The 56,413-nt window shown below is 59.5% G+C and carries 54 protein-coding genes (1 of these 54 cut by a window edge); 28 read left to right on the top strand and 26 right to left on the bottom strand.

Features of this window, described 5'->3' with window-relative positions:
• Positions 1-197: the end of a methyl-accepting chemotaxis protein gene (locus tag PH605_RS05660; protein ID WP_080857295.1), read on the top strand. Its footprint begins 1,540 nt before the window's first position; 197 of the gene's 1,737 nt are visible here — the last part of the coding sequence; its start codon lies off the left edge, out of view; its stop codon occupies positions 195-197.
• Positions 198-281: 84 nt separating this feature from the next.
• Here PH605_RS05660 and PH605_RS05655 read toward each other — a convergent pair whose 3' ends face one another.
• The 7 genes from PH605_RS05655 to PH605_RS05625 all read right to left on the bottom strand — a co-directional run bounded on the left by PH605_RS05655 (position 282) and on the right by PH605_RS05625 (position 9,026).
• Entirely contained in the window at positions 282-1,598 is a 1,317-nt protein-coding gene (locus PH605_RS05655) for an LLM class flavin-dependent oxidoreductase (RefSeq protein WP_065657273.1), read from the bottom strand.
• An 18-nt stretch (positions 1,599-1,616) separates the two neighbouring features.
• Positions 1,617-2,963 (bottom strand): MmgE/PrpD family protein, encoded by a 1,347-nt coding sequence (locus PH605_RS05650; RefSeq protein WP_142844634.1) that lies wholly within the window; start codon positions 2,961-2,963, stop codon positions 1,617-1,619.
• A gap of 4 nt (positions 2,964-2,967) precedes the next feature.
• Positions 2,968-3,768, bottom strand: a complete 801-nt coding sequence (locus tag PH605_RS05645; protein WP_078052519.1) for an amino acid ABC transporter ATP-binding protein — start codon at positions 3,766-3,768, stop codon at positions 2,968-2,970.
• 12 nt (positions 3,769-3,780) lie between these two features.
• Positions 3,781-4,563 carry an amino acid ABC transporter permease gene (locus PH605_RS05640; protein WP_142844633.1) on the bottom strand — a complete coding sequence of 261 codons (783 nt, stop codon included), beginning with the start codon at positions 4,561-4,563 and terminating at the stop codon, positions 3,781-3,783.
• Positions 4,560-5,303: an amino acid ABC transporter permease gene (locus PH605_RS05635; RefSeq protein WP_003524557.1), complete on the bottom strand. Its 744-nt coding sequence runs from the start codon at positions 5,301-5,303 to the stop codon at positions 4,560-4,562. The genes PH605_RS05640 and PH605_RS05635 overlap by 4 nt, the downstream gene beginning before the upstream one ends.
• Positions 5,304-5,496: 193 nt before the next feature.
• Positions 5,497-6,336, bottom strand: a complete 840-nt coding sequence (locus tag PH605_RS05630) for a transporter substrate-binding domain-containing protein (RefSeq protein ID WP_065657278.1) — start codon at positions 6,334-6,336, stop codon at positions 5,497-5,499.
• 401 nt (positions 6,337-6,737) lie between these two features.
• Positions 6,738-9,026, bottom strand: coding sequence for an NADP-dependent malic enzyme (locus PH605_RS05625; protein WP_142844632.1), 2,289 nt, complete (start codon positions 9,024-9,026; stop codon positions 6,738-6,740).
• A gap of 397 nt (positions 9,027-9,423) precedes the next feature.
• Here PH605_RS05625 and PH605_RS05620 point away from each other — a divergent pair, with 397 nt between their 5' ends.
• Complete coding sequence (locus PH605_RS05620; RefSeq protein WP_174036837.1) at positions 9,424-10,854, top strand: mannose-1-phosphate guanylyltransferase/mannose-6-phosphate isomerase; 1,431 nt, start codon at positions 9,424-9,426, stop codon at positions 10,852-10,854.
• On the opposite strand, the gene PH605_RS05615 is transcribed toward PH605_RS05620, so the two are convergent.
• Complete coding sequence (locus PH605_RS05615; RefSeq protein WP_142846338.1) at positions 10,820-11,575, bottom strand: CPBP family intramembrane glutamic endopeptidase; 756 nt, start codon at positions 11,573-11,575, stop codon at positions 10,820-10,822. The genes PH605_RS05620 and PH605_RS05615 overlap by 35 nt on opposite strands.
• Positions 11,576-11,796: 221 nt before the next feature.
• Between PH605_RS05615 and PH605_RS05610 the strand changes: the two genes are divergently transcribed.
• From PH605_RS05610 to PH605_RS05585, 6 genes are all read left to right on the top strand, one after another.
• Entirely contained in the window at positions 11,797-13,029 is a 1,233-nt protein-coding gene (locus tag PH605_RS05610) for an ABC transporter substrate-binding protein (RefSeq protein ID WP_142846332.1), read from the top strand.
• Positions 13,030-13,173: 144 nt separating this feature from the next.
• The gene (locus PH605_RS05605; protein WP_065656304.1) at positions 13,174-14,076 is read left to right on the top strand and encodes a carbohydrate ABC transporter permease; all 903 of its coding nucleotides are present in this window, start codon (positions 13,174-13,176) and stop codon (positions 14,074-14,076) included.
• The gene (locus PH605_RS05600; protein ID WP_142846330.1) at positions 14,069-15,010 is read left to right on the top strand and encodes a carbohydrate ABC transporter permease; all 942 of its coding nucleotides are present in this window, start codon (positions 14,069-14,071) and stop codon (positions 15,008-15,010) included. The genes PH605_RS05605 and PH605_RS05600 overlap by 8 nt, the downstream gene beginning before the upstream one ends.
• Positions 15,011-15,015: 5 nt before the next feature.
• Complete coding sequence (locus tag PH605_RS05595; protein WP_031234120.1) at positions 15,016-16,104, top strand: ABC transporter ATP-binding protein; 1,089 nt, start codon at positions 15,016-15,018, stop codon at positions 16,102-16,104.
• A 57-nt stretch (positions 16,105-16,161) separates the two neighbouring features.
• Positions 16,162-16,926, top strand: coding sequence for a sugar phosphate isomerase/epimerase family protein (locus PH605_RS05590; protein ID WP_142846328.1), 765 nt, complete (start codon positions 16,162-16,164; stop codon positions 16,924-16,926).
• A gap of 24 nt (positions 16,927-16,950) precedes the next feature.
• Positions 16,951-18,084, top strand: a complete 1,134-nt coding sequence (locus PH605_RS05585) for a Gfo/Idh/MocA family protein (protein WP_065656301.1) — start codon at positions 16,951-16,953, stop codon at positions 18,082-18,084.
• Positions 18,085-18,182: 98 nt separating this feature from the next.
• On the opposite strand, the gene PH605_RS05580 is transcribed toward PH605_RS05585, so the two are convergent.
• Both PH605_RS05580 and PH605_RS05575 read right to left on the bottom strand, forming a co-directional pair.
• Entirely contained in the window at positions 18,183-18,353 is a 171-nt protein-coding gene (locus PH605_RS05580) for a hypothetical protein (RefSeq protein WP_162856874.1), read from the bottom strand.
• Positions 18,346-18,483 carry a hypothetical protein gene (locus tag PH605_RS05575; RefSeq protein ID WP_162856872.1) on the bottom strand — a complete coding sequence of 46 codons (138 nt, stop codon included), beginning with the start codon at positions 18,481-18,483 and terminating at the stop codon, positions 18,346-18,348. The genes PH605_RS05580 and PH605_RS05575 overlap by 8 nt, the downstream gene beginning before the upstream one ends.
• Before the next feature lie 224 nt (positions 18,484-18,707).
• Here PH605_RS05575 and queC point away from each other — a divergent pair, with 224 nt between their 5' ends.
• Genes queC through queE form a run of 3 tightly spaced genes read left to right on the top strand, consistent with a single transcriptional unit; the run spans position 18,708 to position 20,526 of the window.
• Positions 18,708-19,418: a 7-cyano-7-deazaguanine synthase QueC gene (gene queC, locus PH605_RS05570; protein ID WP_065656300.1), complete on the top strand. Its 711-nt coding sequence runs from the start codon at positions 18,708-18,710 to the stop codon at positions 19,416-19,418.
• The gene (gene queD, locus PH605_RS05565; RefSeq protein WP_142846326.1) at positions 19,418-19,774 is read left to right on the top strand and encodes a 6-carboxytetrahydropterin synthase QueD; all 357 of its coding nucleotides are present in this window, start codon (positions 19,418-19,420) and stop codon (positions 19,772-19,774) included. The genes queC and queD overlap by 1 nt, the downstream gene beginning before the upstream one ends.
• Positions 19,771-20,526, top strand: a complete 756-nt coding sequence (queE, locus tag PH605_RS05560) for a 7-carboxy-7-deazaguanine synthase QueE (protein ID WP_142846324.1) — start codon at positions 19,771-19,773, stop codon at positions 20,524-20,526. Before queD ends, queE begins: the two co-directional genes overlap by 4 nt.
• 239 nt (positions 20,527-20,765) lie before the next feature.
• Here queE and PH605_RS05555 read toward each other — a convergent pair whose 3' ends face one another.
• From PH605_RS05555 to PH605_RS05530, 6 genes are all read right to left on the bottom strand, one after another.
• The gene (locus tag PH605_RS05555) at positions 20,766-21,815 is read right to left on the bottom strand and encodes a Gfo/Idh/MocA family protein (RefSeq protein WP_142846322.1); all 1,050 of its coding nucleotides are present in this window, start codon (positions 21,813-21,815) and stop codon (positions 20,766-20,768) included.
• A 6-nt stretch (positions 21,816-21,821) separates the two neighbouring features.
• A complete protein-coding gene (locus tag PH605_RS05550) occupies positions 21,822-22,607 on the bottom strand; it encodes a ThuA domain-containing protein (protein WP_046801358.1) in 786 nt (261 codons plus the stop codon).
• Positions 22,608-22,664: 57 nt separating this feature from the next.
• Entirely contained in the window at positions 22,665-23,693 is a 1,029-nt protein-coding gene (locus PH605_RS05545; RefSeq protein ID WP_142846320.1) for an ABC transporter ATP-binding protein, read from the bottom strand.
• A gap of 10 nt (positions 23,694-23,703) precedes the next feature.
• A complete protein-coding gene (locus PH605_RS05540; protein ID WP_078052529.1) occupies positions 23,704-24,537 on the bottom strand; it encodes a carbohydrate ABC transporter permease in 834 nt (277 codons plus the stop codon).
• The gene (locus PH605_RS05535; protein WP_078052530.1) at positions 24,534-25,514 is read right to left on the bottom strand and encodes a carbohydrate ABC transporter permease; all 981 of its coding nucleotides are present in this window, start codon (positions 25,512-25,514) and stop codon (positions 24,534-24,536) included. Before PH605_RS05535 ends, PH605_RS05540 begins: the two co-directional genes overlap by 4 nt.
• Before the next feature lie 64 nt (positions 25,515-25,578).
• A complete protein-coding gene (locus PH605_RS05530) occupies positions 25,579-26,844 on the bottom strand; it encodes an ABC transporter substrate-binding protein (protein ID WP_078052531.1) in 1,266 nt (421 codons plus the stop codon).
• Between the two features lie 269 nt (positions 26,845-27,113).
• Here PH605_RS05530 and PH605_RS05525 point away from each other — a divergent pair, with 269 nt between their 5' ends.
• The 3 genes from PH605_RS05525 (at position 27,114) to PH605_RS05515 (ending at position 28,922) form a co-directional block, all read left to right on the top strand.
• Positions 27,114-28,127, top strand: coding sequence for a substrate-binding domain-containing protein (locus tag PH605_RS05525; protein WP_142846318.1), 1,014 nt, complete (start codon positions 27,114-27,116; stop codon positions 28,125-28,127).
• A 174-nt stretch (positions 28,128-28,301) separates the two neighbouring features.
• On the top strand, positions 28,302-28,499 hold the full coding sequence (locus tag PH605_RS05520; RefSeq protein ID WP_003523793.1) for a hypothetical protein: 198 nt from the start codon (positions 28,302-28,304) through the stop codon (positions 28,497-28,499).
• Between the two features lie 228 nt (positions 28,500-28,727).
• Positions 28,728-28,922, top strand: coding sequence for a hypothetical protein (locus PH605_RS05515; RefSeq protein ID WP_125146926.1), 195 nt, complete (start codon positions 28,728-28,730; stop codon positions 28,920-28,922).
• Here PH605_RS05515 and PH605_RS05510 read toward each other — a convergent pair.
• Positions 28,891-29,472 carry a DNA-3-methyladenine glycosylase gene (locus tag PH605_RS05510; RefSeq protein ID WP_142846316.1) on the bottom strand — a complete coding sequence of 194 codons (582 nt, stop codon included), beginning with the start codon at positions 29,470-29,472 and terminating at the stop codon, positions 28,891-28,893. The genes PH605_RS05515 and PH605_RS05510 overlap by 32 nt on opposite strands.
• Positions 29,473-29,569: 97 nt before the next feature.
• Here PH605_RS05510 and PH605_RS05505 point away from each other — a divergent pair, with 97 nt between their 5' ends.
• The 4 genes from PH605_RS05505 (at position 29,570) to PH605_RS05490 (ending at position 32,771) form a co-directional block, all read left to right on the top strand.
• Positions 29,570-29,953, top strand: coding sequence for a hypothetical protein (locus PH605_RS05505; RefSeq protein WP_161988000.1), 384 nt, complete (start codon positions 29,570-29,572; stop codon positions 29,951-29,953).
• Positions 29,950-30,735, top strand: coding sequence for an SDR family oxidoreductase (locus tag PH605_RS05500; RefSeq protein ID WP_142846314.1), 786 nt, complete (start codon positions 29,950-29,952; stop codon positions 30,733-30,735). The genes PH605_RS05505 and PH605_RS05500 overlap by 4 nt, the downstream gene beginning before the upstream one ends.
• 175 nt (positions 30,736-30,910) lie before the next feature.
• Entirely contained in the window at positions 30,911-31,966 is a 1,056-nt protein-coding gene (locus tag PH605_RS05495; protein WP_161987999.1) for a L,D-transpeptidase family protein, read from the top strand.
• A 19-nt stretch (positions 31,967-31,985) separates the two neighbouring features.
• On the top strand, positions 31,986-32,771 hold the full coding sequence (locus PH605_RS05490; protein ID WP_020811492.1) for a L,D-transpeptidase: 786 nt from the start codon (positions 31,986-31,988) through the stop codon (positions 32,769-32,771).
• 94 nt (positions 32,772-32,865) lie between these two features.
• On the opposite strand, the gene PH605_RS05485 is transcribed toward PH605_RS05490, so the two are convergent.
• Positions 32,866-34,686, bottom strand: a complete 1,821-nt coding sequence (locus tag PH605_RS05485; RefSeq protein ID WP_142846312.1) for a methyl-accepting chemotaxis protein — start codon at positions 34,684-34,686, stop codon at positions 32,866-32,868.
• A 145-nt stretch (positions 34,687-34,831) separates the two neighbouring features.
• The gene (locus PH605_RS05480; protein ID WP_142846310.1) at positions 34,832-36,166 is read right to left on the bottom strand and encodes an aspartate aminotransferase family protein; all 1,335 of its coding nucleotides are present in this window, start codon (positions 36,164-36,166) and stop codon (positions 34,832-34,834) included.
• A gap of 145 nt (positions 36,167-36,311) precedes the next feature.
• Here PH605_RS05480 and PH605_RS05475 point away from each other — a divergent pair, with 145 nt between their 5' ends.
• The 4 genes from PH605_RS05475 to PH605_RS05460 all read left to right on the top strand — a co-directional run bounded on the left by PH605_RS05475 (position 36,312) and on the right by PH605_RS05460 (position 40,887).
• Positions 36,312-36,860, top strand: a complete 549-nt coding sequence (locus PH605_RS05475; protein ID WP_003523802.1) for a cupin domain-containing protein — start codon at positions 36,312-36,314, stop codon at positions 36,858-36,860.
• Positions 36,861-37,479: 619 nt separating this feature from the next.
• Positions 37,480-38,160 (top strand): sugar transferase, encoded by a 681-nt coding sequence (locus tag PH605_RS05470; RefSeq protein ID WP_003523803.1) that lies wholly within the window; start codon positions 37,480-37,482, stop codon positions 38,158-38,160.
• Positions 38,161-38,354: 194 nt separating this feature from the next.
• Positions 38,355-39,611, top strand: a complete 1,257-nt coding sequence (locus PH605_RS05465; RefSeq protein ID WP_065656288.1) for a polysaccharide biosynthesis/export family protein — start codon at positions 38,355-38,357, stop codon at positions 39,609-39,611.
• Positions 39,612-39,618: 7 nt separating this feature from the next.
• Positions 39,619-40,887, top strand: a complete 1,269-nt coding sequence (locus PH605_RS05460) for an O-antigen ligase family protein (RefSeq protein ID WP_142846306.1) — start codon at positions 39,619-39,621, stop codon at positions 40,885-40,887.
• Here PH605_RS05460 and PH605_RS05455 read toward each other — a convergent pair.
• The 5 genes from PH605_RS05455 to PH605_RS05435 all read right to left on the bottom strand — a co-directional run bounded on the left by PH605_RS05455 (position 40,884) and on the right by PH605_RS05435 (position 48,253).
• Positions 40,884-41,378 (bottom strand): hypothetical protein, encoded by a 495-nt coding sequence (locus PH605_RS05455; protein WP_035262271.1) that lies wholly within the window; start codon positions 41,376-41,378, stop codon positions 40,884-40,886. The two genes, PH605_RS05460 and PH605_RS05455, sit on opposite strands and share 4 nt — an antisense overlap.
• Before the next feature lie 85 nt (positions 41,379-41,463).
• Complete coding sequence (locus tag PH605_RS05450; protein WP_065656286.1) at positions 41,464-42,822, bottom strand: HlyD family type I secretion periplasmic adaptor subunit; 1,359 nt, start codon at positions 42,820-42,822, stop codon at positions 41,464-41,466.
• Positions 42,823-42,830: 8 nt separating this feature from the next.
• Positions 42,831-45,035: a type I secretion system permease/ATPase gene (locus PH605_RS05445; RefSeq protein ID WP_065656285.1), complete on the bottom strand. Its 2,205-nt coding sequence runs from the start codon at positions 45,033-45,035 to the stop codon at positions 42,831-42,833.
• Positions 45,036-45,116: 81 nt separating this feature from the next.
• Positions 45,117-47,135 carry a hypothetical protein gene (locus PH605_RS05440; protein WP_142846304.1) on the bottom strand — a complete coding sequence of 673 codons (2,019 nt, stop codon included), beginning with the start codon at positions 47,133-47,135 and terminating at the stop codon, positions 45,117-45,119.
• 152 nt (positions 47,136-47,287) lie between these two features.
• Entirely contained in the window at positions 47,288-48,253 is a 966-nt protein-coding gene (locus tag PH605_RS05435; RefSeq protein WP_065656283.1) for a fibrinogen-binding protein, read from the bottom strand.
• Between the two features lie 912 nt (positions 48,254-49,165).
• Here PH605_RS05435 and PH605_RS05430 point away from each other — a divergent pair.
• Positions 49,166-49,939 carry a helix-turn-helix domain-containing protein gene (locus PH605_RS05430; RefSeq protein ID WP_142846302.1) on the top strand — a complete coding sequence of 258 codons (774 nt, stop codon included), beginning with the start codon at positions 49,166-49,168 and terminating at the stop codon, positions 49,937-49,939.
• A gap of 59 nt (positions 49,940-49,998) precedes the next feature.
• On the opposite strand, the gene PH605_RS05425 is transcribed toward PH605_RS05430, so the two are convergent.
• Complete coding sequence (locus PH605_RS05425) at positions 49,999-50,349, bottom strand: hypothetical protein (RefSeq protein ID WP_065656281.1); 351 nt, start codon at positions 50,347-50,349, stop codon at positions 49,999-50,001.
• A 383-nt stretch (positions 50,350-50,732) separates the two neighbouring features.
• On the opposite strand from PH605_RS05425, the gene PH605_RS05420 reads away from it, so the two are divergent.
• The 5 genes from PH605_RS05420 to PH605_RS05400 are packed head-to-tail and all read left to right on the top strand — an operon-like array spanning position 50,733 to position 56,168.
• Entirely contained in the window at positions 50,733-51,755 is a 1,023-nt protein-coding gene (locus PH605_RS05420) for a UDP-glucuronic acid decarboxylase family protein (protein WP_080857275.1), read from the top strand.
• Between the two features lies 1 nt (position 51,756).
• A complete protein-coding gene (gene galE, locus PH605_RS05415; protein WP_142846300.1) occupies positions 51,757-52,740 on the top strand; it encodes a UDP-glucose 4-epimerase GalE in 984 nt (327 codons plus the stop codon).
• Positions 52,737-54,674 carry a glycosyltransferase family 2 protein gene (locus PH605_RS05410; protein ID WP_142846298.1) on the top strand — a complete coding sequence of 646 codons (1,938 nt, stop codon included), beginning with the start codon at positions 52,737-52,739 and terminating at the stop codon, positions 54,672-54,674. The genes galE and PH605_RS05410 overlap by 4 nt, the downstream gene beginning before the upstream one ends.
• Positions 54,675-54,688: 14 nt before the next feature.
• Positions 54,689-55,192: a DUF995 domain-containing protein gene (locus PH605_RS05405; RefSeq protein WP_003523821.1), complete on the top strand. Its 504-nt coding sequence runs from the start codon at positions 54,689-54,691 to the stop codon at positions 55,190-55,192.
• Positions 55,193-55,205: 13 nt separating this feature from the next.
• A complete protein-coding gene (locus PH605_RS05400) occupies positions 55,206-56,168 on the top strand; it encodes a glycoside hydrolase family 26 protein (RefSeq protein WP_125146925.1) in 963 nt (320 codons plus the stop codon).
• Positions 56,169-56,223: 55 nt separating this feature from the next.
• On the opposite strand, the gene PH605_RS05395 is transcribed toward PH605_RS05400, so the two are convergent.
• Positions 56,224-56,413 (bottom strand): AGE family epimerase/isomerase (locus PH605_RS05395; RefSeq protein ID WP_193559587.1); only part of this gene is annotated, 190 nt, incomplete at its 5' end.

The raw sequence follows: 56,413 nt of genomic DNA, 5'->3' as shown, positions 1-56,413 counted from the left end.
AGGAGAATGCGGCGATGAGCGCCCGTACCACGGTGATCAGCACAACGCTGGCGCAGGGCGCAGATGCGCTGGCGCAGCTTGTCAGCCTGTTCAAGCTGAACCGCCGTACGGTGCAGCGGGAAGACGGATCGTCCACCCGCCCGGATGCTCCGAATACGGCCCGGCGCGACCAGACGTCGGCACGGGCGGCCGCGTAAAGGAGCGGGCTCAGGCCCGCTTCAGCTTGAGAATGAGATTTGGTGGATGCGGATGCCTTTCGAACGGGCATCCGCTTGGCTTTTTCACCGCAGCGCCGGTCGTTCGATACCGAGGTGGTCGCGCAGCGTCGATCCTTCGTAGTCCTTGCGGAACAGGCCGCGCTCCTGCAGGAGCGGAACGACCTCGCGGTTGAATTCCTCCAGCCCGCCGGGGAAGAAGGGCGGCATGACGTTGAAACCGTCGGCCGCACCGTTTTCGAACCATTCCTGCATTCGGTCCGCCACATCCTTGGCCGTGCCCATGACGATATGGTGGCCGCGGCCGGCGGCGACGCGCAGCGCAAGCTCCCGGATCGTCAACTTTTCGCGGCGCGCCAGTTCGGTCAGAAGTTCGGCGCGGCTGCGCAGCTGGTCGGAAATCGGCAGGTCCGGCAGCGGACCGTCGAGATCGTAATCAGTGAGGCTGTGGCCGATGCGTTCTTCAAGCAGCGGCATTGCGCTCTTGATATCGGTCCAGCGGTTCAGTTCCTTCAGTTTTTCGCCAGCCTCTTCAAAGCTCCTGCCGATGATCGGCATGAAGCCGGGCATCACGGCGACGCTCGCCGGATCGCGGCCGAATTTTTCCACGCGGGCTTTAAGGCTCGTATAGAAGGCCTGCGCTTCGGAAATCGCCTGCTGGGCGGTGAAGACGATATCGGCGGTGCGGGCGGCGAGATCCTGCCCCGGCCCGGAAGAGCCGGCCTGGATGAGAACCGGGTGGCCCTGCGGAGAGCGCGGAATATTGAGCGGTCCCTTGACCGTGAAATATTTGCCCTCGTGGTTGAGGATATGGACCTTTTCCGGATCGACGTAGCGGCCCGCCTGCTTGTCCTTGACGAAGGCGTCGTCATCCCAGCTGTCCCACAGGCCGCGAACGACATTCACATATTCTTCCGCCACCGCATAACGCTCGTCATGCTCGGGATGGTCCTTGGAAAAATTCGCCGCCGTGCGGGCATAAGAGGTGGTGACGATGTTCCACGCCGCGCGGCCATGGCTCAGATGATCGATGGAAGCGAAGGCGCGGGCGGTGTGGTAGGGCTCGCCATAGGTGGTGGAGGCGGTGGCCGCCAGCCCGATCTTGTCGGTGACCATGGCCAGCGCGGCAAGCAGGGTCAGCGGCTCGAAACGCGCGATCATCGAGGGATGGGCGTCGACGCCGCTGGTCAGGCCATCGGCCAAGAATACCATGTCGAACTTCGCGGCTTCGGCCATTTTCGTAACACGGGTGAGCAGATCGAAATTTTCGCTGCCGGCTTCGGCATCGGGGTGACGCCAGCCGGAAACGTGGTGCCCCGCGCCCTGCAGGAAAAGGCCGAGATGCATCTGTCTTTTGCGTGTCGTGGTGGTCATGGTGATCATGCCTTCATGTCGGTCGAGTTATATTTGCGATACCAGAAGCGTTTCGAGCTTTCTGAGGTCAGCTGCGGTTTTCATGGACCGCACTAGTGCCGGAATGCCGGCGAATTTCTCATTGCCGCCGGTCGCGTCGGCAAATTTCTCGGTCGGGTCATCGATGCCAGGAAGGCCGTCGACACGGCGCGACAGCACCGTGCCGTCCTTCTTCGTCACGTCGATGACCACGAACCGGGTGGTCGGATCGGGCGAGAGGCGGCGGGCGGTCTCGTCATGCCGGCGTGAAACTTTGGCGGAAAGGGCGAGCAGGTCGTCGCGCGTCGGGCGTTTGTCGAAATGGCCGATGCCGAGCGCTCCATCCGTCAGCGCTGCGGCAAAGACATATTCGGCGCTGAAGCGGGCGTCGATGCCGGTCGTGGGCGTAGCGGGGCCGACGAGGGCGGCATCGCCGCCCGGCGGGAAGGTGATGATGACCGCCTCTATCTCGTCCGGCGTCAGATCATTGCTGTTGCGCAGCGCCAGCGCGCCGACGGCAACGGGATGGCTGGCTGTGCAGCAGGGAAAGGCCTTTAGGGTGAGGCCGGGCGAGACGATCTGCCAGGGTGCGCCCCAGCCGGAGAGAACACGTTTCGGCTGCTCGGCGCCGAAGGCGTAGGCGGAATAAAAACCGATGGGGTTTTCCAGAAAATCCGGCGCGCCCTGAAAGCCGGTTCGCGCCAGCCGCGCGGCGGTAAGGCCGGCACGCGTGGCGAGCCCGGCATGCAGCGGTTTGGCATCAAACCCGAATTGCAGGCGAAGCCCGGCCGATTGGGTGGCAGCGAGGCCGAGCGCAACGGCCGTTGTCTGCGGATCGAATTTCAGGAGATGGGCAATCGCCGCCGCAGCCCCGATGGGGCCGAGCGTAGCGGTGGCGTGGAAGCCGTTTTCGTAATGCTTCGTTCCGAGCGAGAGGCCGAGACGCGCCATGGTTTCCAGCCCGACAATATAGGCGGCGATGAAGGCATCCGCCGTGGAGCCCTCTTCGACCGCGACAGTCAGCAAAGCGGGAATGATGGCAACGGTCGGGTGGCCGCGCACGCTGCCGTGCACATCGTCATAGTCAAGCACATGCCCGGCGTGGCCGTTGATGAGGGCGGCCGTGAAGGCATCCGAGCGCAGACCGTGGCCGATAATGCCCGCTGTGCCTGACGTGCCGGGCGTAAAGCTGTCGATCAGGATTTTCGTGCTTCTGTCGGCAGCGCCACCCAGCACGCAGGCGAAAAAATCGATCAGCGCCGTGCGGGCGATGGCCACCGCATCCTCATCACGCAGGGGATCGGAGGCGGCAATCGCTTCGGCAAGATGAAGGGTGAGTTTTTCGTCGGCGGCCATGGCATCAAATCCCTTCGCCGTCATTGACCCGTGCCACCTGTCCGCCGAGACCCTTGACGAAGGCGTTGATGCGCGGATTGGTCGACTTGTAGAAGATGTGTTCCGGCGTACCCTGATCGACGATCAGGCCATTTTCCGTGAAGACGATATTGTCGCTGATTTCTTCGGCAAAACGCATTTCATGCGTGACGAGAATGCTGGTCATGCCGTCATTGACGAGATCGCGGATGACGGCGAGCACTTCGCCCACGGTTTCCGGGTCGAGTGCGGATGTGACCTCATCGAACAACACCAGTTCCGGCCGCATGGCAAGTGCGCGGGCAATCGCCACGCGCTGCTGCTGGCCGCCGGAAAGCTGGCCGGGATAGGCATCGACCTTCTGGGAAAGGCGCACTTTCTCCAGCAATTCGCGGGCATGGCGCTCGGCTTCAGCTTTCGGCGTACCCAGAATCTTGATTGGTGCGATGGTGATGTTTTCCATCACCGTCAGATGCGGAAAGAGGTTGAACTGCTGGAACACGATGCCGATGCGCTTGCGCAGCGCGATGCGCTCAGCCTCGGTCTTCAGCAGGTCCACTCGCGTGCCGCCGACGGTGATCTTGCCCGATTGCGGAATGAGCAGGCCGTTGATGCAGCGCAGGATGGTGGACTTGCCGGAGCCGGAAGGGCCGATGATGGAGACGGCGTCGCCCTTGTTCACGGTGAGGTCGATGCCCTTCAGGACCTGATTGTCACCGAAGGACAGGTGTATGCCTTCCAGTTCAACCAGTGCTTTTGCGGCGGTTTGTGGTGCGGGTGCGGACATGGCTTGTTCCAATCAGCGGGAAGCGAAGCGCCGCTCGAGGCGCTGCGTGAAACGGGATACGGGATAGCAGAACAGGAAGAACGCCATCAGAACGGTGAGGTAAACCACGACGGTGAAATCGTTGCGCTGCACGGCGGTGCTTGCGTCTGTTGCGGCATGCAGCAACTCATGCACGCCGACCAGTGAGGCGAGCGCCGTACCCATGGTGATCGACGCATAAAGGTTCATCCATGGCGGCAGCGAACGCTTCACGCATTGCGGCAGGATGATCCAGCGCAGTGTCTGGTTGCGCGAAAAACCCAGCCCCTGCGCCGCTTCCCATTGCGCCGTCGGAATGGACTGGATGGCGCCACGGGTGATTTCGGCGATATGGGCGCTGGCCGGAATGGCGAGACCGACGACGGCCTTGATCCAGTCCGGGAAGGGAATGTAGTTGCCAAAAGCGACGATCTCGAAGGGGAAGATGTAGGTCGCGGCAAAGATCAGCACCAGATGCGGGGCGTTGCGGAATATCTGGACATAGGTGAGCGCCGGCGCGCGCACGAGGCGGTAGGGCGCAAGCTCCATGATGCCGAGGAGGACGCCGATGAAGGTGCCGATGGCGATCGCAAGGATGCTGATCAGCACGTTCATTGCAAAACCCTTGGCCAGATAGGGCAGCCATTGCAGCAGCACCTGACCGAGGGACGGGTCGAGGATCAGCCACAGAATGACGGCAATCAACACGCCGAGCAGCAGAATGGTGCCGAAAGGTGGCTTCCTCACCGCCTGTGTTGGAGAGACCGCCGCACTCATTGACCGAACCCCGGAACCGCAAGACGCCGCTCAAGCCAGAGACCGGCCCTTGCGACGATAAAATTGATGACGCTGAAGAAGATCAGGATGACGATCATCAGCTCGACCACATTGTCGCGCTGCGTCCAGATCAGGATCGAGGCATAGGTGATTTCACCCACCGCAATTGCCGAGCCGACCGTGGTGAGCTTCACCAGATTGACGAGGTTGTTGATGATGGAGGGCAGCGCCGTGCGGATGGCCAGCGGAAACTCCACATAACGCAAAATCTCGAAGGAACTGAAACCGATCGCACGCGCCGCCTCGATGGTGGTCGCCGGCACCGCCTCGATGCCGCCGCGCAATGCTTCCGCATGGAAAGCAGCAATGTGCAGGCCGGTGATGGCGACGACCCAGAAAAAGGGTGTCAGCGGATTGTTCTGCGCGCCGCCGAGAGCGTTAGAAATCAGCATGTTGAGCACGAGGAAACCGCACATCAGCTGCACCAGCGTCGGTGTGTTGCGCGTCAGTTCCACATAGGCGCGCACGGGGCCGGCAAGCCAGACCTTGCCCGATGTCAGCATGGCCGCGAAAATGAAGCCGAAGACGAGGCTGAGCGGCAAAGTGACGGCGACGAGGATCAACGTCATCTTCATGCCGTCGAGCCAGATCTGAACCTCGTAACCGCTGTTCAGAAAGTCATAGTTGAGGCCGAGATGCGCGGCCAGTTCTATGAAGCGCGCTGTAAATCCATCCTGCATCGGAAATCCATGCTGTTATTGCGGGTGCCGCCCGGCGGGCGGCGCCAGAATGGCCTGCCTTGTTATAAAGCAGAAAAGAACGGCAGGCGAAACCGGCCGTTCCTGATGGTCAGGGGAAATCACTCCACCCTTTTGCCGCCGTCATCACCTGCGATGGGGACGTGCAGATAACGGAAAAGTCCTGCACCTGTCCTTATTGGGCGGCAGAAAGCTTCTTCTGCTGCTCTTCCATGTAGCCGATGCTCGGTAGACGGTTGGCCTTGGCGAATTCGAGCATCTTGCCGGAGGCGTGCAGTTCCTTGACGATCTTGTCGAGAGCGGCCTGCGTGTCGCTTTCGCCCTTGCGCAGCCAGATCACGGAATCCGACGGGATCAGGTCGGTGGGGATGAGGATGCCGTAATCCTTCCACTCATCGGCGCGGTCCTGAAGCATCAGGCTCAGCGTGCCGTTGACGTGAACGGAGACGTCGCAATTGCCGCCCTTGAGCGCCAGCAGCGATTCCGGCTGGCTTGGCAGCGCCTTTACCTGCGCGCCATATTGCTCGATCAGCGGCTGGGTGTAGTTGGAGCCTTGCGAAACGCAGGCGATCTTGCCCTTCAGGTCCGACCAGTCCTTGATGCCACTGTCCTTGCGGCCGATGGCGGCGCCGCCCTGGCGGTCATAGGGGGTCGGTACGTAATCGAGCGTTTTGGCGCGCTCTTCCGTGTACTGCATGTTGGCGATCAGAATATCGACCTTGCCCTGCTGCAGGAACTGCACGCGGTTGGGCGGGGTCACGGTTTCGGTGACCAGCTCGACACCGAGGCCGGCGGCCAGCGCCTTGGCGACGTCGATGTTGAGACCCTTCTGCTCCTGCGTCTTCGGATCGATAAAGCCGAAAGGCGCGCCGGAAAGGATAACGCCGACAGTGAGCTTGCCGCGACCCTTAATCCGGTCGAGCGTTGCATCCGCGTGAGCGGCAGTGGCCATCGAAGCGATGACAACGGTTCCGGCAATGAGTTTTGCGGCAAATCTGGAGAAAGAGAGGGCCATGGATATTTCCTTTTGATTGTAGGTGGAAACTACATGAGGCACCCGCCAAGAGCGAGAATTGGCATTGCGTGAAAAATAGTATGAATAAAATCCGGTTCCAATAAATCTTTTGGAGGGAAAAATTATCCTAATAATTTTGAATTGTAGAATCTTGTTCTTTTCCTCCCTTGCTATGTGCCGGTTTGTCAGGAGCGGGAGAGTAGTCCGGATGTCGCTGAGGACCGGATGGCCATGTGCGGAGCGAGCGCATCCGGCTCGTCTCTTCTCCCCGTCGGGGAGAAGGTCGCGGCAGCGGGATGAGGGGGCGAGGCCAGCGATATGCGGAGAGCGTGCCCCCTCATCTGCCCCTTTGGGGCATCTTCTCCCCGGCGGGGAGAAGAAAAAAGCCGCACGCCCTGTTCTTATCGTCCGGCATTATAGGCCGCGATTGCCGCCATGTTGACGATGTCGCTGTCCTTCGCGCCCATCGAGGTGATCTGTACCGATTTGTCGAGACCGACAAGAAGCGGGCCGATGACGGTTGCGCCGCCCAGTTCCTGCAGCATCTTGGTGGAAATGGAGGCGGAATGGATGGCGGGCATGACCAACACATTGGCCGGGCCGGAAAGCCGGGCGAAGGGATACTGGCTCTGCATGCGGTGATGGTTCAGCGCCACATCGGCCGACATTTCGCCGTCGACCTCGAAATTGACGTTGCGCCTGTCGAGAATTTTCACCGCCTCGCGCACCTTGTCGGAACGTTCGCCGGTCGGCTGGCCGAAGGTGGAATAGGCGAGCATGGCAACGCGCGGCTCGTAACCGAAACGACGGGCAAGGCCGGCTGCTTCTTCGGCGATATCGGCAAGGTCTTCCGCATTCGGCATATCATGCACGGCGGTATCGGCAACGAAGACGGTGCGGTTGCGCGAGACGACCAGCGAAACGCCGATGACGCGATGGCCAGGCTTGGTGTTGATGCAGCGGCGGATATCTTCCAGCGCCGTTGAATAGTTACGGGTAACGCCTGTCACCACGGCATCCGCATCGCCCATAGCCACCATGCAGGCGGCGAAATGGTTGCGGTCGTTGTGAACCAGACGCTGCACGTCGCGCAGCAGGAAACCGCCGCGCTGCAAACGCGCATAGAGATAATCGACATAGGCATCGACGCGGCTGGAAAGGCGGGCGTTGGTGATCTCGATATTGGCGCGGTCGAGATCGATGCCGGCGCGCTCCGCATTGGCCTTGATGATATCGTCACGGCCGAGCAGGATGGCGGTGCCGAGGCCCTGCGCGGTGAACGAAATCGCCGCGCGCATGACCTGTTCTTCTTCGGCTTCCGCAAAAACGACCCGCTTCGGCGAGCGGCGCACGCGCTCGTAAAGGCGCTGCGTGGTGGAGGCCATCGGGTCGCGGCGGGCGGAAAGCTCGCGGGCATAGGCGTCGAGATCGGGCAATTCGCGGCGGGCGACGCCGGTTTCGATGGCGGCTTTGGCCACGGCCACCGGAATGGCCGAGATCAGGCGCGGATCGAAGGGAACCGGAATGATATATTGCGATCCGAAGCGCGGGCGGTTGCCCTGATAGGCGGCGGCCACATCATCAGGAACATCCTCGCGGGCAAGATCGGCCAGCGCCTGTGCCGCCGCGATCTTCATCGCGTCATTGATCTGGCTGGCGCGGACATCGAGCGCGCCGCGGAAGATATAGGGGAAGCCGAGGACATTGTTGACCTGGTTCGGGTAATCCGAACGCCCGGTCGCCATGATGGCGTCGTCGCGGATGCGCGATACTTCCTCGGGGGTGATTTCCGGGTCGGGATTGGCCATGGCGAAGATGATCGGCTTCGGCGCCATGGCACGGATCATCTCTTCGCTGAAAGCGCCCTTCTGGGAGAGGCCGAATACCACATCAGCGCCCTTCATGGCTTCCGCCAGCGTGCGGTTGTTGGTTTTCACCGCGTGGGCGGATTTCCACTGGTTCATGCCTTCGGTGCGGCCCTGATAGATCACGCCCTTGGTATCGCAGAGCGTGATGTTTTCAGGGTTGAACCCCATGGCCTTGATAAGGTCCATACAGGCGATTGCCGCCGCACCCGCGCCGTTGCAGACGAGCTTGGTTGTCTTGAAGTCGCGGCCCGTCAGTTCGATGGCGTTGATGAGGCCGGCGGCGGCGATGATGGCGGTGCCATGCTGATCGTCATGGAAAACGGGAATGTCCATCAACTCGCGCAGGCGGCTTTCGATGATGAAACATTCCGGCGCCTTGATGTCTTCCAGATTGATGCCGCCGAAGGAGGGGCCAAGGTAACGCACGCAATTGATGAACTCATCGGCGTCTTCGGTATCGACCTCGAGATCGATGGAATCGACATCGGCGAAGCGCTTGAAAAGGACCGACTTGCCTTCCATGACCGGCTTGGAGGCGAGTGCGCCGAGATTGCCGAGGCCGAGGATGGCGGTGCCGTTGGAGATGACCGCAACCATGTTGCCGCGCGTGGTATAGTCGTAAGCGGTCGCCGGATTTTCGGCGATGGCTTTCACCGGCACGGCCACGCCCGGCGAATAGGCGAGCGACAGGTCCCGCTGCGTCGCCATCGGTTTGGTCGGGGTGATTTCCAGTTTCCCCGGCCGGCCTTCCGCATGGAAATCCAGGGCTTCCTGATCCGTAACCGATGTTCTGGTGCTGGCGGGTTTCGTCGTGTCGGACATGGGCTGAGCGTGCTTTCGTGTCGATAACAGTCTAAAAATATCAGCCGTTGTTATTGTATTTTTCGCGCGCCTGCCAAGCCTTGAATGTTGTTCAGTGCAGCAAATTTAAGCGTGATGAAATTTGCGGCCGATTCAATCGATTAATTCCCGCTCACCATCTGCTTCGCCGCCTGCCGTGCCTGTCACGCGTGGAACCTCGCCCGCCGCCTGGCGTTAGCGGGGTGGGTCCGCAGGCAATCGACATGCCTCTAAATGCCCCATCGTCCGTTCACCAAGCTTTCACAAGGCGAATTTATGAGCTTGCGCTTATCCGCCCGTGAACCGATGATGGCGGTATTTTGAAATATGTATATTGTCCGGCGCGCCGGGAAATTTTTAGAGTTGGAAAGGTTTTGTTGTGAAGGAACACTCTCGAAAGATCACGCCGGTTCTTCTGGCCGGCGGTGCTGGTTCGCGGCTTTGGCCGGTATCGCGCGATCAGTTGCCCAAGCAGTTCCAGCCGCTGGTCGGCAATCTTTCGACCTATCAGCAGACGCTGCAGCGGGTGGGCGACAAGGGCCTTTATGCCGAGCCGCTGGTGATCACCAATGAGGATTTCCGGTTCTTCGCCCGCCGTCAGGCCGAAGAGATCGATCTGCCGGCAACCGTGGTGCTGGAGCCCGCCCGCCGCGACAGCGCCGCCGCCATGGCCGCCGCTGCCGTGCTGGCCGAGCGCCGCGAGCCCGGATGCCTGGTGCTGGCGCTTGCCGCCGACCATGTGGTGCTCGATGCCGACAAGTTTTCACAGGCCGTGAAACTCGGCGCAAAAGCCGCCGATCAGGGCAATATCGTCGTCTTCGGCCTGGTGCCCACCGAACCGCGCACCTCCTACGGTTATATCAAGCCGGGCGAGGCGATCGATGGCGAAAAAGACCTCAGCACCGTCGATGCCTTCGTGGAAAAGCCGGATATGAAGACGGCGATCTCCTATCTGGAAAAGGGTTATCTCTGGAATTCCGGCAATTTCCTGTTCCGCTCCGATGTGATGATCGCCGAACTGAAGGCCTTCGCCCCGGAGATTCTTGCGGCGGTGACGCAGGCGGTCGAGCAATATGAAAGCGACCTCGGTTTCGTGCGCCTGCATCAGGCAAGCTTCGAGGCTTCCCCGAAAAACTCCATCGACTACGCGGTGATCGAGAAGACCAGACGCATGGCGGTGGTGCATGGCCATTTCCGCTGGTCGGATATCGGCAGCTGGGATGCGATCTGGGAAATCGCCGACAAGCGCGGCAACGACAATGCGCTGGAAGGCAACGGCGTCTTCATCGATTCCGAAGGCTGCCTCATCCATTCGACGCAATTGCTGACGACGGTGGTTGGCGCCAGGGACATGGTGGTGGTGGCCACCAAGGATGCGGTTCTGGTGGTGCCGAAGAACCGGGTGCAGGATGTGAAGGGTCTGGTGGAGACGCTGAAGGACGGCGAACATGCGCCGCAGACGCAGACCCACAAGCGCGTCTATCGCCCCTGGGGTTATATCGAACACATGTATGTGGACGAGCGTTACCGGGTGGGTCATATCACGGTCGATCCCGGCCACCGCATCTCGTTCCAGAAACATTATCACCGCTCGGAACACTGGATCGTCGTCAAGGGTACGGCGACGGTGACGATCGGCGAAGAGACGAAGTTGCTGACGGAGAACCAGTCGGTCTATATCCCGATCGGCCAGCCGCACCGGCTTGCCAATGAGGGGCAGATCCCGCTCGAACTGGTCGAAATCCAGACCGGAGCCTATATCGGCGAGGATGATGTCATCCGCATCGAGGACGATTATAAAAGGCAATAGAATTGCCGCCAGCACCGAAGGTTTGAGCAAGGGCATGGGAAAGCATCGCCGCTTCCAGCCCCCGACGCCAGAACAGCCATCCGAACAGCAGGCCGGGAATGAAATTGGTGAGCAGGACTGCAAGGATCAGCGCCGCCTGCGGCCGAGCGACAATCGCAAACAGAAACGGCAGATGACCTGCGGCGAAGAGCGCCGCCTCCATAAGGATGGCGGCCCACAAAATCACCGGTCGAATCTGTCCTCTTCCTGTCATGCGCCAGAGCGCCCAGGCGAGAAACGACATCAGGCCCCATCGGGTCAATAGCTCCTCCGTGATTCCGCCATAGAGAATCCGGGTCGCCAGCGGGACATTAAACACGGTCATTTTTGCCATGGTGGCCGCATCCGCGACCGATGGCAGGATCGCCGATGAATAGGCGATCATCAGCAGGCCGACGGCAATGCCCACCGCCAGTGCGGGCGGCACCTGTGTTCCCAGCACCGCGCGCGGGTTGCCGCCCGTCAGCCAGCTATCGACCAAGGGCGCGCCAAGCCCGAGTTTTGCGGCCAGAGCCTGACCGGTTGCAACCGCCGCAACGGTCAGTATTGCCGGCTGGATGAGGATCAGCAGGCGCATTCCGAATGAAACTTGCTGTCCCGGTACAAGCTGCTCAAATGTCGCCAATAAAAGCGATGCGACGCCAGCCAGTCCGATGACCAAAAGAATATGCCAGCGCTTCATGGTCTCTTCGCCTGTTTTACTCACGACGAAGTTTTCTAAGCGACTGGCATTGCGTGTGGATTACGCAGCGCAATCCCCTGTGCCGCATATCTATCCGGCGCATTTCCAATCGTTCGAAATGCCTCCTGAGGGGCGCTGTGAGATTCGTATTTTAGGCGGTTGCCTAATCAAAAATCTTCGCATACGTTCCAACTGCAACGTTTCAGTGAGGGAGGAGACTCATGCGAATGCGTGTTATTTCTGCGGCTTTTCTGGCCAGCGTCATGATTCCGGCGGGTATCGCCGGGGCCACCGATCTTGAGGTGACCCATTGGTGGACATCGGGCGGCGAAGCCGCAGCGGTCGCCGAATTGGCCAAGGCTTTCGACGCAACCGGCAACAAATGGGTGGATGGCGCGATTGCCGGTTCGGGCGGCACGGCCCGTCCGATCATGATCAGCCGTATCACCGGCGGCGACCCGATGGGCGCGACCCAGTTCAACCACGGCCGTCAGGCGGAAGAGCTGGTGCAGGCAGGCCTGATGCGCGACCTGTCCGATGTTGCCGCAAAGGGCAACTGGAAGGACGTCATCAAGCCGGCAAGCCTGCTCGACAGCTGCACTATCGACGGTAAGATTTACTGCGCGCCGGTAAACATCCATTCATGGCAATGGCTATGGCTTTCCAATGAAGCCTTCAAGAAGGCGGGCGTCGAGGTTCCGAAGAACTGGACGGAATTCGTTGCCGCCGCGCCGGCGCTGAAAAAGGCCGGCATCCAGCCGCTCGCGCTCGGTGGGCAGGCATGGCAGGCCAACGGCCTCTTCGACACGCTGACGCTTTCGATCGGTGGCAAGGACCTTTATCAGAATGTCTATGGCGACAAGGATGCCGAGGCGGCAGCCGGGCCCGAGATGGCGAAGATTTTCGCGGCTGCCGTCGAGGCGCGCGACATGGCCAAGGGCACCAATGTTCAGGACTGGAACCAGGCCACCAACATGGTCATCACCGGCAAGGCCGGCGGCCAGATCATGGGTGACTGGGCGCAGGGTGAATTCCAGCTGGCCAACCAGAAAGCCGGCACGGATTATTCCTGCCTTCCCGGTCTTGGCCTCAGTGAATATCTCACCACGGGCGGCGACGCCTTTTATTTCCCTGTTTTGAAGGACGAGGCGAAAACCAAGGCGCAGGACGTTCTCGCCGCAACCATCGTCGATCCAAAAACGCAGGTGGCCTTTAACCTGAAGAAAGGCTCGCTGCCGATCCGCGGCGACGTCGATCTGAATGCAGCCAATGACTGCATGAAAAAGGGTCTGGCAATTCTGGCCAAGGGCAATGCCCTCACCAGCACCGACCAGCTGATTTCCGCCGATACGCAGAAACAGAAGGAAGACCTGATGGCGGAATTCTTCGCGGGCTCGATGTCAGCGGAAGACGGGCAGAAGCGCTTCGCGGACATTATCGGTTCAGCGGACTGAGTGTGATCTCTCCGGGTGGGAAAGCGGTTCGCCGCTTTCCTTCCCAGCGTCCTGCCTGTGCAACAATCATCAGCACGGGCAGGGGTTTCATGCGGTGAGGTTTTTTGCCTGACTGTTGACTGTAACGTTACAGTAGGAGGTAACATGGCAGGTCAAGCGCGCTCGGGGCGCCCCAACCAGCTTTTCCGCAATCTCAATTCCAAGATTGCCTCCATTCCCATGATATTGACCGCCATGGTGATCTTCCTCGGCGGAACGATCTGGACGGTGGTTTATTCCTTCACCAATTCAAAGCTTCTGCCGCGGGCGAGCTTCATCGGTTTCGATCAATATGAGCGTTTGTGGGCAGCACCACGCTGGATCGTGTCCATCCAGAATCTGGCGATCTACGGCGTGTTGTCGCTTATTTTCAGCCTCGTCATCGGTTTCGTGCTGGCGGCGCTGATGGATCAGAAAATTCGTTTCGAAAATACCTTCCGCACCATTTTCCTCTATCCTTTCGCCCTGTCCTTCATCGTCACCGGCCTCGTCTGGCAATGGCTGCTGAACCCGGAATTCGGCGTCCAGTCCGTGGTTCGCTCGATGGGCTGGGAAAGTTTCACCTTCGATCCGCTCTATAATTCCCAGATCGTTATCTACGGCATCCTGATCGCGGCACTCTGGCAGGGCACGGGGCTCGTCATGTGCCTGATGCTCGCGGGTCTTCGCGGTATCGATGAGGACATCTGGAAGGCGACGCGTGTCGACGGCATTCCGATGTGGAAGACCTATATTCTCATCATCATTCCCATGATGCGGCCGGTCTTCATCACCACGCTGGTCATCATCGCCAGCGGCATCGTCAAGGTCTACGATCTCGTCGTGGCGCAGACGAGCGGCGGGCCGGGCATCGCGTCCGAAGTGCCGGCGAAATATGTCTATGACTACATGTTCCAGGCACAGAACCTGGGGCAGGGCTTCGCCGCCTCGACAATGATGCTCCTGACGGTCGCGATCATCATCATTCCATGGGCCTACCTCGAATTCGGAGGCAAGAAGCGTGGCTAATATCAGCACATTGAACACGGTTGTTGCCGCCAGCGATGCGGTTGCCCAGGACCTTTCCGGCCCGCGCGGCAGGAAGCCGAGGAAAACCTTTTCCCGGCGCAACATCATTCTTTACGGCACGCTCATCGTGGCTGCCGCCTATTACCTGCTGCCGCTTTACGTGATGGTCGTCACCTCGCTGAAGGGCATGCCGGAAATCCGGCTCGGCAACATCTTCGCGCCGCCGGTGGAAATCACTTTCGAGCCCTGGGTGAAGGCCTGGGCCAATGCCTGCACGGGCTTGAACTGCGACGGGCTTTCACGCGGCTTCTGGAATTCGGTGCGCATCCTCGTGCCTTCGGTGGTGATCTCGATCGTCGTCGCCTCCGTCAGCGGCTACGCCATGGCGAACTGGAAGTTCAAGGGATCGGAACTGTTCTTCTCCATCCTCATCATCGGTGCTTTCATTCCCTATCAGGTGATGATCTATCCGATCGTCATCGTGCTGCGCGAAATGGGTGTTTATGGCACGCTGACCGGCCTCGTCATCGTGCACACCATTTTCGGCATGCCGATCCTGACGCTGCTGTTCCGCAATTATTTCGCCTCGCTGCCGGAAGAATTGTTCAAGGCGGCGCGCATCGATGGCGCCAATTTCTGGCAGATCTATTTCCGCATCATGCTGCCCATGTCGCTGCCGATCTTCGTCGTGGCGATGATCCTGCAGGTGACCGGCATCTGGAACGACTTCCTGTTCGGCGTGGTGTTCACGCGGCCGGAATATTACCCGATGACGGTGCAGCTCAATAATATCGTCAACTCCGTGCAGGGCGTGAAGGAATATAACGTCAACATGGCCGCAACCCTTCTCACGGGTGCCGTGCCGCTGATCGTCTATTTCGTCTCCGGCAGGCTTTTCGTCCGCGGCATTGCCGCAGGCGCAGTAAAAGGTTGAGCTATATGAACAAAAGCGTTTCCATCCGCGATCTTTCCCTGTCCTTCGGTGCCGTCACCGTGCTGAAAGACCTCAATCTCGATATTTACGACGGCGAATTCCTCGTGCTGCTCGGTTCTTCCGGCTGCGGAAAGTCGACCCTTCTCAATTGCATCGCCGGCCTTCTGGAGCCGACCGACGGACAGATCTTCATCAAGGACCGCAACGTCACCTGGGAGGAGCCGAAAGACCGAGGCATTGGCATGGTGTTCCAGTCCTATGCGCTTTATCCGCAGATGACGGTGGAGAAAAACCTGTCCTTCGGCCTTCAGGTCGCCAAGGTGCCGAAAGAGGAAATCGACCGCCGCGTCAAAAGGGCGGCCGGCATATTGCAGATCGAGCCGCTGCTGAAGCGCAAGCCTGCCGAGCTTTCAGGCGGCCAGCGCCAGCGCGTGGCCATCGGCCGGGCACTGGTGCGCGATGTGGATGTGTTCCTGTTCGACGAGCCGCTCTCCAACCTCGACGCCAAGCTGCGCTCGGAACTGCGCGTCGAAATCAAGCGGCTGCACCAGTCGCTGAAGAACACCATGATCTATGTGACGCATGATCAGATCGAGGCGCTGACGCTGGCGGACCGCATCGCCATCATGAAAAGCGGCGTCATCCAGCAGCTTGCCGATCCCGTCACCATCTACAACAAGCCGCGAAACCTCTTCGTCGCCGGTTTCATCGGCTCGCCGTCGATGAATTTCCTGCGCGGCGAGTTGATCGAAAAGGACGGCAAGGTGGTCTTCACCACCAATGGCGTGACTTTCGCGCTGGATGGCTATCATGCGGAAACGCCGCTCGCCGCCGGCCGTGCCGTGGTTCTGGGTGTCCGCCCCGAACATGTGCGCGTCGATGCCGATATTGTCGGCGGTGAAGTGCATGAGGCGGTTGTCGATATCGAGGAACCGATGGGCGCCGACAATCTGATCTGGCTGAAACATGCCGGGCATACCATGTCCGTGCGTGTCGGCGGCCACAGGCGGTTTTCACCCGGCACCAAGGTGCGCCTCGGCCTCGACATGACGATGGCCTCGCTGTTCGACGCACAAAGCGAGGACCGGCTCTAGAACAGCTTCCATTTACCCCCACACAATCCCAAGACCCAGATCTCTATGGAGGAGACAATGACAGAACTCGGTTTCCAGCTTTACAGCGCCCGTAATTTCCAGCCTTTTTCCAACATTCTGAAGAAGCTTTCTGCGGCGGGTTATAAACATGTCGAAGGTTATGGCGCGATGTACGCTTCGCTGGATGATGCCGGTTTGAAAGGCCTGCGCGCCGAACTCGACGCCAATGGCCTTGCCATGCCGACCGGCCATTTCGGCCTCGACCTTCTTGAGGGCGACCCGAAAAAGGCGCTGAACATTGCGAAAGTTCTGGGTGTTGAGGCGATCTATTGCCCTTATCTGATGCCTGACCAGCGCCCGACAGATGCCGCAGGCTGGTTCGCTTTCGGCAAGCGCCTGCAGGAAGCGGGCAAGCCTTTCGTCGATGCCGGGCTGGTCTTCGGCTGGCATAACCACGATTTCGAGTTCAAGACGCTTGGTGACGGTTCCACCCCACAGGAGCAGATTTTTGCCGGTGGCCCGGATTTGAAATGGGAGGCGGATATCGCCTGGATCATTCGCGGCAATGCCGATCCGCTCGCCTGGATCGAAAGCTGCGGCAAGCGCATTACTGCGGTACATGTGAAGGATATCGCACCAGCAGGTGAGAATGCGGATGAGGATGGCTGGGCCGATGTCGGCCATGGGACCGTGGACTGGAAGGGCCTCGTCGCGGCGCTGAAGGCGAAATCCGCCACGAAACATTTCGTGGTCGAGCACGACAATCCCAAGGATATCGACCGGCTGATCACCCGCTCGATCGCATCTTTCAAAACCTACTAAGTTTCAATTTTCGGAGTTTCCATCATGGCCAGGGATCTTGGCGTCGGCATCATCGGATGCGGCAATATCTCGTCTGCTTACTTTTCGCTGGCACCGCTCTTCAAGGGCATCAAGGTGCTTGCCTGCGCCGATCTCAACCGCAATGCGGCGGAGTTGAGGGCGGAAGAATTCGGTGTCGTCGCGCAGTCCATCGATGAACTGCTCGCCAACAAGGATATCGATGTGGTGGTGAACCTCACCATTCCCGCCGCGCATTTTCCGGTGTCGAAAGCCGCCCTCGAGGCAGGCAAGCACGTCTATTCGGAAAAGCCGCTGGTGCTTTCGCTGGAGGAAGGCGAGGAGCTACGGCGCATCGCCCGGGAGAAGAACCTCTCCGTCGGCTGCGCGCCGGATACTTTCCTCGGCGGCGCGCATCAGCTTGCCCGGCAATATATCGATGACGGCAAGGTAGGGCGCATCACCTCCGGCACCTGCCATGTGATGAGCCCCGGCATGGAGATGTGGCACCCCAATCCGGGCTTCTTCTTCCTGAAGGGCGGCGGGCCGATCCTCGATCTCGGGCCTTATTACGTTGCCAACCTCATCAACCTCATCGGCCCGGTGAAGCGCGTCGGTGCGCTGACCAGCATGGCGAACCCCACCCGTACGGTGACCAGCCAGCCGTTGAACGGCGAAATCATCCCGGTCGAAACACCGACCAATATCCATGCCCTGCTGGAATTCGTGAACGGCGCGACGATCACGCTTTCGGCAAGCTGGGATGTCTGGTCGCATCGCCACGCCAATATGGAGCTCTATGGCACGGAAGGCTCGATCTATGTGCCGGATCCGAACTTCTTCGGCGGCGTGGTGGAAGCGAGCGGACGGGACAAGAATATCCAGCCGCTGGAAGACTGGGCGCATCCCTTCGGCATTGCCAATCAGGAAAGCCCGAACGGCCCGCGCGCCAATTATCGCACGGCAGGCCTTGCCGATATGGCGATTGCGATTTTGGAGGGGCGTGATGCCCGTTGCTCGCTGGATCGCTCCCTGCACGGTATCGATGTGATGACCTCGATCCTCAAATCCGGGGAGGAGGGCCGTTTCATCGAAATGACGACGACCTGCACCCAGCCGGCGGCACTCGGCATCGAGGAGGCGCAGGCGCTGCTGCGCTGAGCGCAAAGCCAACGCAAAAAAGGCCCGGCGCACTGCCAGTTCGCCGGGCCTTTTCCGCTCAGCCATTTAATGGCGAGCGTCGCGTGTTCATCAGATTTTCATAGGCCGACAAAAAGACCCAGCCAGCGCGCAACGGTCCTGACCATCCAGATCAGGAACACGAAAGGGGCTATGCCAACAGCCGCGACGAGCGCCGCCGAGGCGACAACGAGCGCTGTGGTGAGATTGCGCCTGAACCGGTGGCGTTTTGTGTCGAGAGCCTTATCCATGACGTATGGCGGTGATCAGCCCGCGAATGGTGAGCGTGACATAAAGCATGCCCGCCATCGCCATCAGGATGGCGGTGCCGAGAGAGCTGAGGTTGCTCAGCGAAAACAGAAATGTATCAGCCGCCACCATTGGCAAGACCCTTCAAGAACAGCAGATTTCGCATCGTTCTAGATCGTGCCGGTTTCCCGCATATGTCCCGATTGTTTCATCTTGTTGCTGCCGAGGGGCGTTTTCGTGATGGCGTGGCTTTGCGCGATTTCCGCAAGGCCCTTCACAAGCCCGTCGGTTTGGTTTAAAGCCGCTCCCCGTAATCCGGTCGCAGCCCACCCGGTCAAAACAAGGGATCCCAAATTATGAAAACCATCGTCATCTGCTCCGGCGGACTGGACTCCGTTTCGCTTGCGCATAAAATCGCGGCGGAACACGAACTTCTTGCTCTCGTCTCCTTCGATTATGGCCAGCGCCACAGGAAGGAGCTGGAATACGCGGCCGATTGCGCAAGGCGTCTCGGCGTGCCGCATCATATCATCGATATCAGAACCATCGGCGCCCATCTCACCGGTTCGGCGCTGACCGACGACGTGGAGGTGCCGGACGGGCATTATGCGGAAGAGACCATGCGCTCCACCGTGGTGCCGAACCGCAACGCCATCATGCTCACCATCGCTTTCGGGCTGGCCGCCGCGCAGCAGGCGGATGCCGTGGCGATTGCCGTGCATGGCGGCGATCACTTCATCTACCCCGATTGCCGGCCGGGTTTCATCGACAGTTTCAATGCCATGCAGGCGCATGCGCTGGAAGGTTATGCCGACGTCAAGCTCTTCGCCCCCTATGTCACCGTTTCCAAGGCGGCGATTGTGACCGATGGTGCGAAATACGGCACGCCCTTTGGCGAAACATGGTCCTGTTACAAGGGCGGCTTGCGCCACTGCGGCCGCTGCGGCACCTGCGTGGAACGGCGCGAGGCCTTTCATCTGGCCGGTGTCACCGATCCGACCGACTATGAGGACCCGGATTTCTGGGTGGCGGCCACCCATGCCTATGCGGCGCAGGAGGTGCGCTGATGTTCCGCATCACCAAGGAATTTCACTTCTCCGCCTCGCACCAGTTAAAAAGCCTGCCGTCGGATCACCAATGCAATCGCCTCCACGGGCATAATTACATCGTCGAGATCGAGCTGGCAGGCGAAGCGCTGAACGAGCACGGTTTTGTGCGCGACTATCACGAGCTTGCACCGCTGAAACGCTATATCGACTATCATTTCGACCATCGCCACCTGAACGACGTTCTTGGCCATGACCGGGTGACGGCGGAATGTCTGGCGAAGCATTTTTACGACTGGTGCAAGGATCGCCTGCCGGAAACCAGCGCCGTGCGGGTCAGCGAAACCGCCAAGACCTGGGCGGAATACCGGCCATGACGGCGGTTGCACACAAGATTGCAGCCAAGGAGACCACGATCCGCATCAGCGAAATCTTCGGCCCGACCATTCAGGGCGAAGGCCTGCTGATCGGTCTGCCGACCGTTTTCGTGCGTACCGGCGGCTGCGACTATCGTTGTTCCTGGTGCGATACGCTGCATGCGGTCGACAGCGAGTACCGCAATACATGGAAGCCAATGCCTGTCGAGGCGATCTGGCAGGAGGTGCGGCGGCTTTCCGGCGGCGTGCCGCTGACGGTTTCGCTTTCAGGCGGCAATCCGGCCATTCAACCGCTCGGGGCCTTGATCGCGAAGGGGCAGGGCGAGGGGTATCGTTTCGCGCTGGAAACGCAGGGCAGCATCGCGAAAGACTGGTTTGCCGATCTCGACCATCTGGTGCTGAGCCCCAAGCCGCCATCGAGCGGCATGGAAACGGACTGGCAGGCCTTCGAAGACTGTCTTGCCGCCGCCGGCGACGAACCGCAGGCGGCGCTAAAGATCGTGGTGTTCGACGATGCGGATTATGCCTATGCCAAGGCGGCATCCGCGCGTTTCCCGCATTTGCCTGTCTATCTCCAGCCCGGCAACCATACTCCGCCGCCGCCGGATGACGACGATGCGCGGGTGGATATCGACGGGGTGATGGACCGGATGTTGTGGCTGGTGGACAAGGTGAGCGAAGACCGCTGGTTTTCCGCCCGGGTGCTGCCGCAGCTGCATGTGCTGTTGTGGGGGAATAAGCGCGGGGTGTGACGCTACGCAGGAGTGAAATTCCACCCCACAGTTTGCATCCTTAAGAGGCGCACAATGTATTGGCCGGAAGCCGCTTGTTTCTTCTCCCCGAGGGGGAGAAGGTCGCGGCAGCGGGATGAGGGGGCAAGCTCTCCGAATTCCGGCAACGTCTCCCCCTCATCCGACCCTTCGGGCCACCTTCTCCCCGGCGGGGGAGAAGAAATACGCGGCAACGTCGTGCCGCATATCGTTCTTTCACATCAAGCCGAAACAGCCACCTCACGCCGTTCCCGATCCGCAATGATCGACAGATCGAGCACCTTCTGCAGATTGGCGGCATGACGGAAATCCGGATCGGCGGGGCCGCCTTCCATGACGGCCCTGGCGAATTTTTCGTAATTCGTCGGCACCGGGTCGACATCGATGGTCTTCCATATCGCCTTTTCCACATCCTCGCCGATGCAGGCGCGCAGGCTGGAATAGTCAGGCGTGTGGATCACTTCCAATGCTCCCTTGTCGCCATGGATACGCAGACGAAGTTCGTTCAAGTGACCCGTCGCCCAGCGGCTGGCATGGATGACGCCCATGGCACCGTTTTCAAGCTCGGCGGTCATGGTGAAGCTGTCATTGGCGTCGAGGTCGTAGACGCCGATTTTGTTGCCTTCATATTTGTCGAAGGTCTTCAGCCGCGTGAAGATGCGTTCCACATCGCTGCCCGCGCCATAGGAGGCGAAGTCGAGAATGTGGATGCCGACATCACCAAGCACGCCGTTTGAGCCATGCTTGGTGGAAAGCCGCCACAGCCACTTGCTCTCCGTCATCCAGTCGCCCCAGGCCTTGGAAACGAGCCAGCTCTGGAGATAGGAGGCTTCCAGATGCCGCACCTTGCCGATCTTGCCTGCCAGCACCATCTCACGCGCCGCCTGCAAGGGGGCAACGTTGCGATAGGTGAGGTTGACCATGGCAATGAGGCCGGCCTTTTCGGCGGCATCGGCCATTTCGGCGGCCTTGGCGTAGTTTTCCGCCAGCGGCTTTTCGCAGAAGACATGCTTGCCGGCCGCCAGCAGTTTAAGGCTGGTGGGGTGGTGGATCGCGTCCGGCGTGACATTCGCCGCCGCATCGAATTCACCCCAGGCAATGGCGTCATCCAGTGAGGTGAAGGAGAGCGGAATGTTGTGGCGCAGCGCAAAGCCCCGCACCACCACATCGTCCACATCCACTGCCGCGACCAGTTCGACGCCGGGGATTTGCGAGAAATAGGTGGCATGGTTGTTGGCCATGCCGCCGGTTCCGAGAATGAGAAGTCTCATGGCTTTTTACCTGTAACCTGCTTCGCCTGCCTTGTGCAGCTTGGGGCCGCGTTCTTCGATGGGCTCCAGAGCCTTGTCGACGGGAACATTGGGGGCGTCGTGAATGCTTTTCAGTGCGCCAACCGGATTATAGGCCCATTTCACCGAGTTGCTGATGACCTTCTGGACATTGGCGTCGTGATAGGTGGGATAGGTCTCGTGGCCGGGGCGGAAATAGAAGATATTGCCTGCACCACGGCGCCAGGTAAGACCGGACCGGAAGACTTCGCCGCCCTGGAACCAGGAGATGAAGACGGTTTCCAGCGGCTCCGGCACGGAAAACTGCTCGCCATACATTTCCTCGTTTTCCAGCTCGAAATGCTCGGGCAGGCCGGCTGCAATCGGGTGGCGCGGATTGATGGTCCACAGGCGTTCACGCTCGCCCGCCTCACGCCATTTAAGCGCGCAAGGCGTGCCCATCAGGCGCTTGAACGGCTTGGAGAAGTGGCCGGAATGCAGGACGATGAGGCCCATGCCTTCCCAGACGCGTTTGGCAACACGCTCGACGATCTCGTCCTGCACCGCACCATGGTCCTTGTGGCCCCACCAGACCAGCACGTCGGTCTTGTCGAGGCGCTCCTGCGAAAGCCCGTGTTCCGGCTCCTGCAGCGTGGCGGTCGTGGCGTTGATCTCAGGATTCTGGTTCAGCGCGTCGGCAATGGTATTGTGCATGCCGTTCGGATAGATAGAACGCACCGTCTCATTGATGTGTTCGTGGATATTTTCGCCCCATACAACGGTGTTGATGGTCATTGTCATGCTCCTCGGTGAAGGCCGGGACCTTGGGTGAGCCCGGCGAAAGTTGAATGTTCAGGCGGCACCCCGGGCAGGGTTGCGGGCAAGCGCCCGGCCCTCTGCGTCGAAACGATGTATCTGCGTCGCATCCGGCGCGATGGTGATGCGTTCACCGGCCGTGCGGCCGGTCACACCCTCTTCACGAACGACGACGGGTTCACCCGCGCCGATCTCGACATAGATATAGCTGTCCGATCCCAGCATTTCCGAATGCACGATCTCGCCGCTCCAGCCGCTGCCATCGGTGGCGATGGTGATGTGTTCGGGGCGGATGCCGATGGTTTTCGCCCCTTCGGCCTCCGCATATTTGCCGGTGAGGAAGTTCATCTTCGGTGAGCCGATGAAGCCGGCGACGAAGGTGTTGACCGGGCTTTCGTAAAGCTCCAGCGGCGTGCCGATCTGCTCGACCCTGCCGTCCCGCAAAACGCAGATACGGTCGGCGAGTGTCATCGCCTCCACCTGGTCGTGGGTGACGTAGATCATCGTCGTGTCATGCATCGAGCGATGCAGCTTGGCGATTTCCAGACGCGTGGCAACGCGCAATGCCGCATCGAGGTTGGAGAGCGGCTCGTCGAACAGGAAGACCTTCGGATCGCGCACGATGGCGCGGCCGATGGCGACACGCTGGCGCTGGCCGCCGGAAAGCTGCTTCGGCAGACGTTCCAGATAGGGTGTGAGCTGCAGCATCTCGGCCGCCGCTTCCACGCGTTTCCTGCGCTGTTCCTTGTCCGCGCCTGACAGTTTCATGCCGAAGGCCATGTTCTCGAACACGGTCATGTGCGGATAAAGCGCATAGGACTGGAAGACCATGGCGACGCCACGCTTGGCGGGCGGCAGGCGGTTCACCGTCTCGCCATCGAAGGAGAGCGTGCCACTGGTAATTTCCTCCAGCCCGCAGATGAGGCGCAGCAGCGTGGACTTGCCGCAGCCGGAAGGGCCGACGAAGACCATGAATTCGCCGGAGCGGATATCCATGTCGATGCCCTTGATGACATCGAAGGCGCCGAAGGATTTGCGAAGATCGCGCAGTTGAATGGTGGTCATTTGGTTTCTCCTAGCCTTTGACGCCGCCGGCGGTGAGGCCGGAGATGATGCGTCGCTGGAAGATCAGAACGAGGACGACGAGGGGTGCTGTGACGATGACGGACGCTGCCATGATCGTTCCCCATGGAATTTCGAACTGCGAGCCGCCCGACAAAAGCGCGATGGCGACAGGCACCGTGCGCTGCTCGTTCGATGAGGTGAAGGTGAGCGCGAAGAGGAACTCATTCCACGCCGCGATGAAGGCGAGAAGCCCTGTGGTAACAAGCGCCGGCCACATCAGCGGCATGAAGACCTGGGTGATGATAACCCACGGCGTTGCACCATCGACAATCGCCGCTTCCTCGATCTCGATCGGCAGGTCGCGCATGAAGGTTGTGAGCACCCAGACCGTGAAGGGCAGGGTGAAGATCATGTAGGAAAAGATCAGCGCGAGCGGCGTGTTGAAGATTCCAGCCCAGCGGATCAGTTCGAACAGGCCGGCGAGCACGGCGATCTGCGGGAACATCGAAACCGACAGGATGGTGAGCAGCAGTAGCGCGCGGCCACGGAAGCGGACGCGGGCGAGAGCATAGGACGCCGTGACCGCAAGAAACAGCGATAGCACGACAACCGAAGATGCAACGAACAGCGAGTTGCCGAGATTGCGCAGAAACGTGCCGTTGCCGATGACGAAGCTGTAATTGGTCAGCGAGAAGTCACGCGGCCAATAATTGACCTGGAACAGCGCCGAGCCGGATTTCAAGCTCGTCAGGATCGCGTAATAAAACGGGAATACCGAAATCACCATTATGATGGCGACCAGCGCATAAAAAGCGGTGGTTTTCAGGATGCTTGGCAGGGTCATCGCGCGGCTCCATCGGTGTTGACGCGCCCGAGCCACATATAGATGACCGTGATCGAGGCGATGATGAGGAACAGCATGGTTGAGGCAGCGGCGCCATAGGAGAACTTATCGAAATCGAACAGGTTCTCACGCGCCAGCACTGACATGGTGCGGGTCTGGGCGTTGTTGGGCGTCAGGATATAGATGAGATCGAAGACGCGCATCGCATCCAGCATGCGGAAGATGACGGCGACCATGAGGGCCGGGCGGATCATCGGCAAAGTGACGCGGAAGAACACCTTGATGGGATGAATGCCATCTACCTTTGCCGCCTCATACATGTCCTTCGGCACCATTTGCAGGCCGGCGAGAATGAGCAGGGCCATGAAGGGCGTGGTCTTCCAGATATCGACGATCAGCACGGCGATCATCGCGGTCTCGGGATTGGCGGTCCAGGCGATCTTGTTGGAGATCAGCCCGAGATTGAGGAACAGGTCGTTCAATATGCCGAACTGGTCGTTCAGCATCCACGCCCACATCTGCGCCGAAACGATGGTGGGAATGGCCCAGGGCACGAGGATCGCGGCGCGCACGAGGCCGCGTCCCTTGAATTCGGCATTCAGTACCAGTGCGACGATGAGGCCGAGCACGGTTTCGAAGCTGACGGAAAGGATGGTGAATTTGAGCGTGTTGAGAACCGCGCCCCACCATGCGGGATCGGCAAGCAGGCCGCGATAGATGGTGCGGCCGCTGCTGAGCGTGATCCAGGTGAGGTAGTTCTTGAGGCCGACGAACTGCGCCCCGTCGAGATTGGTGAGCGAGGCGTCGGTGAGGCTGAACCACACGGTGCGCACCAGTGGCCAGCCCGCCACAAGCGCCAGCACCAGAAATGTGGGGGCAAGAAACAGCCAGGCGGATTTCAGTCTTTCCGACTGGAGATCCGAGCCGGTGCCGGCATCGGATGCCGCGACCGGTCTTTGAAGGGCGATGTCGTTCATGGGGATATCTCGCGGTTGGGGCGCGGGAGACGATCAGTCAGGACCGCCTCCCGCGCGGGCCGGATTACCAGCCGTTGCCTTTGAGATCGGTCAGTTCAACCTCGAGAAGTTCGAGATTTTCCGCTGCCGTGCCGTTGCCGGAGAGCGTGTTGTGCACGGCGCCCCAGAACTTGGCGGAAACCTCGTTATATTTCACCTTGGCCGAGGCGGAAGGACGCGGAACGGCGGTCTGGAAGATCGGCTTCCATGTCGGCATGAAGGGCTGCGCAGCAGCGACATCCTTGTCGTCGTAAAGGGATGCGATGGTCGGCATGTTGGAAAGCTGGATCGCGCGCATCTTCTGGGTGTCTTTTGATGCCAGGAATTTCACGAGCTGAATGGCCGCTTCCTGATCGTCGGAATATTTCGAAACGGCGAGATTCCAGCCGCCAAGTGTCGAAGCAGGGGCTTCGCCTTCCGCGCCCGCCGGCAGCGGGGTGACGCCGAACTTGCCCTTGATGGCGCTGTCGTCGCCATTACCCAGTGCATAGGCATAGGGCCAGTTGCGCATGAAGACGGAATTGCCGGTCTGCCAGACGCCGCGCGCTTCCTCTTCCTTATAAGCGAGCACGCCCTGCGGCGCGATGGTGCCGACCCAGCCCTTGGCGGTTTCGATGGCGGCTGCGGCCTTCTCATTGTTGACGGAGATATCGCCGTTGGTCTCGACAATATGGCCGCCGCCTGCGGAAGCGATCCATTCCAGCGCGTTGCAGGTCAGGCCTTCATAGGCGCTGCCCTGGAAAACGAAGCCCCAGAGGTCCTTCTGGCCTGCCTCGCGCTCCTTGTCCTGGATTTCCTTGGCGGTCTCGCTCAGTTCCTTCCAGGTCTTCGGCGGCTGCTTGCCATATTTTTCCAGAAGGTCCTTGCGATAGAAAAGCGCCGGCGCGTCGGTGAACATCGGCATGGCGACGAGCTTGCCGTCAACCGTCTGCGAGGCGACGATGGAAGGGAAATGATCGCCGATGACATCCTTCGTCGCTGCGGTCAAATCCACGAACTGGTCGGCCAGCTGCGGCGCCCAGATCACGTCCGTCTGGTAGACGTCGACATCCTTGTTGCCGGCGGCAAGCCACAGCCGGTACTGGCTGAACTGTTCGCTGGACGATGACGGCATGGTGACGAGATTGACCTTGTGACCGGTCTCTTTCTCGAAGGCGGCGATCCGTTCGCGGAAGAACGCGACGTTCTTGCCTGTCGAATTGGCGGCGATGGAAAGCTCGGCCGCCTCAGCTGAGACGGCGGCGGAAAACGCCGCTCCGCACAGGAACAAAGTCTTCATGGAAATATTCATTGTCAAACTCCTCCGTTGACGCTTCCGATTGTCCTCAAAATTGAAAGCGCTTTTGACCGACGCGAGGCTCTCAAAAGCCGAGCAATCTGTCAATACTCTTTCTAATTTCCCGGAAATCGGCCGTTTTCGCCTGCAATTTTTCGGCGTTTGCCTTTGGGAATGATCAACTGTAAGGTTTCAGGTGGAGGAAAATTGAAATCGTTTTCAATTTTTGTCGGCTTGAAAAATCCGCGGCGGCGACGCATGCAGGGGCAAATTGGCAAAAAATTATGAAGCTCAAGGAATTCGCAGAGAAAGTCGGGCTCTCGCCCACCACCGTCAGCCGGGCGCTGGGCGGCTACCCCGAGGTGCGCGAGGAAACGCGCCAGCGGGTGATGGAGGCTGCGCTGAAATATGGCTACCGGCCGAATGCCAATGCTGTCAGGCTGGCGACGGGCAGGGCGGGCGCCATCGGTGTCGTCATGGGCCGTTCGGGCGGCGGGCACTTCTTCTCCGAATTCATGGGCGGCATGGCGACGCGTCTGGAACGGGAGGAGACCGATATTCTCGTCAGCGTTACCGTCGATAATAATCTCGATGAGGAACTGGCGATTTTCAGCCGGCTGGCGGCGAGCGGCCGGGTGGATGGCATCATCGTGCATTCGCCGCGTCCGGAAGATGAACGCATCGCGCTGCTCAACCGGTTGGGCGTGCCCTTCATCGTGCATGGTCGCTCAAAGACGCCGTTCGAACATGCCTGGCTCGATATCGACAATCACGATGTGACCTATCGTCCGACGATCCATTTTCTGGAGCGCGGACACAGGCGCATCGCCCTTATCAATGGTCCGGTCGGCCGCACCTTTGTGCAGGACCGCGAGCAGGGTTTTCGCGAGGCGCTGGCCACGCACGGCATTACGCCGGATCCGCGTTTCATGATGAATGAGCACTTCAGCGAGGAGACGGCCTTTCGTTTCGCCCGCTCGCTGCTGGAACAGACGCCGCGCCCGACGGCCTTTGTGGCGGGTGCGATGATGACGGCGCAGGGTGTCTATCGCGCTGCGACGCAGATGGGGTTGACGATCGGCAGGGATGTCTCCGTCATCGCCCATGACGACGTGTTTCCTTATCTTACGCCGGAAAGCATGATGCCGCCGCTTTCCACCACCCGCTCCCCCATGCGCATGGCGGGCATGCGGGTGACGGACCTGCTTTTGCAGATCATCGGCGGCCGTCCCGTCCGCGAGGTTCAGGAATTGTGGCCGGTCGAACTCATCTTGCGGGAATCCGTCGGCCCTGTCTGAACTTGTCGCCATAGCTCACTGATTCCACTCCATTTTGTGAACGTCGTTTGATAACGTTCGCCTTTCGTCATCTATACGTCCGCGCCGTCTCATGTATAATCGGAACAGTCACGGGCGTTATGGAACAGGACCCGGGCCGGCGCGTTGAGGGGACGTGTCTAAGGAGGTGGACGGATGTTTGAATTTTTAAAACCGCAACAGCAGACCGTGATCGATGATGTCGAGGCGACCGGCACCTATGCCGATGCGCTGCTCAACGTTCCGAGCCCGGAACTTAACCGTTCGACCGCTCGCGAGCATGGTCACGAGGCCCACTCCCGCGACTATTGCGAAAATCGCGATATTTCCCGCAGCGCGCTCGGTTTCGCCTGAGCCATTTCAAAAACCTTCCTCAAAAACGGAACGGACAGGCCGTGCCCGCGTTTTCCTGTACGACCCGCAGGGCGGCGCAACCGGACCGAAAGGACCTGACCGGCATTTGACCGGTGGGCGAATTGGGTGTTGCGCCGCCTGATTGACGACAGCGCAAAGGCGCTGTCGCACGAGATAAAAACGCAGCTTGTGCCCATCGTGGCCAAGCGTGTTTATCAGGAGGCCGCGATGCCAGCCGTTCCCGTCGAACCCTATCCCGAACCGCCGATGCCCGTGCCGCCGCAGCCGGATATCCCGCCGGTGGAAGAACCGGAACCCGACCGGTTGCCGGACGAGGTGCCGACACCCAATCCCGACGAAAATGACGGGCCGCCGAAGGTGCTCGCGCCTGTCAGGTCTCTCCGTTCTCGAATTTCTTGCTGACGAAAGCCGAGCCCTTTAGGCCGAAGCGCCACGGATATTCCGTCGCGCGGCTGATGCCGATTCGTCTGCCGCTGGTGACGGCGGCGGCTTCTTTCGGCAGCCGCAGGAAAAAAGGCGCTGCGTTCAACGGCGCGCCGTCCATCTCCCCCGTAATCGCCAGCGCCTGACAGAGCCTGCCCGGACCTGAGCAGAGAAGTTTCGGCTTGTCAGTTCCCCGTCGCAGTTTCATCATGTCTATGCCGGTCAGGGGTTCGATGGCGCGCAGAAGCACGGCGGAACCCGGGGCGCAGACAAAGTTGGCGCACCAGTGAATACCATAGGACCGGTAGACATAAAGACGGCCGGCCGGGCCGAACATTGCCCTGTTGCGCGGGGTCTGCCCGTTAAAACTGTGGGATGCCGGGTCGTCCGGATGATAGGCTTCGGTCTCCACGATGATGCCGCCGGTATTGCCGACGCGGAACTCCGCGCCGATGAGGGCGCGGGCCACTTCCAGCGCCTCGCGCAGGAAAAAACTCTCTTGGATTTCCGGGCCAAAGGCCTGATTCATCTGGAACCCTTCCGCTCTGCCGTCGTTTGGAATTCAGGTTCTAACCGTTTTCCAGCATCGGACTCTTACCGGTGCTTTCCAAGCCGGAGGGCATGTCATGCAACTTTCGACGACCTATGTAAAACGCAATAACGGGGTTATCTCAATCGAGTTCGTCGGCAACGACGGCGATCAGGTCTCGGTTCGCCTCGCCGACGGTCTTGAAGGGATCGACGATGCCGAGGCCATCAAGCGGGCGAGCGCGGTGATGGTGCAACTGACCGCGTTCGGAACGCGCCATGGGGCAGATGCGCCTTCGCAATTTTCCGCTCTAGGTACGGCGCAGGATGAAGCTCCGCACGGACAGGCGAGCGCCCTTACATCGAAGGATCGCGACATTCTGGAGGAAGAGTTGGAAGAGGGGCTGGAGGACAGCTTTCCGGCGAGTGATCCCGTCTCTGCGACGGTCACATCCATTGCTTCGCGAAAAGGAGGGCGATGACATTGGCTGCTCGCAAAGTTGCACTGGTGACCGGCGCTGGCTCCGGCATTGGGCGCGCCGCCGCCCTTCATCTGTCGGCGCAGGGTTTCGCGGTCGGTCTGTTGGGCCGCACCGAATCGGAATTGAACGATGTCGCCCGGGAAATCGGCGCCGCATCCGGTTCTTCGAAGGTGCTCGTCGCCGATGTGGCGGATGAAGCGGCCATGCGTCACGCGGTCGCAGCGCTGGTTGAGAATTTCGGCCGGCTTGATGTCGTGGTGGCCAATGCCGGCGTTAACGGCGTCTGGGCGCCCATCGATGAGCTGAAACCTTCTGAATGGGACGATACGATCCGCATCAACCTGCGCGGCACCTATCTCACCGTCCACGTCAGCGTGCCGCATCTGAAAGCGGCCGGTGGCGGGTCCATCGTCATCATTTCGTCGATCAATGGCACCCGCACCTTCACATCGCCCGGTGCTACGGCCTATTCCGTGACGAAGGCCGGGCAATTCGCCATGGCGCAACAATTGGCGCTGGAGCTGGGGCGTCACCGTATCCGCGTCAATGCGGTGTGTCCGGGCGAAATCGAAACGGCAATCGATGAAAATACCGATATACGCGAGCGGGAAAAAACGGAGGTTCCAGTTCGTTTTCCGGCTGGGGATATTCCGGTAACCGGCGGCGTGGCCGGGACGAGCGACGATGTCGCCGCGCTGATCGGTTTCCTGGCGTCGGATGCGTCCCGCCACATTACCGGCACGCCGGTATGGATCGATGGGGGCCAGGGGCTGCTGCGATAATCGCGGCTCGCACTTTCATTGGCCACCCCATCACGGGCTTGTGTCCTTATGATTAACGAATGGGTAACGTCTGTTCACGAGACTTTGTCCATGGGCGAGGTTGCCGTGTTGTGGCCACCTTCGATAGCTAAGCGTCTGCCGGAAAGGCGGGCAAATCAGGCGGGCAGAACGATCCATGGGCATGCAGGCATTGCTGGATTTCGCGGTTGCGGGGTTGCGGCAGAAGGTAAGGGCAGGGGCAAGAATGGCCGCGATCGTTGCGATCGGTGGCGGCCTTGCCGCGTGCACTTCCATGGGGCTGGACAGCGTCAAGAAAGACCCGCCGAAACTGTCGTCCAAGATGATGGCGCAGATGTCGGCCAAGAGCATGCGCCCGGAAAGCCCGGTTCTCGTTCGCATTTTCAAGCAGGAAAGCGAGCTTGAGGTCTGGAAGGTCGACAAGACCGGAAACTACGCCTTGCTCAAGGCCTATCCCATGTGCCGCTGGTCCGGAAAGCTGGGCCCTAAGATGAAGACGGGCGACCGGCAGGCACCGGAAGGGTTTTATCATGTCTCGGCCGGCATGTTGAACCCGAACTCACAATATTACGTCTCCTTCAATCTCGGTTATCCCAACCGGCTGGAATCGGCGCTCGGTTACACCGGAGAGGCGCTGATGGTGCATGGCGCCTGCTCCTCTTCCGGCTGCTACGCCATGACCGACCAGCAGGTCGGCGAAATCTACGCCATCGTGGCGCGGGCACTTCAGGGCGGGCAGGACCGTTTTCAGGTACAGGCCTATCCCTTCCGCATGAGCGCCCGGAATATGGTGGCGCATCGGGACGACCCCAATATGCCGTTCTGGAAGACGCTGAAAGAAGGCTATGACTATTTCGAGGTAACGCGCCGGCAGCCCAAGGTTTCCGTCTGCGGCCGTCGTTATGTCTTCAACAGTGAATTTGCCGAAGGCGAACCTGCCGATCCGCTGGCGGCCTGCCCGCCGGCCATCAACCAGCAGGATCCGCTGGTGGCTTCGAAACTGGCCGAAGAGCAACAAAAATTTGCCGCCGCCATGAGTGAGGGAACTTCCAGCCCGCTCAGCGCGTATGTAGACGGCGGCATGCATCCGAGCTTCCGGGCCATTTTGAAATCGAACGGCGCCAAGGCCATGGCATCGCAGGTTTCCGGCACGAAGTACCCAATCAGCCGCCCAGAGGCGGCGCTGGCAGATCCCTTTGCCGGCGCGAGATGACGTAAATGAGGTTTTTCAATTGAACGAGACGACGACGACCCGGCGGGGTTTCCTGCTTGGAGCAGGTGGACTGGCGCTTGCCGGCCTTGCGGGCTGCAACACAACTGCGCGTGAGGCCGCCCGGCCTGCAGCACCCGCGGACGACCCGATGTATGCCCTGATGTATGGTCCCAAGCCGGACGAGCAGTTCCCGCTGCCGGAAATCCCCTACAAGCGGATTCCGCGTCAGTTCCTGCGGCAGATGGTGGCGAACCCGACGGGTGAACGCCCCGGCGTTATCGTCGTCGATACCGCCAATCATTTCCTCTATCTCACCTATGAGAACAATCAGGCCATGCGTTATGGCGTCGGCCTCGGCCGCGCGGGCTTTGAATGGGCCGGTCGCGGTGTCATTCAGTACAAGCGGCAATGGCCGCGCTGGACGCCGCCCGATGAGATGATCGCGCGCCAGCCGGAACTGGAACCCTATAGCAGCCGCAACGGCGGCATGGAGCCGGGGCTCAAGAACCCGCTCGGTGCGCGCGCGCTCTATATCTTCAAGGATGGCAAGGACACGATCTACCGCCTGCATGGCTCGCCGGAATGGTGGACCATCGGCAAGTCGGTATCCTCCGGCTGCGTGCGCCTGCTCAACCAGGATATCATCGACCTTTACAACCGTGTGCCCGATGGCACGCCGATCGTGGTGACGGCGCTCGGCCCCGCACAGCAGGGCGTGCCGATCGGCCAGGAAGGTGTGCCTGTGGCGCAATATGGTAACGGCGTGATCGGCGACGGCCTCTCGCAACCGATGCAGACTTATTGATCGCTGGAGTTCCACCCACGGCGGAGGCTCGCCGTGGATGCGTGCTGGCTGATTTCCTGCATCTGGCGGAGATATCCGCGCCTCGTCGCAGACATCAAGCTACTCGGCGTGGCTGATCCTGACTGCCGGCCGTTTCCATTTCCAGGCGGAAGCGCGACACCAGGGCACGCAACTTTGCTGTTTCCGAGGCAAGCGTGGCTGACGCGGCGGTGGATTGCTCCACCATGGCCGCATTTTGCTGGGTGGCGTGATCCATGGAGTTCACCGCCGCGTTGATTTCGGACAGACCGGTTGATTGCTCGGTGGCCGATGTGGCGATGGCATTCATATGGCGGTCGATGCCGGCGATGCGTTCACTGATATCCTTCAGTGCTGTGCCGGTATCGAGAACCAGCTTCACGCCGCTCTCGACCTCCACGGACGATTGCCGGATATGGTCACGGATTTCGCTTGCGGCCTTTGCCGAGCGCTGGGCGAGATCACGCACCTCCTGTGCAACAACCGCAAAGCCCTTGCCGCTCTCGCCGGCGCGGGCAGCCTCAACCCCGGCATTCAGCGCCAGAAGATTGGTCTGGAAGGCGATTTCGTCAATGACGCCGATGATGCCGGTGATCTGCCGCGACGAGGCCTCGATACGGCGCATCGCTTCCTCGGCATGGCTTACCACCTCCACCGATTTCAGGGCGCTATGGTTGGCATCGGTGGCAGCGAGCCGCGCTTCTGCGGCCCGCTTGTTGGCATTCGAGACATTGACGGTGATTTCATCGAGCGCCGCTGCCGTCTGCTCAAGGGAGGCGGCTTGATTTTCGGTGCGGCGGGAAAGATCGCCGGCACCTGCGGCGATTTCCCGGCTGCTGCCGTCGATTGTGCCTATCCCGTCGGAAATGGCAAAAAGGGTCTCGGCCAATTGCCGGACCGAGGTGTTGAAATCATGACGCAGGGCCTCGAATTGTGGGGCGAAGGCGTCATTCAACTGGAAGGCCAGATCACCGGAGGCGAGCCGCTTGAGGCCGGCCGCAAGGCCGGAGGTTGCGATGCGCAGCCTTTCTGAAGCGTCTTCTTCCGCCTGCCGCCGCGTCGCTTCCTGATCGGCTTCCGCCTGTCTGCGGGCCGCCGCTGCCTGCTCCTCTAGTACCCGGTTGGCGATGGCGGCTTGTCGGAAAATCTCGACAGCGCTGGACATGGAGCCGATCTCGTCCTTGCGGTCCGTGCCCGAGGGCGGTTGAGACGTATCGCCGCCCGCCAGCGTCTCCATATTTTTCGACAATTGCAGGATGGGACGGATAATCGATTTGCGGGTGAGCAGAAAAAGCCCGGTGGAGAAAAGCGCCGCCAGAACCAGAAGTCCCTGTAAGGCGAGATTGATTGCCGCCTTGGTCTTTTCACTTTCGGCCGATGCAGTGTCGGAAAGCGCCTGAATCTGGTCGCCCGCCGCTTCCATCGCTTTTTCAAGCGCGGAGAATTGCCGCATGAATTCCGGCATCAGCTTGATGGCCTCTTCGGGGCTGGATTCGGCAAGTCCGACCACCGCGTTGGCGGCATCCATATAGGCGAGAAGCGGCTTTTCGACACCATCTATGACGGCTTTGACATTCGTGCCTGATGACAGTGACTTGTTTGCCTCGATCACTTCGCGAAAACTGGCTTCGTGTTCGGCAAGATCGGCCTTAACGGCCTTGAGGTCGAGGTCCATTCTGGCATCGGCGGAAAGAATGGCGGCAAGCACGTCTGACCGCAGCGCGTCATGCATCATGTCCGCCTGCATGTGGTTGCGAAGCACGTCCGCCGAAAGCGCCACATATTCGCTGTTACGGTTGAGCGTCTCCGCCGCCCATATGCCGACACCCGCGGCGCTGCCGGTGATGGAAAAGATTGCAATGCCTGCCAATATTATCTTTTTTTGAATCGAGGCCATATGAGCGTTCCCACGCAATTGTTATACTTTAGGAACATAATAGAACATGCTTAATAAATGTTCTATTTCCGCTGAAGGCTCGATAAATGCAAAAAAAAGGCTGCATTTTGTATTGCAGCCCTTTCTATATTAGAAATTTGTACTTTTATTGCGCGCGTTTCAGGGCGTCGCCGAGTATCGAAACAATATCGTCGAAATGGGATTTTTCGGCGATCAGCGGCGGCGAAAGGGCGATGATGTCGCCGGTGACGCGAATGAGCAGGCCGCGCTCGAAGCAATCCACGAAGACATCATAGGCGCGTGCGCCGGCAGCTCCGTCGCGCGATTGCAGCTCGATACCGGCGATGAAGCCGATGGTGCGGATGTCGATGACATTCGGCAGGCCCTTCAGGGAATGGATGGCGTCGTGCCAGACATCCTGCAATTCGGCCGCGCGGGTGAAAAGGCCCTCATCGCGATAGATGTCAAGCGTCGCGATGCCAGCGGCGCAGGCGACGGGGTGGCCGGAATAGGTATAGCCGTGGAACAGCTCGATCTGGTTTTCCGGCCCATGCATCAGCGCATCGTGCACCTTGCGGCTGGTGAAGACCGCGCCCATCGGGATCGCGCCGTTGGTCAGCCCCTTGGCGGTGGTGACGATATCGGGCGTAACGCCAAAATAGTTGGTGGCAAAGGTGGAGCCCATGCGGCCGAAACCGGTGATGACCTCATCGAAGATCAAGAGGATGCCGTGCTTGTCGCAGATGGCGCGCAGGCGCTCCAGATAACCCTTCGGCGGCACCAGCACGCCGGTGGAGCCGGCGACCGGTTCGACGATGCAGGCGGCGATGGTTTCCGCGCCATGCAGGGCGACCAGACGTTCCAGGTCGTCCGCAAGCTCGGCGCCGTGCTCGGGCTGGCCCTTCACGAAGCTGTTCTTCGCCGGATCATGGGTATGACGCAGGTGGTCTGCGGGGATTTGCGGGAAAACGCGACGGTTGTTGACGAGGCCGCCCACGGAGATGCCGCCGAAACCGACGCCATGATAACCGCGCTCACGACCGATCAACCGGCTGCGGGTGCCTTGGCCGATGGCGCGCTGATAGGCAATGGCGATCTTCAGCGCCGTATCGACCGATTCCGATCCGGAGCCCGTATAGAAGACACGGTCCAGTTTCGCACCTTCCGGGCCGGGCGCAATCTCCGCCAGCCGCTCGGCGAATTCAAAGGCAACCGGGTGGCCCATCTGGAAGGAGGGCGCGTAATCCATTGTCGAAAGCTGGTGCTTGACGGCAGACGCGATCTGCTGGCGGCCGTGGCCGGCATTGACGCACCAAAGGCCAGCCGTGCCGTCGAGAACCTGGCGACCGTCATTGCTGGTGTAATGCATGCCTTCGGCGCTCGTCAGCAGGCGGGGATTAGCCTTGAACTGCCGGTTGGCGGTAAACGGCATCCAGTAGCTGTCAAGCGAGGTGGAATTGGATCGGCTCGGGTTGTCCATGGTGGTCTCCTGTTCGTTGCCGGTGATTGAATGCTATTTTCGCGACTGAACAAGCCCTTTTCTCTCTGTGGCCAAGTCATTGAAAATGCTATAGGCCTGAACTCGGGTTTTCGATATTTCGAACAAGGGCAACGGGGGTTAACGCATGTCGGTGGATATAGGCGGGCGTTTGCGCCATTTGCGGCTGCGCCACAATATTTCCCAGCGGGAACTGGCAAGGCGTGCCGGTGTCACCAATTCGACTATTTCTCTGATCGAATCCAACACCTCGAACCCTTCCGTCGGCGCGCTGAAACGCATTCTCGACGGCATACCGATCGGCCTTGCTGAGTTTTTCGCTTTCGAGCCGGAGACAAGCCGCAAGGCTTTTTACCGGGCGGATGAGCTGGTTGAAATCGGCAAGGGGCCGATATCCTTCCGGCAGGTGGGTGAGAATGTCTTCGGCCGCAGCCTGCAAATCCTCAAGGAATGTTACCAGCCGGGCGCCGATACCGGCAAGGTGCCGCTGGTTCACGATGGCGAGGAAGGAGGAATCATTCTCTCCGGACGGCTGGAAGTGACGGTCGATGAGGAGAGGCGGGTGCTCGGGCCGGGCGACGCCTATTATTTCGAAAGCCGCAGGCCGCATCGTTTCCGTTGCGTTGGTCCCGTGCCGTGTGAGGTCATCAGTGCCTGCACACCGCCAACCTTCTGATTCCAGCGGTTTTTGCGCTTCGTGACGCGCGTAGAATGGCCAGGTCGGGGCGATTCGGTAAAAAATGGCCGGCAGCTACGGCAATTTTGCGTGGCTGCCATGACTAGAATGCAGTTTCTTGCCACTCTTTTGCCGTGTTTGCGCCCTTTTAGCAATTTTTCCATCGCTTTTTCTTGGCGGCTTGGCAATGTCAGGCAAAAAAATCCCGTCCGATATGTCAAATTTTATATGCATTGCCACAATCTTGCTGCGATGCAAAAAATTTTTATATTCTGTTACGGACGCGGCTGTTCTTAACGTTCCTGTCTCATCTCGCCAAGTCATAAGAAACACATAAGAAAAGACTGTCGCCGGCACAAAACCCAATACATGCTGGGGCGGTACCCATGCTCTCAACACATGGCCGCCGGCACATTTGTTGCTTTTTTATGCAACCGTTAATATTGCCCGGACGTTGATCGGCCGCTCGCGCAAGAAATCGCATAGACGGTTATGGCCAATGTGCCTTACAAAAAATCCATTAGCATCAAATTCCGAACACAGACTTGTTATCTCTTTTAGACGGAAAGACGCGCCTCCGGGCACCGACCAATCGCAAAACATAAATGGAGTTCTCTCTATGAAGTCCGCGACCCAATCGGCTGAACAGACACTCAGCAGCTCCGAAGACTTCGATGTCAGTTTCCCTATCGGGGGCATCGCAAAGCGCAGCTTCGATATGACATCGGCTGCGCTTGCGCTGCTCATCTTCAGCCCGATATTCCTATTGATCGCCGCGCTGGTGAAATTGTCCGATCCCGGCCCGATCTTTTATGGCCACCGGCGTGTGGGACATAATGGCCGCTATTTCCATTGCCTGAAATTCAGGACGATGGCGATGAACGGCGATGAAATTCTGCGGCAGTATCTTGCCGCCAATCCGGAAGCCGCCGAGGAATGGCGCGCCACCCGCAAGCTCAAGAACGACCCGCGTGTTACGGCTGTCGGCGCCGTGCTGCGCAAGCTCTCGCTCGACGAACTGCCGCAGCTCCTCAACATCATCCGCGGTGAAATGAGCGTGGTTGGTCCACGCCCGGTCGTGGATGAGGAACTGAGCTATTATGAAAGCGCTGCCGCTTATTATCTCAGCACCCGTCCTGGCCTGACCGGCCTGTGGCAGATCAGCGGCCGCAACGACGTATCCTACAAGACCCGCGTCGCTTTCGACACGCACTATGTGCAGAACTGGTCGATGCGGCAGGATGTCTTCATCATCGTCAAGACCATTCCCGCCGTGTGCCTTTCACGCGGAAGCTACTGAAAACCGATATTAAGTTCGGCTTTATCGATCTTCGTTTCGACACGCACCCCGACCGGGATCCCAAGTCCGGTCTTTGGGTGCGTCATTGGTGCTAATCATACCGGCCGCTTTTCGCGGCGCTGTGCAGCCGGCGTTGCCCAGTTGCGCGACGGCCGGATCGCCCATGTGGCGATCCGCTAACAGGGAGTTTCCCGATGAACGGCTTGTCTGCCGCCCGCCGCCCGTTTGTGGCCTTCGTATTTGCCGCTTCCGTCGCCCTTGCTGCGCCGCTCTCCGCCATGGCTGCGGATGGCGCTCAATATAAGCTCGGTACCGCTGACAAGCTGCGTATCCGTGTTGCCGAATGGCAGCCTGCGGATGGCAGCATCCGCAACTGGGATGTGATCAACGGCGATTATTCCGTCGGTCCGTCTGGGGCGCTGTCGCTGCCTTTCATCGGTCAGCTGGATGTTGCGGGCAAGACCCCATCGGAGGTCAGCGAAGAGATCGGAGCCCAGCTTCAGAGCAAGTTCGCCCTTCGCAACCTGCCTTCGGCCTCCGTCGAGATCGCACAGTTCCGACCGATCTTCTTGAGCGGCGACGTGCAGACGCCGGGTGAGTATCCCTATGCCGCCAATCTCACGGTGCTGAAGGCCGTCAGCCTTGCCGGCGGCCTGCGGCGCTCGGATGCCGGGCAGCGTTTTGCCCGCGACTTCATCAATGCCCGCGGTGACGCCGCCGTCTATGACAACCAGCGTGCAAGGCTGCTCGCCCGTCAGGCGCGGCTGGTCGCGGAGGTCAAGGGTGATGCGACCATCGCCAAGACGCCTGAAATGGAAAAGATCGGCGAGATCGACGTGCTGCTGGCCAGCGAAAGTGCGCTGATGAAATCGCGCACCGAACGTTACACCCTGCAGCTCAAGGCGCTGACGGACCTGCACGCCCTTCTGCAGAGCGAAGTCGAATCCCTGAAGAAGAAATCAGAGACGCAGAATCGTCAGCTCCAGCTTGCCAACGAGGACCGCGACCGGGTCAACCGGCTGAACGAGCAGGGGCTCGCGCTGTCGCAGCGGCGTATTTCCGCGGAAGAACGCGCGGCCGAAGTGGAATCCAACCTGCTCGATATCGATACGCAGTCGCTGCGCGCCAAACAGGATATCAACAAGGCGACCCAGGACGAGATCAACCTGCGTAACGACTGGGTGGCGCAGCGCTCCAAGGAATTGCAGGACACGGAAGCGGAACTGGACAAGCTCAATCTGCAACTGACCACCAGCCGCGAATTGATGTCGGAAGCGTTGGCGCAATCGGCCGAGGCGATCCGTTTCGATCCCTCGGGCAAATCAGCGACAATCAGCTATGTCGTGGTGCGTGAGGAAAACGGCAAGCCGAAGGAGCTGAAGGTGGATGAAAACGCCATGCTCCAGCCCGGCGATGTCATCAAGGTCTCGTCTGAAATCCTGATGCAGTGAGGTTTCAATGCGGATCGCCAAATCGGCGCTGATCGATCCCGAACGCAATGAGATTTATGGAATGGCAGCGGTTGCGCTGTCATTCTTCGTCTTCGCTTACTCGTCGCGTTTCGGGCAAATCTCGGTTCTGGCCTATTATGGCATGTGGCTGCCGCTGGTGGTGGTCGATTACCGGCGCGTGCTCGGCAATTATCCGCGCTATCTCTGGATATTCGCCTTCGGCATCTTGACGGTTCTGTCCAGCTTCTGGTCGGAAGCGGCGTCGGTGACCATGCGCGCCTCCATTCAGTATATGACGCATATCGTCTGCGCGCTGATCGCGATGCGGGTGATCTCGATCCGGACGCTGACGCGCGGCGCGCTGATCGGCATCGCCGTCGTTCTGCTCTATTCGCTGCTGTTCGGCATTTATCTCTTCGATGCGCTGGATGGCACCTACAGTTTTGTCGGCGCTTTTTCTTCCAAGAACCAGCTCGGCTTTTATGCCTCGCTCGGCGTCATTTTTGCCGCCACATCGGTGCTGGTGCTCAAGCAAAGGGGCATCTGGTTGCCGATTGCCGGCGTCACCGGGCTACTGTCGGCCTATAGCCTCCTTGCGTCCCAATCGGCCACATCCACTATTACCACGGCGGCGGTGGTCGCGCTCATCATCGGCTTCATCCCCATCGGCATGCTTTCGCCGGCGAACCGAAAGATGACGTTTTTTGTCCTCGGTGGTCTCGGCGCATTGCTGGCGGTTGCATCCCTGCAATTCGGCCTGCTGGACGCCATTCTCGGCATTTTCGGCAAGGATTCGACGCTGACCGGCCGAACTTACCTCTGGCAGCAGGGCATCGAGGCGGCGAAACAGACGCCGATCCTCGGCGTCGGTTATCAGGGGTTCTGGGTCGCGGGTTTTCCCGATGCCGAACGGTTGTGGAACGATTTCTTCATTACGGGCCGCAGCGGCTTCCATTTCCATAACACCTATATCGAAACCGTGGTGGAAAACGGCTTTGTCGGCATGCTGCTGCTTGGCATGGTGCTTTACGGAACGTTGCTCGGGCATCTGCGCTCGGTGCTGATGCGCAAGAGTGATCCACAGGGCGTCATCCTGTTTGCGATCTGCGCCCTGTTTGTCGTGCGTTCCTTCGTGGAGATCGACATCATCTTCCCGTACCAGATCGGCTCGTTCCTGCTTTATTTCGCAGCCGGTAAACTGTGCCTCCCGGCAAGGGCTGCGGAGGGGAGCGAGCCTCACCCGGCAATCGGCATGCGGTTACAAACGAGAGCCTAAAGATAATCCGCCGAGACATGCGGACTGGCATGGATGAAACTCCACATGTCCTTGCTGACCTCCACGATGTCGGCGATCGATTTTTCGAGCTGCCCGATTTCCTTCTCGTCCATGCGCTCCACCTTGCCGTAGCGCACCTGGCTGTCATCCTCCACCAGCCGCATGAGCTGCGTGCTGGCGATTTCGCCTTTTTCGTCGAATGAATAGATGCAGTGATTGTATTTGTTGCGTGTCTTCGCTTCCTTCTTCAGCCGCGCCATGATGGAGAGGATGGTCTTGCGGTCCTTCGCATCGGTGGAGGGAAGCTTCGCCAGACGCTCGATCAGGTCCATGCGCGCCCGCGTGGTGTTGAGCGTCAGGAACACGACGATGGCCGCTTCCTTTTCTACTTTCAGAAGATGGACGATCAGATAAATCATCAGGCTTTCCGTGTTGGTCCACACGTAATTCAGCCTGCCGACCAGCAGCAATACATCCGACATCGCCGCCATGCTGCTTCTCCCGCCCCGACGAAACATATTTGGATATTATATGCCGAGCGCTGCGGAAAAGACAGTGTAGGTTACTGATATTTCTTCATCTTTCCTTGAAAGCACGGGACATGCTGTCGGAGATGGGCTTGGTCAGATATTCGAAGAAGGTACGCTCCGAAGTCTGGATCAGCACGTCGGCCGGCATGCCGGGCACGGGGTGAAAATTGTGAACCTTGGCGATTTCCTCGTCAGGTATCTGCACCCGCACGATATAGACGTCCTTGACCTGAAGGCCGGCATTTTCCTCGATGCTGTCGGCTGAAACGTAAAAGACCTTGCCGTTCAGAACCGGTGTGGTGCGGCGGTTGAGAGCCGACAGGCGGATCGCGGCCGTCTGGCCCTCATGCAGCTGGTCGATGGAGGTCCTGAGCACCTGCGCCTCCAGAATAAGGGGCACATGAGCGGGCAGGATTTCCATGATCGGCTTGCCGGTGGTGATAACGCCGCCCGGCGTGTGGTAATAGGCGCGTACCACGGTTCCGTTGACGGGGGAGCGGATGACGGTGCGTTCCAGCACTTCGGCGGCGCCACGCACCTGTTCACGCACGCTGTCCAGATCGGATTCGGCGGTTTCCAGCGCATCGAGCGCGGCCTGCTTGTTGGCGTTGACGGCAATGACCGCTTCCTGCCGGAACTTGGCGATTTCCGCCTCGCTCTGGTTCATTTCACCGCTCAGCCGGGCGATATCGCCCATGGCGTCGGCGATCGCGCGCTCCAGCGCCAGCATGTCGGTCTTGCGGATGACGCCGTCCTTGGCGAGCCGCTCCTTGGAGTCGCGCTCCTGTGTCAAAAGCGCCAATTGCCGGTCGAAGGACTGTTTTTGGCCGTCATAGCCCGCATAGCGGAACTCAAGAGACCGGATATTCTTGTCGATCAGGTTCATCTGTTCCTCAAGCTTGATGAGCTTGCTGTGGAACACGATGTTCTGGCTCTGGATGATGGAATTGATATCCGGATCGCCGGCTTCCTTCATGACGATATCCGGCACCTTGAAGCTTTTTGCGCCCTGCGCCTCGGCGCGCAGGCGCACCACGATGGTTTCGAGGCGAAGCCGCCGCAACTGCAACATGCGCTCGTTGGCAAGCGCCGTCGTCTTGTCCAGCGTCAGAAGAACGTCGCCTTCCTTGACCGTGTCGCCTTCGCTGACCATCATTTCCTTGATGATGCCGCCTTCCAGATGCTGGACCACCTTGTTGTTGCCGGTGGCGACGAAACTGCCCTGGGCGATGATGGCGGAGGAGAGCGGTGCGGTGCCGGCCCAGAATCCGAAACCGCCGAAGGAGGCGAGCAGCACGGCAAGACCGATCGAGCTGTGCAGGCGGATCGAGCGCGGCACCTCGGTGTACCATTCGAGCTGGCCCTGGGGTTTGACTTCGGCAATGGCGTTTTTCTTTTTGAACATGACGGTTCTCAACCCTCGATCTGCGGGGACTGGTTGGCCTGGCGGCCATTGCCGGAAAGCGCCTTCAGCACGTCCATCCTTTCGCCGAACATGGCGACCGATCCGTCCTTGAGCACCATGATCTTGTCGACGCATTGAAGCAGCGCCGGCCGCTGGGTGATGGTGACGGTGGTGATGCCCTGTCTTTTGGCATGCAGCAGCGCCTTGGCCAGCGCCTGTTCGCCCTGCGTATCCAGATTGGAGTTCGGCTCATCCAGCACCACGAATTTCGGATCGCCGAAAAAGGCGCGGGCAAGCGCGATGCGCTGTTTCTGGCCGCCGGAAAGCGGGGCGCCATCGGCGGCGACCACGGTTTCATAGCCCTGCGGGAAACCGGCGATCAGCTCGTGCACATCGGCCAGCACCGCCGCCTCATAAATCTGCCGGTCCTCGATATCGTCGCGCATGCGGCAGATATTGGCTTTGATGGTGCCGGGGAAAAGCTGCACGTCCTGTGGCAGATAACCGATACTTTCACCGAATTGTCGCTGGTCCCAGTTGCGCAGATCCATGAGATCGAGGCGCACATTGCCTGACGTGGGCAGGATGGAGCCGACCAGCATCTTGCCGAGCGTCGTCTTGCCGGAGCCGGAATTGCCGATGATGGCGAGCGATTCCCCCTTTTTCAGCGAAAAGGAAATGCCGTTCAGGATCACTTTCTTCTGCGGCGGCGGCACGAAGAGGATGCGCTCCACATCGAGACGCCCTTCCGGATTGGGGAGGCGCAGACGCGGGAAATTGAGCGGCGAATTGATGAGAAGCTGCTTGATGCGGCCATAGGAGGCGGCAGATTTGTTGAACTGGTGCCAGCCTTCTATCGCGCCTTCGATGGGCGCCAGCGCCCGACCGGAAATGATGGAGGCTGCAATCACCATGCCGCCGGTCAGTTCGCCGGATAGCGACAGATGCGCGCCCCAGCCGAGCAGCGCCACCTGGGTAATCATGCGCGCCGCCTTCGATACGCCGGAGAACATGATGTTGCGATCCTGCGCCGCCACATGCGATTTCAGCGAGCCTGCTGTTTCGCGGCCCCACATCTTCACCGCTTCGGGGATCATGGCGAGCGCATTGATGATCTGCGAATTGCGCGACATGGAATCGAGGTGAAAGTTGGCGCGGCTCAAATAACCGGAAGCCTCGGAGAACTGTCTTGCGGTGAAGCGCTGGTTCAGCCAGGCGATGCCGAACAGCACGGCGCAGCAGACCATGATGATGATGCCGAGATGTGGATGGACGAGATAGACCACCACGATGAAGAGCGGCATCAGCGGCGCATCGAGAAAGGCGATGAGCGTGCCGGAGGTGAGGAAGGAGCGCAATTGCTGGAGATCCTGCAAGGTCTGGTAGTCCTTGCCGCTGCCATGCAGGGAAGCGCGGGCGGCGGCGGACAGGATCGGCGCGCCAAGCTGTACCTCGAGTTCGACGGCGGTGCGCATCAGGATGAAGCGGCGAATGGCGTCCATGAAGGCCTGCAGCAGAACCGCGCCAAGGACGGCGACCGTCAGCATCACCAGCGTATCCATCGAGCGGCTGGTCAGCACCCGGTCGGAAATCTGGAACAGATAAAGCGGGATGGCGAGCAGCAGAACGTTGATGGCGACCGTGAACAGCATCACCACCACCATGTTACGCCGCACGGCGGCGATGCCCTTGGCAAGGCTTGCGGCGAAATTGATCGGCTCGCTGCGTTTGTGAAAACCGCTCTGGCTTCCACCGCCGCCGCCACCACCGCCGCCGCCACCATTGTCCGTCGGCTCCTTGCCGCCGCCGCCCGTCACCGGCCGGCGTTCGTTTTCACGGATCGGTCCGTCATTATTGTCGATGGTCTTGACGAAAGGCAGGTCGGCATTGTCGATCTTGGCCTGCGGTTCCGGCGGGGAGGCGGGTTGCCGGTCCCGTTGCGGCGCCGGCCTTTCTGCGGGAACATCCCGCAACTGTTCCGCCTGCTCCGTTTTTGCATGCGGTTGGGAGAGAACTTGTGGGGAGGCGGTCTGTGCAGGGGTGGAAACTTCTTTTGCCGTCTGTTCCGCGCCGGATAATTGGCGCAGGTTTTCGACGGCTTCATTAATTGCTGAAATACAGGCGTCCGTCAGTTTGCTGTCTTCCGCGTCCTGATCCAGCGGCAAGTCCAGCGAGCGTCCGTCGGCAATGGTTTTTCTAGAAATATGATCCATTTTATATCTGTCCCCTCGGTGATCTCACGGTGTTTGCGGTTCGGCCGTGACGGGACGCGGTTATCGCCCCGCCAGCCAAATCTACGCGGTCACCGCCTGCATGACGTCGGCCGAATGCCCGTTCGACCATGAAAGGTCGTGACCGGCATTGATGACGCCATTGGATTCGTTTTCGATGGTGGCGGGATCGTCGTGAAGAAAGGCGATGACCTCGTTCGCCAGTTGGCCTTGCTGGGGTTGCGAGGTGTCGTTTTCGATGATGCCGCCCTGTATCAATATGGCATCGGAATAAACGCCGCCGGCGACATAGGTGGTGGAGCCGAAGCTGTCGTAGTCGACGATCTGCGCCAGATTGACCACGGCGTTGCTGCCGGTATCGATATGAATGGTGGCGCCCTCGTTATTTTCGAGAACCTTGGCGGCGGCCTGCGTCACATCGTCGGAATCGCCGAGCACGCTTACCTGTTTGATGATGCTGACATCGTAGAGATTGCCGGTGATATAGAGGACGTTCAGACCCTCATAGCCGGCGAAATTGACGTCATGGGCAAGCGCATCCGGCATGTTGGGATCGCGCTCGTTGATGGCATTCACCGTCTGGTTCATATAGTCCGGCATGGTTTCGAAACGGTCGTTGCTGCCGACATTGTGAATGGCGGCGTCGTTCCAAAGCAGGTTGTTGCCGGACTGGATGGTGGCGCCTTCCGGCGCATCGGGATTGGCGCGTGCCCAGTCATTGTCGTAGAGCACGGCGATCTGGCTGATGATGTTCATGTCCAGCACATTGCCGCCGACGATGATCAGGTCGTATTGCATGCCGATGCCGAGGAAATTCGCAATGTTGAGCGCGGCGTTGCCGCCTGTCAGCAGGCTGACGGTTGCGCCCGAGGTCGTTATCGTCATCGTGTCGTTGTCGCTGACGAACTGGTATTGCTCGATCCAGTGGACGAAGGAAACGTCGCCTTCCAGCACGCTGACGCGCCAGGCGGTGGGAAATATCGGCGGTTCGCCGTTTTCCTGGCTGCTGTTTTCCGTGTTTTCCGCGCCCGGATAGACGCTGCGCTCGAAGCTGGCGATATTGAAGGCTACCGTTGACGCCTGATCTTCCGACCGTGTGAAAACGGAGTCGATTTCGTCCCGGTCGCTATAGATATAGGCCTGGGTGATCGCGTCGATCTGATGATAGTCGCCCATGACGGCGGTTACCGACGTCATGACGCCGGTATTGACCAGCGTGGCGATGTTGGCGACCACATTGGCGCCTGCGGCGACATCGAGGCTGTTGCCGGCAGGGCTGTCCTCATGCAGCGAAACATCGCTCTTTTCCGGCTCTTCCGCCGGCTTGGCGATGCCGCGATCGGGCATGTAGTCGTCGAGCATTGGCTTTTCGCTGGCTATCGAGCCATTGATGTAAAGCCCGTCGATGTCATTGCCGGCCAAAACGAAATCCTGATCCGCACCGGTGCCGAGCGACGTCACGTCGTTTTCGCGGGCATGGTCGATATAGTCGTGCGCGGATTTGGCGAGCGCCTGCAGGGCGTCGTAGCTGTCGGTCCGCTGGAAATTGGAAAAAGGTGTGAAGACGGACGCTTCATTGTAGAACTCGACGGTGCGCTCTGTGGCGAAGCTGGTGTCGCGCCACACAAAAGGGCCGTCCGTCATGTTCAGATAGTCGTCGTCCTGAAGAATATTGACCTGCGCCACATGCGCGATGACCGAACCGGGACCGGTGTGAACCACCAGTTCATATTCCTCCTCAAAGGAAAGACGGCCGGGAAAACGGAAATTGACGCCGGAAATATCGACAGGGATGGCATCTGCGAGCCGCTGCATGTCATGTTCGACCATGCGCGCGAAATGCGGCTGCAGATAATCGAAATCATAATAGCCGGCGCGGTAGTTGACACCGGGATCGTAGTCCTTGAGCGCAACGTCATAGTTCTTGTCGAGCAGCTTTGCTGCCTCGTCGTCCGGCAAACGGTCCGGATCGGAATGCGCCGGGCCTTCGGTATAGTTGGCTCTCAGACGCGCTTCCTCGATCACCGTGTCGAACAGGCCGATGAAATGCGCAATCATGTCCGAAATCTTGTCGATATGCATTGGAGGTCCCTCCCTGATCATCGCGGCAGAGCCTTAAGGCTGCGGATGGCACACGTCCTGGAGGCGGTGCTTCGTTTTACGCAACCCCGGTCCTTCAACCGCGAACTGCACCGGCGGGTGCCGGTGCAGCTCTTTTCGTCAAGAGGTGGTTATCAGGAGTGATCCTCACCGACATCAGACACATTCGAGTTACCGCCTGTGATCGTGACATCAACTGCGTTGGAGAGCATGTTGGCGCCCTGCACCAGTTCCAGATGGAAGCCGGAGTTTGCAAGGATTGCCGATGCATCCGCAGTGCTGGTACCTGCTGCGTCGTCGCCGGCCTTGAGATCCCATCCCTTGCCGTCGATGCCCTCGGCGCCATAGGCGTCACCGGCATTGGCGCTCAGGTGGTTTTCCGCACCGCCATTCTGCATCTTGATGTCGTAGGCCTCATCCTGGTCTGCCAGGTGGTTGGCCTGCACCATGCTGAAGCCGGTGTCGTTACCATCGCCGTTGAGCGAGCCGTTGAGGATATTGTCGACATCGAGAGTGAACGAGAAGTCGTCACCCAGATTGAAGGTAAGGTCTCCGCCGGCGATGCCGAGATTGCCGACATCCTTGACGCCCGTGATGTTACCGAAGTCGTCATCCGACTTGTAGAAACTGTCTGCGGAGTTGAAGCTGTCGGAGGTCGTCGTGGTCTTGGTGGAGGTGTCGTTGTCGGAATAGTTGGACGTCTTTGTGTCCGTATCCGTGATCGTTTTCACATTGGTGTCGTTGTCGCTGTACGACTTGCTTTCATAGCTCCAGTCGTAGTCGACCTTGATATCGGTGTTGGTTTCGGTGCTGGTCTTGGTGGTCGTGTCGTTGTCGCTATAGGACTTGCTGTCATAGCTCCAGTCATAGTCGTTGTCGCGATTGTCACCGTTATTGGCTTCAACATCGATCTTGGCGTCAACATCCACATTGGTGCTGTTGTCGCTGTTGTCGTTGTTGCGGTTTTCACCGTTTGCGGTGCCGACGTTGCTGTCTTCCACCTTGGCGTCATTGGTCGACGTGTTGGCGAAACCATCGGAAAGCGCGCCGATCTTGGTGATGTCGTCGTCGCTGCCGGATGCCTTGTGATCGTAACCCATTTCGATTTCCTCCGAAAAAGCTCGGAGCAGCTTTCGAAATCCCTCTCATCTCAAACGGGATTTTTTCGCGCTTGCCCCGGGTAGCATGAAGATTGATGTTTTGCAGATGCACTCGGTACGCATCATCTGCGGTTCGGTAGTGGCCCGTAATCGGGCTCTTTTCGTTCAGCCCTTGTGCGCTACTCGGTAAAACGGCGCACAAATCCGTTCCTCGCTCCATAAGGAGAGCGCGGTGGCTTCGTCTTTTCGCTTGCATGTTTTCTTGAAAAGGGACCGGCGTTTTTCAAACACACGTCAAGGCCGGAGGTGTCTTTCCATCGGCCGCCGTTCAGCGACGGTCAGACTGTGCCGTAGAAAAACTGCGCTTCCTAGATATCAATTTGGGTTAAACATATCGGCGCTTTACCCGAATATATATGTCGCAGGGGGTTCTCCGGCGGGTCGTTTCGCCGATCTGGCCTCAAAAAATGCCGCTTCGTCAGGGCAAGGCGGCGTTTTCGAGAAACATGGTTTATTTCGGTGGAAAAAGGCCTTTATCCCGAAAAGGAACAGGCTGCAGCGCGCCTCGCCGGCGAGCTATGTAAAGGGATATCAACTAAAAGTTATATTTTCCCGGAAGGCAAAACCACAGCGAAAGCTTTTCCGATGTATTTGTTTTTGCAGCGGTTACAGAATGAATGATTCTATCTCCCCGTAACCTATTTTGTATGTCAATTGTAAAAAATAACCCGTTTGGGCCATTTATTTACACAGCTTTTCGTATTAGCGTGTGTTAATTAACGGGTAATTAATGATAGTTGACATGGCCTAAAGCGGAGAATCGCCCCCAAGTATTCAGGGGAAAGATAGCCGGCGGACGACAGACTGCACAACCAAAAGAAAGTAATGCGTAAGCGCTTGAGGGAGGCGTCAATGTTCATGGGAACGTCAGATTATGCGGCAAAACAAAAAAACGCCGTTGCTCCTATAAATGGAACTTTATTGATCATAGCGGATCCGGACCTGTTTTCCGAGTGCCTCACGGAGGCGCTGGGCAAAAAGTTCCCCACATTCGCGGTGGTGAGCGTAAGGTCGTCGGCGGGAATCGAGGACGACTACGGTAACAATGTACGGCTGGTTTTGCCTTACAGGATGTCGGGGGACCGTCTTCATGCCGTTCTTTCGGAGGTTCGGGAAAAACATCCCGATGCGCCGATCGCGCTCGTCGTCGAAACCATCGATAAATTCGAGGAGCCGCTGAAAAGGCTGGTGGGAATGCGCGTCATCGATGGCGTGCTGCCGCTCAATCTCAGGCTCGATGTTTTCATGGCGGCTGTCGATCTGCTCATGAAGGGCGGGGAACATTTTCCTGCCGCTCTTCTCGGCAAGCTCACGCCCTATTCGCCTTCGGTCAACAGCAAGAGCGTTCAAAGCGATGCCGTGATCGCCAACCGCGCCGATGCCCTTGCCGCAAGCAGGGGCGACGTGGCGGCGCTGACGACACGCGAGGTGCAAATCCTCGACCTGCTTTGCAAGGGAACGCAAAACAAGATCATCGCTGATCGGCTGCATCTGTCCGAGAACACCGTCAAGGTTCACGTGCGCAATATCTATAAGAAAATGAACGTGCGCAACCGCACGGAAGCGGCGTCGCGCTTCTTCAACAAAGATGAAGACACGACGTTCTCCGGCGGCTGGAAGAACTGAGCGTCAGGGCGGCTAGGGCCGTCCGGACGCCAGTTCCCTCCGGTATTTCTCCAGGAGGCTCAGGGCCTCAGGAAGCAGCGGGATTTCTGCCCGAATCCGCTCGGTGAGCAGATGTAGGGAGAGGAGCCCGAGTAAGACTGCCGAGATACCGCGGGTGCGCCCGAGGCATCGGCAACAAGCGTAACGGCCGCGTTGCCGGGTTTTTGATAACCGTAGGACGCCTTCGCCGGAACGACGCTGCTTTTGGTCGTGGCGGTATTGGCCGACGCGGTCTTGATGAGAACGGCGTCTTCAACCACGGAGCATGAAGCCGTCGCGAAGGTGAAAGTTACAAGTGCTGCGGCAACAAGCGCGAAGCGACAATGGCGGGCTGCTTTGCCGCTATGGGAATAAGGCATTTCATTCGTCATGTGTGTCCCCTGAAATCGACTGTCTGTCGCATCTCGCCGGGCGGTTTTGTTCCCGGTGGACCGAGCCTTACAAAACCAGGATAGCCCCGACTGGTTGAGCGAAGCTTGCGCTAATGCTCAATAAGAAAGGCATAATAGAGGCATAGTTAAAAAGTATTAAATCAAGGGGCTATTTTGGGTAATCAATTGTAATATTTTGATAAAATGAAGTTGACCTGTTTTCTTCTGCGCCTATCATGAAAGTTGAAATTTATCTGACCGAAATATTAAACCTCCAGAAGAAGTAAAAACCGGAGGATGATATTCAGGATATCGTACAATCGGGAGTTTGATCCAGTTTAGATGAATCAGCTGCGCTGATTCCTCATGGGGAGGAGTGTGTAATGCGTAATTTCGTTCCCAACGAACACGACAACGGCGTCACCATCTACTCCGAATGGAGACCTGGCCAACGCGTTCTCGTCAATGGCGGCGCCGGTTTTCTCGGTTCCCATCTTTGCGAACGCCTGTTGAGCTGCGGCCACGAGGTGATCTGTCTCGACGATCTTTCGACCGGACGCACCGCGAATGTGGCGCATTTGCGGGACAATAAGCGGTTTTTGCTGGTCGAGCACGATGTGCGCAAACCGTATGACATCGATGTCTCGCTGATCTTCAACTTCGCTTCGCCGGCTTCACCGCCCGACTATCAGCGCGATCCGGTCGGCACGCTGCTCACCAATGTCCTTGGTGCGGTCAATGTGCTGGAAGTGGCGCGCAGATGTGGTGCAACCGTCGTGCAGTCGTCGACATCGGAAGTCTATGGCGATCCGCACGTCAATCCGCAGCCGGAAACCTATTTCGGCAATGTAAATACAATCGGGCCGCGAGCTTGTTACGATGAAGGGAAGCGCAGCGCCGAAACGCTGTTTTTCGATTATCACCGTAGTTTCGGTGTCGATATCAAGGTGGGACGCATCTTCAACACCTATGGGCCGCGCATGCGACCCGATGACGGGCGTGTGGTTTCGAACTTCATCGTCCAGGCGCTGAAGGGCACCGACATCACCATTTACGGCGATGGCAGCCAGACCCGTTCCTTCTGCTATGTCGATGACCTGATCGACGGTTTCCTGCGCTTCTCTGCCAAGCCAAAGGATTGCACCGGGCCGATCAATCTCGGCAACCCGAGCGAAATTCCGGTGCGGCAGCTCGCCGATATCGTCATCCGCATGACGGGTTCCCGTTCGCGCATCGTGCATCTGCCCGCCGCGATCGACGATCCGCAGCAGCGTCGCCCCGATATTTCGCGGGCAAAGGAACTGTTGAGATGGCAGCCGCGCGTGCCGCTCGAAATCGGCCTGGAAAAAACCATCGTCTATTTCGATGCATTGCTGGCCGGCAAGGCTGTGGCGGAGGCCGTATGAGATGCCTCGCACAATCCTCGTCACGGGCGGGGCCGGATTCATAGGCAGCCACATCTGCAAGGCGCTGGCCCAATCCGGCTTCAAGCCCATCGCTTACGACAATCTCTCGACGGGTCACGCGGATTCGGTTCGGTGGGGTCCCTTCATCGAGGGCGACATTCTGGATCGTGGCCTCTTGAAAGCCACGCTCAAGGAGTTCTCGCCGGCCTTCGTTATCCATTGCGCCGCCAATGCCTATGTCGGTGAGTCCGTCGAGGATCCACGCAAATATTACCGCAACAATGTCGGCGGCAGTCTTGCGCTGCTGGATGCCTGTCTCGACCAGAATATCGGCGGGCTGGTGTTTTCTTCAAGCTGCGCCACCTATGGCGTGCCGCCGCAATTGCCCATCCGTGAGGAAACGGCTCAAATGCCGGTCAACCCTTACGGGCGCACGAAGCTGATCTTCGAAATGGCGCTGGAGGATTATGCTGCTGCCTACGGTTTGCGTTTCGTGGCGCTGCGTTATTTCAATGCCGCCGGGGCCGACCCGGACGGTGAGCTTTACGAGCGCCATGAACCTGAAACCCATCTGATCCCGCGGGCACTGATGGCGGCTGCCGCGAGGCTTCCGCAACTGGATGTCTTCGGGGCGGATTACGACACCAGCGACGGCACCTGCATTCGCGATTATATCCATGTCAGCGATCTGGCCGATGCCCATGTGGCTGCTGTCAATTATCTTGCCGAGGGCGGAGAGACGCTGCGCGTCAATCTCGGTTCCGGTCACGGTACATCGGTCGGCGATATCATCCGGGCGATCCATCGCGTAACGGGGCAGGAAGTTCCGGTGCATTTCGGCGCGAGGCGCGCCGGCGATCCTCCAGCCCTGTTTGCGGATATCAAACGTGCGGAAGAAACCCTCGGTTTTACCCCGAAGCGTTCGGATATCGACACCATCATCCGGACGGCAGGTCCCGGTTTCGGACTGGAGGTGCGGTCATGAAAGCCCATTCCACCCCTTCCGTTCCATCGGCCCGTGCGGTTGCAGTCGCCAGTGATTTGCGGATGCTGCCGGTCTTTGCCGGCTGGAACCGCACGGCCTATCTTCTCGGCATTGGCGGCTGGCTGGTGACGCTCGCTTATTTCTGGATCTGGTGGCTCGATCGCGATCGTGTCATCGACTGGCCCTATTATACTGTCGTGACGATAACGCTCGCGTGGATCACGCTTCTGCCATCCTATTTCATCTTCATCTTTCTGAACGCGAAGGTTGTCGACCGGCGCTCCCTTCTACCACGGGGCAGGGTGGCGATGGTCGTCACCAAGGCGCCGTCGGAACCTTTCGCGGTGGTGCAAAAGACGCTGCTGGCCATGCTCGAACAGAAGGGTCTGGAATTCGATGTCTGGCTCGCGGATGAGGCTCCGGATGCGGAAACGCTGAAATGGTGTGGCGCGCACGGCGTTTTCGTTTCCACCCGCCAGGGCGTTGCGGAGTATCATCGCAAGACCTGGCCGCGGCGCACACGCTGCAAGGAAGGCAATCTCGCTTATTTCTACGATCACTACGGTTACGAGCGTTATGATTTCGTCGCCCAGTTCGATGCGGATCACGTGCCGGAACCGGATTATCTGCGCGAGATCATGCGTCCCTTTGCCGATCCGAAGGTTGGATATGTTTCGGCTCCGAGCATCTGCGACGCCAATGCCGGTGAAAGCTGGGCCGCGCGCGGCAGGCTTTATGCCGAGGCGAGCCTGCATGGCGCGCTGCAACTGGGTTACAATAATGGCTGGGCGCCGCTCTGCATCGGTTCTCATTATGCCGTGCGCACGAAAGCCCTGCGGGAGGTCGGCGGCCTTGGGCCGGAGCTTGCCGAGGATCATTCCACCACGCTTTTGATGAATGCCGGCGGCTGGCGCGGCATTCACGCCGTCAACGCCATCGCCCATGGCGACGGACCGGTGACCTTTGCCGATCTCATCGTGCAGGAATTTCAGTGGTCGCGCAGCCTGATGACCATTCTGCTGCAATATTCAAGGCACTATGTGCCGAAGCTGCCGCCGCGGCTGAAGTTCCAGTTCCTGTTTTCGCAGCTCTGGTATCCGCTGTTTTCCGGCTTCATGGCGCTGATGTTCGTGCTTCCCGCCGTTGCGTTGATGCGCGGCGATGTGCTGGTCAACGCATCCTATCCGGCGTTCCTGGCGCATTTCCTGCCGGTTTCGCTGATCATGATCGTGTTTGCCTTTTTCTGGCGGGCCACGGGCGCGTTCCGCCCGCATGATGCGAAGCTCTTCAGCTGGGAGGCCATGGTATTTCTGTTCCTGCGCTGGCCCTGGTCGCTGATGGGCGTGCTGGCAGCGATACGCGACACGATCCGTGGCGATTTCGTGGATTTCCGCATCACCCCCAAGGGCACGCAGGCAAAACCGCCGCTGCCGCTGAGGGTCGTGGCACCCTACATTCTTCTGGCGGCGCTCAGCCTCGTGGCCATGGTTCTGGCGCCGCGGGAAAACGGGGCGGAGGGCTTCTTCGTCTTCGCCGCCATCAATGTGGCGATCTATGCGGGCCTTTCGGTGTTTCTGCTCATCCGCCATGCGATGGAAAACGGCTTGCCAAAGCTGCCGGCATTGCGCGGGGGAGCGACTGCCGCCGCCTGTTCATTGCTGCTGGTGGCGGGCAGTGCCGTACAGCTCAGCTCCCATGCGATCGGCGGGCTGGAGGCCCTGTCGCACGGGCAGCCCTATGTCAGTTTTACCGAAACGCGGTTCACGGTCGCCGGTGCGGGCGTGGAAGGTGCGAGATCGGTGCGTCTGAAACTGCGCATTACCGTACCGGGACTGCGCGGACCGCAGGAAATGCAGGCGGAACCCATCGTGGCGCCGCCGCCGGCGGTGGCGACCGGAGAGATCATGCTGGCCGACAATAGGGTCGGACAATGAAGGAGGAGGCTGTGATGAAAACAACAATAAGCAAATGCGGATTCTCCGCTTTCGTACTCTGTCTTGCGGTGGTCGTGCCAAGCGCGGTCCACGCTGCAGGCGGCACGAAGACGCCGAAACCGCTCAGAACCAGCGAAGTCGTGGACATGTACTTCGACAAGACCTGGAAATGGGAAACGGGCGGTGGACGCTTCATCGCCCAAGACCGCAAATTCATCGCTGCAACGGAAGAAAAGGGCAAGAAGTCTATCGGTGAAGGCCGCTGGACCGTCGATGCCAACGGCACCCTGTGCATGCGCGCCACCTGGAAAAGCGCGGCAGGAAACGGCAAGGCCGATACCTGCTTCGACCACGGTCGCATTGGCAAGGTGCTCTACCAGCGCAAGCAGGGCGGGCCATGGTACGTGTTCCGGCACAACCCGCCGCGCCCTGGCGATGAATTCCTCAAGCTCGTCCGCAAGGACGATGTCACGCCGCAGATCGCCGCTTACGACAAGGCGATGACGGCAACAAGGTAGGGAGTAAGGTGTCATGCAGATAACAAGAAGAAAACTTCTGTTCGCAGGTGGTGCCGCCGCAGCCTTTACCGCCGGCATGTATCCGGTGCTCAAGCTCGACGCACAGGGTGTCGCCCCCATGACGTCGACGGGCATGAAGACACTTGCCGACAAAAGACCGACATTGCATGCGGACGGCATCCGTTTCGGTGCCTACGATCCGCACGGCGATTTCACGGCCCAGACCGGGGTGGCGACGGAACATCTGTTCCTGCCCTGGGAGGACGTGGATCTCGACAGTCTCGCACTTGCGGATGCCTACGCTCTGGAGCGCAAGCGCAACGTGCTGATCACCGTAGAACCCTGGTCCTGGGACGTTAACTGGCGGCTCACCTCCGACGAGTTGCGCCGCAAGGTGATGAGAGGCGACTATGACCAGAACATGCAGGCGATCGCCGCACGCATGTCGGCGATGAAAAGTCCGCTGATCCTGCGCTGGGGACAGGAAATGGAAGACACGTCCGGCCGCTTCTCGTGGTCGGGCTGGAACCCGCGTGATTACATCTCGGCGTATAAACGCATGGTGGACATGACCCGCAAGGCGGTTCCCAGCGTCAAGGTGATGTGGTCACCGAAAGGTCTGGACGGTCTGCAGGCCTACTACCCAGGTGACAGCTACGCCGATCTGGTGGGCCTCTCGGTTTTCGGTCTCGAGGAGTACGACAAGATCGAATATGGCGGACCGAAGACCTTCACTGATCTGCTGCGCAAGGGCTATGGACTTGTCGAAACCTTCAACAAGCCGGTCTGGGTTGCCGAACTGGGTTATGAAGGCGGCGATTCCTATGTTCGTCCGTGGATGAATGATGTGACGCTGAAACAGGCGGATTTTCCGAAGCTGGAAGAGGTCGTCTATTTTAACGACAAGGATGTTCACCCCTGGCCGCACAATCTCGGCAGACCGGACTGGCGCGTCGTGCGCCCGGCCAAGGTCTGATCTACGCCGAAAACCGGCGAGCGGCGATGCCGCTCGTCCGTCCGGTGGCCCGATACTAGTTGGCCGTCGCCAGCACAGCCTCTGCCTCATATATGGCGCAGACGATGTGATAAAACGTGCTTGCCGGCGCCGGTTCGTCGAGCATCGGCCTGTCGGCCGGCCATTTGTCGAACCACAGGCCCTTGACCGGCGTGTCGAGGAAAGGCTGCAGCGCGCCGATGGCGCTGAGACCGGAGGCGAGGTAA

Source organism: Agrobacterium sp. CFBP 3001 (genome assembly GCF_027871605.1).
Classification (GTDB): domain Bacteria; phylum Pseudomonadota; class Alphaproteobacteria; order Rhizobiales; family Rhizobiaceae; genus Agrobacterium; species Agrobacterium leguminum.
The sequence above is the reverse complement of the archived record's forward strand: the minus strand, read 5'-3'. Positions and strand labels throughout refer to the sequence as shown.

Excerpts from the sequence above, each read along its gene's own strand:
- queD (WP_142846326.1), top strand. The coding sequence starts at position 19,418 with ATGTTCCGCATCACCAAGGAATTTCACTTCTCCGCCTCGCACCAGTTA.
- PH605_RS05465 (WP_065656288.1), top strand. The coding sequence starts at position 38,355 with ATGAACGGCTTGTCTGCCGCCCGCCGCCCGTTTGTGGCCTTCGTATTT.
- PH605_RS05540 (WP_078052529.1), bottom strand. The coding sequence starts at position 24,537 with ATGACCCTGCCAAGCATCCTGAAAACCACCGCTTTTTATGCGCTGGTC.
- PH605_RS05590 (WP_142846328.1), top strand. The coding sequence starts at position 16,162 with ATGACAGAACTCGGTTTCCAGCTTTACAGCGCCCGTAATTTCCAGCCT.
- PH605_RS05650 (WP_142844634.1), bottom strand. The coding sequence starts at position 2,963 with ATGGCCGCCGACGAAAAACTCACCCTTCATCTTGCCGAAGCGATTGCC.
- PH605_RS05455 (WP_035262271.1), bottom strand. The coding sequence starts at position 41,378 with ATGGCGGCGATGTCGGATGTATTGCTGCTGGTCGGCAGGCTGAATTAC.
- PH605_RS05550 (WP_046801358.1), bottom strand. The coding sequence starts at position 22,607 with ATGACCATCAACACCGTTGTATGGGGCGAAAATATCCACGAACACATC.
- PH605_RS05450 (WP_065656286.1), bottom strand. The coding sequence starts at position 42,822 with ATGTTCAAAAAGAAAAACGCCATTGCCGAAGTCAAACCCCAGGGCCAG.
- PH605_RS05410 (WP_142846298.1), top strand. The coding sequence starts at position 52,737 with ATGAAAGCCCATTCCACCCCTTCCGTTCCATCGGCCCGTGCGGTTGCA.
- PH605_RS05485 (WP_142846312.1), bottom strand. The coding sequence starts at position 34,686 with ATGGCCTCGATTCAAAAAAAGATAATATTGGCAGGCATTGCAATCTTT.
- queE (WP_142846324.1), top strand. The coding sequence starts at position 19,771 with ATGACGGCGGTTGCACACAAGATTGCAGCCAAGGAGACCACGATCCGC.
- PH605_RS05615 (WP_142846338.1), bottom strand. The coding sequence starts at position 11,575 with ATGAAGCGCTGGCATATTCTTTTGGTCATCGGACTGGCTGGCGTCGCA.
- PH605_RS05555 (WP_142846322.1), bottom strand. The coding sequence starts at position 21,815 with ATGAGACTTCTCATTCTCGGAACCGGCGGCATGGCCAACAACCATGCC.
- galE (WP_142846300.1), top strand. The coding sequence starts at position 51,757 with ATGCCTCGCACAATCCTCGTCACGGGCGGGGCCGGATTCATAGGCAGC.
- PH605_RS05405 (WP_003523821.1), top strand. The coding sequence starts at position 54,689 with ATGAAAACAACAATAAGCAAATGCGGATTCTCCGCTTTCGTACTCTGT.
- PH605_RS05440 (WP_142846304.1), bottom strand. The coding sequence starts at position 47,135 with ATGCATATCGACAAGATTTCGGACATGATTGCGCATTTCATCGGCCTG.
- PH605_RS05655 (WP_065657273.1), bottom strand. The coding sequence starts at position 1,598 with ATGATCACCATGACCACCACGACACGCAAAAGACAGATGCATCTCGGC.
- PH605_RS05420 (WP_080857275.1), top strand. The coding sequence starts at position 50,733 with ATGCGTAATTTCGTTCCCAACGAACACGACAACGGCGTCACCATCTAC.
- PH605_RS05430 (WP_142846302.1), top strand. The coding sequence starts at position 49,166 with ATGTTCATGGGAACGTCAGATTATGCGGCAAAACAAAAAAACGCCGTT.
- PH605_RS05460 (WP_142846306.1), top strand. The coding sequence starts at position 39,619 with ATGCGGATCGCCAAATCGGCGCTGATCGATCCCGAACGCAATGAGATT.
- PH605_RS05535 (WP_078052530.1), bottom strand. The coding sequence starts at position 25,514 with ATGAACGACATCGCCCTTCAAAGACCGGTCGCGGCATCCGATGCCGGC.
- PH605_RS05475 (WP_003523802.1), top strand. The coding sequence starts at position 36,312 with ATGTCGGTGGATATAGGCGGGCGTTTGCGCCATTTGCGGCTGCGCCAC.
- PH605_RS05525 (WP_142846318.1), top strand. The coding sequence starts at position 27,114 with ATGAAGCTCAAGGAATTCGCAGAGAAAGTCGGGCTCTCGCCCACCACC.
- PH605_RS05595 (WP_031234120.1), top strand. The coding sequence starts at position 15,016 with ATGAACAAAAGCGTTTCCATCCGCGATCTTTCCCTGTCCTTCGGTGCC.
- PH605_RS05495 (WP_161987999.1), top strand. The coding sequence starts at position 30,911 with ATGGGCATGCAGGCATTGCTGGATTTCGCGGTTGCGGGGTTGCGGCAG.
- PH605_RS05635 (WP_003524557.1), bottom strand. The coding sequence starts at position 5,303 with ATGCAGGATGGATTTACAGCGCGCTTCATAGAACTGGCCGCGCATCTC.
- PH605_RS05400 (WP_125146925.1), top strand. The coding sequence starts at position 55,206 with ATGCAGATAACAAGAAGAAAACTTCTGTTCGCAGGTGGTGCCGCCGCA.
- PH605_RS05445 (WP_065656285.1), bottom strand. The coding sequence starts at position 45,035 with ATGGATCATATTTCTAGAAAAACCATTGCCGACGGACGCTCGCTGGAC.
- PH605_RS05520 (WP_003523793.1), top strand. The coding sequence starts at position 28,302 with ATGTTTGAATTTTTAAAACCGCAACAGCAGACCGTGATCGATGATGTC.
- PH605_RS05580 (WP_162856874.1), bottom strand. The coding sequence starts at position 18,353 with ATGGATAAGGCTCTCGACACAAAACGCCACCGGTTCAGGCGCAATCTC.
- PH605_RS05575 (WP_162856872.1), bottom strand. The coding sequence starts at position 18,483 with ATGGTGGCGGCTGATACATTTCTGTTTTCGCTGAGCAACCTCAGCTCT.
- queC (WP_065656300.1), top strand. The coding sequence starts at position 18,708 with ATGAAAACCATCGTCATCTGCTCCGGCGGACTGGACTCCGTTTCGCTT.
- PH605_RS05425 (WP_065656281.1), bottom strand. The coding sequence starts at position 50,349 with ATGACGAATGAAATGCCTTATTCCCATAGCGGCAAAGCAGCCCGCCAT.
- PH605_RS05505 (WP_161988000.1), top strand. The coding sequence starts at position 29,570 with ATGCAACTTTCGACGACCTATGTAAAACGCAATAACGGGGTTATCTCA.
- PH605_RS05530 (WP_078052531.1), bottom strand. The coding sequence starts at position 26,844 with ATGAATATTTCCATGAAGACTTTGTTCCTGTGCGGAGCGGCGTTTTCC.
- PH605_RS05545 (WP_142846320.1), bottom strand. The coding sequence starts at position 23,693 with ATGACCACCATTCAACTGCGCGATCTTCGCAAATCCTTCGGCGCCTTC.
- PH605_RS05500 (WP_142846314.1), top strand. The coding sequence starts at position 29,950 with ATGACATTGGCTGCTCGCAAAGTTGCACTGGTGACCGGCGCTGGCTCC.
- PH605_RS05625 (WP_142844632.1), bottom strand. The coding sequence starts at position 9,026 with ATGTCCGACACGACGAAACCCGCCAGCACCAGAACATCGGTTACGGAT.
- PH605_RS05630 (WP_065657278.1), bottom strand. The coding sequence starts at position 6,336 with ATGGCCCTCTCTTTCTCCAGATTTGCCGCAAAACTCATTGCCGGAACC.
- PH605_RS05585 (WP_065656301.1), top strand. The coding sequence starts at position 16,951 with ATGGCCAGGGATCTTGGCGTCGGCATCATCGGATGCGGCAATATCTCG.
- PH605_RS05435 (WP_065656283.1), bottom strand. The coding sequence starts at position 48,253 with ATGGGTTACGATCACAAGGCATCCGGCAGCGACGACGACATCACCAAG.
- PH605_RS05515 (WP_125146926.1), top strand. The coding sequence starts at position 28,728 with ATGCCAGCCGTTCCCGTCGAACCCTATCCCGAACCGCCGATGCCCGTG.
- PH605_RS05605 (WP_065656304.1), top strand. The coding sequence starts at position 13,174 with ATGGCAGGTCAAGCGCGCTCGGGGCGCCCCAACCAGCTTTTCCGCAAT.
- PH605_RS05640 (WP_142844633.1), bottom strand. The coding sequence starts at position 4,563 with ATGAGTGCGGCGGTCTCTCCAACACAGGCGGTGAGGAAGCCACCTTTC.
- PH605_RS05480 (WP_142846310.1), bottom strand. The coding sequence starts at position 36,166 with ATGGACAACCCGAGCCGATCCAATTCCACCTCGCTTGACAGCTACTGG.
- PH605_RS05610 (WP_142846332.1), top strand. The coding sequence starts at position 11,797 with ATGCGAATGCGTGTTATTTCTGCGGCTTTTCTGGCCAGCGTCATGATT.
- PH605_RS05510 (WP_142846316.1), bottom strand. The coding sequence starts at position 29,472 with ATGAATCAGGCCTTTGGCCCGGAAATCCAAGAGAGTTTTTTCCTGCGC.
- PH605_RS05470 (WP_003523803.1), top strand. The coding sequence starts at position 37,480 with ATGAAGTCCGCGACCCAATCGGCTGAACAGACACTCAGCAGCTCCGAA.
- PH605_RS05645 (WP_078052519.1), bottom strand. The coding sequence starts at position 3,768 with ATGTCCGCACCCGCACCACAAACCGCCGCAAAAGCACTGGTTGAACTG.